Source organism: Gordonia jacobaea (assembly GCF_965344965.1).
Taxonomy (GTDB): Bacteria; Actinomycetota; Actinomycetes; order Mycobacteriales; family Mycobacteriaceae; genus Gordonia; species Gordonia jacobaea.
In genome coordinates, this window is record NZ_CBDRLS010000007.1 from 171,207 (window position 1) to 227,655 (window position 56,449).

49 protein-coding genes and 2 pseudogenes (1 of these 51 running past the window's edge) are annotated in these 56,449 nt (G+C 65.5%); 22 read left to right on the top strand and 29 right to left on the bottom strand.

Annotated features, from left to right (window positions below):
• A protein-coding gene (locus ACRVY7_RS21185; RefSeq protein WP_431818531.1) for a TMEM165/GDT1 family protein crosses the window boundary here: on the top strand, positions 1–366 show its 3' portion. It extends 363 nt beyond the left edge of the window; the window shows 366 of its 729 coding nt (coding positions 364–729); its start codon lies off the left edge, out of view; the stop codon is at positions 364–366.
• A 119-nt stretch (positions 367–485) separates the two neighbouring features.
• Positions 486–1,247 carry an SDR family NAD(P)-dependent oxidoreductase gene (locus tag ACRVY7_RS21190; protein WP_049700241.1) on the top strand — a complete coding sequence of 254 codons (762 nt, stop codon included), beginning with the start codon at positions 486–488 and terminating at the stop codon, positions 1,245–1,247.
• A gap of 25 nt (positions 1,248–1,272) precedes the next feature.
• Here ACRVY7_RS21190 and ACRVY7_RS21195 read toward each other — a convergent pair whose 3' ends face one another.
• The 3 genes from ACRVY7_RS21195 to ACRVY7_RS21205 are packed head-to-tail and all read right to left on the bottom strand — an operon-like array spanning position 1,273 to position 3,581.
• Positions 1,273–2,466 (bottom strand): MAB_1171c family putative transporter, encoded by a 1,194-nt coding sequence (locus ACRVY7_RS21195; protein WP_431818532.1) that lies wholly within the window; start codon positions 2,464–2,466, stop codon positions 1,273–1,275.
• An 11-nt stretch (positions 2,467–2,477) separates the two neighbouring features.
• Positions 2,478–3,020, bottom strand: coding sequence for a hypothetical protein (locus ACRVY7_RS21200; RefSeq protein WP_331436383.1), 543 nt, complete (start codon positions 3,018–3,020; stop codon positions 2,478–2,480).
• Positions 3,021–3,041: 21 nt separating this feature from the next.
• The gene (locus ACRVY7_RS21205; RefSeq protein ID WP_414651994.1) at positions 3,042–3,581 is read right to left on the bottom strand and encodes an XRE family transcriptional regulator; all 540 of its coding nucleotides are present in this window, start codon (positions 3,579–3,581) and stop codon (positions 3,042–3,044) included.
• A 312-nt stretch (positions 3,582–3,893) separates the two neighbouring features.
• On the opposite strand from ACRVY7_RS21205, the gene ACRVY7_RS21210 reads away from it, so the two are divergent.
• The gene (locus tag ACRVY7_RS21210; RefSeq protein WP_431818533.1) at positions 3,894–4,787 is read left to right on the top strand and encodes a hypothetical protein; all 894 of its coding nucleotides are present in this window, start codon (positions 3,894–3,896) and stop codon (positions 4,785–4,787) included.
• Here ACRVY7_RS21210 and ACRVY7_RS21215 read toward each other — a convergent pair.
• Positions 4,737–6,449, bottom strand: a complete 1,713-nt coding sequence (locus ACRVY7_RS21215; protein ID WP_431818534.1) for a TM0106 family RecB-like putative nuclease — start codon at positions 6,447–6,449, stop codon at positions 4,737–4,739. The genes ACRVY7_RS21210 and ACRVY7_RS21215 overlap by 51 nt on opposite strands.
• A gap of 132 nt (positions 6,450–6,581) precedes the next feature.
• Here ACRVY7_RS21215 and ACRVY7_RS21220 point away from each other — a divergent pair, with 132 nt between their 5' ends.
• Both ACRVY7_RS21220 and ACRVY7_RS21225 read left to right on the top strand, forming a co-directional pair.
• A complete protein-coding gene (locus ACRVY7_RS21220) occupies positions 6,582–7,274 on the top strand; it encodes a DUF6474 family protein (protein WP_431818535.1) in 693 nt (230 codons plus the stop codon).
• A 121-nt stretch (positions 7,275–7,395) separates the two neighbouring features.
• Complete coding sequence (locus ACRVY7_RS21225) at positions 7,396–8,067, top strand: hypothetical protein (protein ID WP_431818536.1); 672 nt, start codon at positions 7,396–7,398, stop codon at positions 8,065–8,067.
• 23 nt (positions 8,068–8,090) lie between these two features.
• Here the strand turns inward: ACRVY7_RS21225 and ACRVY7_RS21230 are convergent, their stop codons facing one another.
• Both ACRVY7_RS21230 and ACRVY7_RS22590 read right to left on the bottom strand, forming a co-directional pair.
• A complete protein-coding gene (locus ACRVY7_RS21230; protein WP_431818537.1) occupies positions 8,091–8,951 on the bottom strand; it encodes an alpha/beta fold hydrolase in 861 nt (286 codons plus the stop codon).
• A gap of 135 nt (positions 8,952–9,086) precedes the next feature.
• Positions 9,087–9,515, bottom strand: a complete 429-nt coding sequence (locus ACRVY7_RS22590) for a mannosyltransferase YkcB-related protein (protein ID WP_488184326.1) — start codon at positions 9,513–9,515, stop codon at positions 9,087–9,089.
• Positions 9,516–9,551: 36 nt separating this feature from the next.
• Here ACRVY7_RS22590 and ACRVY7_RS22595 point away from each other — a divergent pair, with 36 nt between their 5' ends.
• On the top strand, positions 9,552–10,457 hold the full coding sequence (locus tag ACRVY7_RS22595; RefSeq protein ID WP_488184327.1) for a hypothetical protein: 906 nt from the start codon (positions 9,552–9,554) through the stop codon (positions 10,455–10,457).
• Between the two features lie 99 nt (positions 10,458–10,556).
• Here ACRVY7_RS22595 and ACRVY7_RS21240 read toward each other — a convergent pair.
• The 7 genes and pseudogenes from ACRVY7_RS21240 to lysX form a co-directional block, all read right to left on the bottom strand.
• Positions 10,557–11,252 (bottom strand): annotated as a pseudogene (locus tag ACRVY7_RS21240) (ArnT family glycosyltransferase); the annotation flags it as partial.
• 119 nt (positions 11,253–11,371) lie between these two features.
• Positions 11,372–12,175 (bottom strand): cyclase family protein, encoded by an 804-nt coding sequence (locus tag ACRVY7_RS21245; protein WP_431818538.1) that lies wholly within the window; start codon positions 12,173–12,175, stop codon positions 11,372–11,374.
• A 46-nt stretch (positions 12,176–12,221) separates the two neighbouring features.
• Entirely contained in the window at positions 12,222–13,433 is a 1,212-nt protein-coding gene (locus tag ACRVY7_RS21250) for a PQQ-dependent sugar dehydrogenase (RefSeq protein ID WP_431818539.1), read from the bottom strand.
• A 77-nt stretch (positions 13,434–13,510) separates the two neighbouring features.
• A complete protein-coding gene (locus ACRVY7_RS21255; RefSeq protein WP_431818569.1) occupies positions 13,511–15,091 on the bottom strand; it encodes a succinic semialdehyde dehydrogenase in 1,581 nt (526 codons plus the stop codon).
• 29 nt (positions 15,092–15,120) lie between these two features.
• A complete protein-coding gene (gene rraA / locus ACRVY7_RS21260) occupies positions 15,121–15,615 on the bottom strand; it encodes a ribonuclease E activity regulator RraA (RefSeq protein ID WP_331436375.1) in 495 nt (164 codons plus the stop codon).
• A 60-nt stretch (positions 15,616–15,675) separates the two neighbouring features.
• Entirely contained in the window at positions 15,676–16,563 is an 888-nt protein-coding gene (locus tag ACRVY7_RS21265) for an alpha/beta fold hydrolase (protein WP_431818540.1), read from the bottom strand.
• Positions 16,564–16,566: 3 nt separating this feature from the next.
• Entirely contained in the window at positions 16,567–19,977 is a 3,411-nt protein-coding gene (lysX, locus tag ACRVY7_RS21270) for a bifunctional lysylphosphatidylglycerol synthetase/lysine--tRNA ligase LysX (RefSeq protein ID WP_431818541.1), read from the bottom strand.
• A gap of 67 nt (positions 19,978–20,044) precedes the next feature.
• Here lysX and ACRVY7_RS21275 point away from each other — a divergent pair, with 67 nt between their 5' ends.
• The gene (locus ACRVY7_RS21275) at positions 20,045–20,269 is read left to right on the top strand and encodes an RNA-binding S4 domain-containing protein (protein WP_431818542.1); all 225 of its coding nucleotides are present in this window, start codon (positions 20,045–20,047) and stop codon (positions 20,267–20,269) included.
• A 12-nt stretch (positions 20,270–20,281) separates the two neighbouring features.
• On the opposite strand, the gene ACRVY7_RS21280 is transcribed toward ACRVY7_RS21275, so the two are convergent.
• The gene (locus ACRVY7_RS21280; RefSeq protein WP_197494607.1) at positions 20,282–20,437 is read right to left on the bottom strand and encodes a hypothetical protein; all 156 of its coding nucleotides are present in this window, start codon (positions 20,435–20,437) and stop codon (positions 20,282–20,284) included.
• Positions 20,438–20,568: 131 nt separating this feature from the next.
• On the bottom strand, positions 20,569–21,432 hold the full coding sequence (locus ACRVY7_RS21285; protein ID WP_431818543.1) for a cutinase family protein: 864 nt from the start codon (positions 21,430–21,432) through the stop codon (positions 20,569–20,571).
• Between the two features lie 178 nt (positions 21,433–21,610).
• Here ACRVY7_RS21285 and ACRVY7_RS21290 point away from each other — a divergent pair, with 178 nt between their 5' ends.
• On the top strand, positions 21,611–22,045 hold the full coding sequence (locus tag ACRVY7_RS21290; RefSeq protein ID WP_331436642.1) for an SRPBCC family protein: 435 nt from the start codon (positions 21,611–21,613) through the stop codon (positions 22,043–22,045).
• Positions 22,046–22,255: 210 nt separating this feature from the next.
• On the opposite strand, the gene ACRVY7_RS21295 is transcribed toward ACRVY7_RS21290, so the two are convergent.
• A complete protein-coding gene (locus tag ACRVY7_RS21295) occupies positions 22,256–23,710 on the bottom strand; it encodes a glutamate synthase subunit beta (RefSeq protein ID WP_270485109.1) in 1,455 nt (484 codons plus the stop codon).
• Entirely contained in the window at positions 23,703–28,286 is a 4,584-nt protein-coding gene (gltB, locus tag ACRVY7_RS21300) for a glutamate synthase large subunit (protein WP_431818544.1), read from the bottom strand. The genes ACRVY7_RS21295 and gltB overlap by 8 nt, the downstream gene beginning before the upstream one ends.
• 325 nt (positions 28,287–28,611) lie before the next feature.
• Here gltB and ACRVY7_RS21305 point away from each other — a divergent pair, with 325 nt between their 5' ends.
• Both ACRVY7_RS21305 and ACRVY7_RS21310 read left to right on the top strand, forming a co-directional pair.
• Entirely contained in the window at positions 28,612–29,250 is a 639-nt protein-coding gene (locus ACRVY7_RS21305) for a response regulator (RefSeq protein WP_431818545.1), read from the top strand.
• Positions 29,247–30,569, top strand: a complete 1,323-nt coding sequence (locus tag ACRVY7_RS21310; RefSeq protein ID WP_431818546.1) for a sensor histidine kinase — start codon at positions 29,247–29,249, stop codon at positions 30,567–30,569. The genes ACRVY7_RS21305 and ACRVY7_RS21310 overlap by 4 nt, the downstream gene beginning before the upstream one ends.
• Positions 30,570–30,588: 19 nt before the next feature.
• Here ACRVY7_RS21310 and ACRVY7_RS21315 read toward each other — a convergent pair whose 3' ends face one another.
• A complete protein-coding gene (locus ACRVY7_RS21315) occupies positions 30,589–32,718 on the bottom strand; it encodes a DUF2254 family protein (RefSeq protein WP_431818547.1) in 2,130 nt (709 codons plus the stop codon).
• Positions 32,719–32,872: 154 nt separating this feature from the next.
• On the bottom strand, positions 32,873–33,439 hold the full coding sequence (locus ACRVY7_RS21320; RefSeq protein WP_431818548.1) for a hypothetical protein: 567 nt from the start codon (positions 33,437–33,439) through the stop codon (positions 32,873–32,875).
• Between the two features lie 240 nt (positions 33,440–33,679).
• Between ACRVY7_RS21320 and ACRVY7_RS21325 the strand changes: the two genes are divergently transcribed.
• Complete coding sequence (locus tag ACRVY7_RS21325) at positions 33,680–34,288, top strand: dihydrofolate reductase family protein (protein WP_431818549.1); 609 nt, start codon at positions 33,680–33,682, stop codon at positions 34,286–34,288.
• 70 nt (positions 34,289–34,358) lie between these two features.
• On the opposite strand, the gene ACRVY7_RS21330 is transcribed toward ACRVY7_RS21325, so the two are convergent.
• The 10 genes from ACRVY7_RS21330 to ACRVY7_RS21375 all read right to left on the bottom strand — a co-directional run bounded on the left by ACRVY7_RS21330 (position 34,359) and on the right by ACRVY7_RS21375 (position 44,290).
• Complete coding sequence (locus ACRVY7_RS21330; protein WP_431818550.1) at positions 34,359–35,051, bottom strand: hypothetical protein; 693 nt, start codon at positions 35,049–35,051, stop codon at positions 34,359–34,361.
• A gap of 158 nt (positions 35,052–35,209) precedes the next feature.
• A complete protein-coding gene (locus ACRVY7_RS21335; RefSeq protein ID WP_049700261.1) occupies positions 35,210–35,674 on the bottom strand; it encodes a DUF779 domain-containing protein in 465 nt (154 codons plus the stop codon).
• A gap of 130 nt (positions 35,675–35,804) precedes the next feature.
• Positions 35,805–37,328, bottom strand: coding sequence for an acetaldehyde dehydrogenase ExaC (exaC, locus tag ACRVY7_RS21340; protein ID WP_049700262.1), 1,524 nt, complete (start codon positions 37,326–37,328; stop codon positions 35,805–35,807).
• A 157-nt stretch (positions 37,329–37,485) separates the two neighbouring features.
• A complete protein-coding gene (locus ACRVY7_RS21345) occupies positions 37,486–38,451 on the bottom strand; it encodes a linear amide C-N hydrolase (RefSeq protein WP_431818551.1) in 966 nt (321 codons plus the stop codon).
• A 3-nt stretch (positions 38,452–38,454) separates the two neighbouring features.
• A complete protein-coding gene (locus ACRVY7_RS21350) occupies positions 38,455–39,552 on the bottom strand; it encodes a baeRF11 domain-containing protein (protein WP_270485132.1) in 1,098 nt (365 codons plus the stop codon).
• A 183-nt stretch (positions 39,553–39,735) separates the two neighbouring features.
• Positions 39,736–40,737 (bottom strand): DUF8320 family protein, encoded by a 1,002-nt coding sequence (locus ACRVY7_RS21355; RefSeq protein WP_431818552.1) that lies wholly within the window; start codon positions 40,735–40,737, stop codon positions 39,736–39,738.
• Positions 40,725–41,825, bottom strand: a complete 1,101-nt coding sequence (locus ACRVY7_RS21360; protein WP_431818553.1) for a sensor histidine kinase — start codon at positions 41,823–41,825, stop codon at positions 40,725–40,727. Before ACRVY7_RS21360 ends, ACRVY7_RS21355 begins: the two co-directional genes overlap by 13 nt.
• Positions 41,826–41,899: 74 nt before the next feature.
• Entirely contained in the window at positions 41,900–42,568 is a 669-nt protein-coding gene (locus ACRVY7_RS21365; protein WP_431818554.1) for a response regulator transcription factor, read from the bottom strand.
• Positions 42,569–42,656: 88 nt separating this feature from the next.
• Entirely contained in the window at positions 42,657–43,925 is a 1,269-nt protein-coding gene (locus tag ACRVY7_RS21370) for a helix-turn-helix domain-containing protein (RefSeq protein ID WP_049700267.1), read from the bottom strand.
• Between the two features lie 107 nt (positions 43,926–44,032).
• Complete coding sequence (locus ACRVY7_RS21375) at positions 44,033–44,290, bottom strand: hypothetical protein (RefSeq protein WP_270485139.1); 258 nt, start codon at positions 44,288–44,290, stop codon at positions 44,033–44,035.
• A 214-nt stretch (positions 44,291–44,504) separates the two neighbouring features.
• Here ACRVY7_RS21375 and ACRVY7_RS21380 point away from each other — a divergent pair, with 214 nt between their 5' ends.
• The 11 genes and pseudogenes from ACRVY7_RS21380 (at position 44,505) to ACRVY7_RS21430 (ending at position 56,432) form a co-directional block, all read left to right on the top strand.
• The gene (locus ACRVY7_RS21380) at positions 44,505–46,091 is read left to right on the top strand and encodes a peptide ABC transporter substrate-binding protein (RefSeq protein ID WP_431818570.1); all 1,587 of its coding nucleotides are present in this window, start codon (positions 44,505–44,507) and stop codon (positions 46,089–46,091) included.
• A gap of 4 nt (positions 46,092–46,095) precedes the next feature.
• Complete coding sequence (locus tag ACRVY7_RS21385; RefSeq protein WP_431818555.1) at positions 46,096–47,022, top strand: ABC transporter permease; 927 nt, start codon at positions 46,096–46,098, stop codon at positions 47,020–47,022.
• Positions 47,015–47,995 carry an ABC transporter permease gene (locus ACRVY7_RS21390; RefSeq protein WP_049700269.1) on the top strand — a complete coding sequence of 327 codons (981 nt, stop codon included), beginning with the start codon at positions 47,015–47,017 and terminating at the stop codon, positions 47,993–47,995. Before ACRVY7_RS21385 ends, ACRVY7_RS21390 begins: the two co-directional genes overlap by 8 nt.
• Positions 47,995–49,836 (top strand): dipeptide ABC transporter ATP-binding protein, encoded by a 1,842-nt coding sequence (locus ACRVY7_RS21395; protein WP_431818556.1) that lies wholly within the window; start codon positions 47,995–47,997, stop codon positions 49,834–49,836. Before ACRVY7_RS21390 ends, ACRVY7_RS21395 begins: the two co-directional genes overlap by 1 nt.
• A gap of 39 nt (positions 49,837–49,875) precedes the next feature.
• Positions 49,876–50,292, top strand: a complete 417-nt coding sequence (locus tag ACRVY7_RS21400) for a YccF domain-containing protein (protein WP_049700270.1) — start codon at positions 49,876–49,878, stop codon at positions 50,290–50,292.
• Positions 50,293–50,368: 76 nt separating this feature from the next.
• Positions 50,369–51,718 carry an NAD(P)/FAD-dependent oxidoreductase gene (locus tag ACRVY7_RS21405; RefSeq protein ID WP_431818557.1) on the top strand — a complete coding sequence of 450 codons (1,350 nt, stop codon included), beginning with the start codon at positions 50,369–50,371 and terminating at the stop codon, positions 51,716–51,718.
• A pseudogene (locus tag ACRVY7_RS21410) lies at positions 51,715–52,461 on the top strand (DUF1365 domain-containing protein); the annotation flags it as partial. The gene ACRVY7_RS21405 and the pseudogene ACRVY7_RS21410, both read left to right, overlap by 4 nt.
• Positions 52,462–52,630: 169 nt before the next feature.
• Positions 52,631–54,001, top strand: a complete 1,371-nt coding sequence (locus ACRVY7_RS21415) for a class I SAM-dependent methyltransferase (protein WP_431818558.1) — start codon at positions 52,631–52,633, stop codon at positions 53,999–54,001.
• Positions 53,998–54,897 (top strand): DUF1295 domain-containing protein, encoded by a 900-nt coding sequence (locus tag ACRVY7_RS21420; RefSeq protein ID WP_431818559.1) that lies wholly within the window; start codon positions 53,998–54,000, stop codon positions 54,895–54,897. Before ACRVY7_RS21415 ends, ACRVY7_RS21420 begins: the two co-directional genes overlap by 4 nt.
• A gap of 76 nt (positions 54,898–54,973) precedes the next feature.
• On the top strand, positions 54,974–55,543 hold the full coding sequence (gene sigK / locus ACRVY7_RS21425) for an ECF RNA polymerase sigma factor SigK (protein WP_005207638.1): 570 nt from the start codon (positions 54,974–54,976) through the stop codon (positions 55,541–55,543).
• Positions 55,536–56,432, top strand: coding sequence for an anti-sigma factor (locus tag ACRVY7_RS21430; RefSeq protein ID WP_431818560.1), 897 nt, complete (start codon positions 55,536–55,538; stop codon positions 56,430–56,432). Before sigK ends, ACRVY7_RS21430 begins: the two co-directional genes overlap by 8 nt.
• The last annotated feature ends 17 nt before the right edge of the window (positions 56,433–56,449 follow it).

Genomic DNA, 56,449 nt, shown 5'->3' on the forward strand with positions numbered 1-56,449 from the left:
ATGCTCGCCACCATCACACTCTCCGCGCACAGCGACTGGCTCGGCGTGTGGATCGGTTCGACGATCGGTATGGTCGCCGCCGACGCGCTGGCCATCGCTGTTGGCGCGCTCCTCGGCAAGCACCTGCCCGAGCGGACCATTGCGATCGGCGCGTCCGTGCTCTTCTTCGGGTTTGCGGCATGGCTTCTCTTCGAGGGTCTGCGCGATTCGTCGTCTGTCACGGTCATCGCGACACTGTCGGCTGTGGTTGCCATCGTTGGAATCGGTTCGTACTACGTCCACCGGGTCCACCGCGCGGCGGCGCTGGCCGCAACGGCACCCGCAGCAGAACCCGCACACAGCGGGCATGCGTCTGACCAGGAGTGATACCGCAAAGCCGGTAGTTTCCCGAGCGATCGGTCGGTTTTAGTAGGGGTTCCTACTTTCTGTGCTGAGCCCACCATTTATGGTGAGGCAGATCAGCTACCGAACGAAGGGAAACCCCGATGGATATCTCCGGCTCTTCTGTACTCGTCACCGGCGCCGCATCCGGACTCGGAGCCGCGACCGCCGCACGGTTCGCCGCCGCGGGCGCACAGGTCTTCGGCCTTGATCTGCAGCCGTCGATCGACAAGGCCGAGCCGACCGATGGCATCACCCTGATCCCCACCGACGTCACCGACGAGGCGCAGGTGCAGTCGGCCATCGACACCATCGCCGCGGCCGGTGCTCCACTTCGTGTTGCGGTCAACTGCGCGGGGGTCGGCTGGGCGTCGCGCATCCTGACCAAGGATGGTCCGCACGATCTGGACCTGTTTCGCAAGATCATCGATATTAACCTCGTCGGCACGTTCAACGTCATGCGGCTCGCTGCCAACCAGATGAAGGACGAATCGACCGTGGATGACGACGGCGCACGCGGCGTCATCGTCAACACCGCATCGGTCGCGGCATTCGAGGGCCAAATCGGCCAGATCGCATACGCGGCGTCGAAGGGCGGCGTTCACGCAATGACGATCTCGGCCGCGCGCGACCTCGCACGCGTCGGCATTCGCGTCTGCACCATCGCACCGGGAACGATCAGCACGCCGATGCTCGCGGGCATCACCCCGGAGTTCCAGAAGACGCTGGCCGAGGCCATTCCGTTCCCGCACCGCCTCGGCGAGCCGGCAGAGTACGCCCAGCTCGCGGAGTTCATCGTCGAGCACAACTACCTCAACGGCGAGACCATCCGAATGGACGGCGCGCTCCGGATGGCGCCTCGCTGAGCTGCACCGGCCGCCTTGTGCGGGGTCAGTCGCGAGCCTCGACCCCGCGCACGGCTGGCGGCCGCGGCGCATGGCCAGGATCGCCGGACCCTTCGAAGTAGTCGGCAGGATCGTCGTCGGCGGGATCGTCGCGCCCGGAATCCTCGACGACGAACCGTGACAGTCGGATGAGGGGTGCGGCCTCGGCGTCGAGTCCGGTTCCGTCAGCGGGCACCATGGGGCGCACCGGCCCCGACGCTCCGCCTTCGTCGCGGTAGGCCTCGACGGCGTCGCGCAGCATCGCGACCTTCACCTCGTCGTCGACGTCGTCGAATTCCTCGGGAACCAGCGGGCTCAACTGCGTGAGCGAGTCGCGAATCTCGATGACCTGACGGTGCAGGCGTCGCGTCGGCGATTTGCCTGCCTCCGGGAGCACGACCTCGGGGATCGCGCTCGTCACAAGGCTCCACAACGGTTCAAGAGCTGCGACGGCGCGCCGATGACGACGCCGTGCGGCCAACTCGGTCCACCGCGAATGGAGCATCGGAAAGCTGATTCCCAGCAGGAATGCGACGATCCCGACGATGTCGAGCGTCCGCACCGCGATCAGCGAATTGACCGCTCCGACCAGGCCGCTCGCACTTCCGACGACCGCGAGTACCTGCAGGACGGACGCAAAAGCGAGCAGACCGAAACCCGTGAGGAGCAGCGCGAGCGAGAACCGAAGGTACCCCTGCGACACTCGATAGAACTTGAACACATTGCGCACGCACGCACCGAATCCATACGCGAGATACGCGCTGGCAATGATGTAGAAGAGCGCAAATCCCCAGTTCTTGAAGCTCCACTCGTTGACCGACGACGTGCGCAACGAGTCCGGGGTGAACACCAATGCAACCTGCAGGCCGATCAGTGCGACGACAAGTGGGAAGGCCTCGTGACCGGCACGCCGCTCGCGACTGGCGCGAGCGGTGGGGAAGAAGAACACGATGACCAATGCCGCCACACCGAGTGCGAGCAGCGCGTAGTACAACCAGCGAGAACTACCCGCATAGACGTGCTCGTCGAGGAAGTGTGCGCTCGTCCTGGTGCTGACCACGAACGCCAGCGTCAGCGCAGCGATCGCCACCGTCATCGCGATGGCCTGCAGGCCGCCGCTACCCCGCCTGATCTTGTCCAGACGCCAACACAGCGCAAGCACGAAGGCGACGAGCGCGACGAGATTGATCACGTCGGTCATCTGAAGTCACCTCACAGCCAGCCTTTATGACCCCCGAGGAGCCGCTGTAGGCCCCGCACTTCCTTGTTGTCGGCCGTCGTCCCGACGCTGTTACCCGCCGACTGTGCCCACGTCAGAATCATAGAAGCCAACGTCTCGGCTTCCCACTCGCGGTCGTCGGAATAGCACGTTCGACGCAGCGCGGCGTCGGATTCGTCGCCGGAAGCCGCCAATGGCCCGGTCAGTGACGCCTCGCCGAGCATCTGGTGACCCGCGATGAGATGACCGAACTCGTGCACGATGATCTGATCTCGGTGCAACGACGACGTGTTCTCCTGATAGAAGAAGTAGTCGGCGTCTTTGGCCGCCAACCAGACACCGTTTGGCATCCCCGCGGGTAGCGCGTACGGGAGTGGCCGGATCGGACGTCCCCGCCGCTCGCCGTACCGCTCGCAGAGCTGGCCGACGTCGAGCGGAAGGTCGAGGTCGAGGCCGTCGAGCGACCGACGAACCAGTGCCCACAGCGCCCGCTGACTGCGGCGGGAACCCTCATCGATCGACTTGTTCGACGTCACGATGCCGCGGGAACGTCAGTACTAGTCGTCGTTGGACAAGCCGACGACGCGCAGGCGCGCCTCGATGGCGTCTACCTCGTCGTCGGTCAGACCGGCAGCGACGACGTCTGGCGGATCCTTCGGCAGCCCCTGCTGCTCGCGCAGGACCTTGATCAGCTCGTTGACCACGGTCACCGAATCGCTCGACAGTCCGGCCAGTCGGAACGCCGCGAGCTGGACGTCGGTGTCGGCCTGAAGCCGCATCAAATCGATCTCGTCGCGAGTACGTTGTGCTGCGCGATCTTCGAGGAAGTAGTGGACATCCACCCCGAAAGCTGCAGCGATTCCCTCGACCGTCCTGAACGACGGCGACTTGGCCTTACCCGAACGAAGCTGGCTGAGGTACGACTCGCCCAGCCTGAATCCGCGCTCCGTACTCCTGGCTGCGATCGCCTTGGCGCTGTACGCGCGTCCGTTGGGTCCTGGCACCGTACGAAACAGCTCTTCGAGCCGTCGAGCAAATAAACCCGGATCGACGGACGTGGAGCGTTCGTCGGACCCACCCCTACCGGCGTCACCCATGGGGTTATCCGTCCCTTGTGAAGTCATTCAACTCTCCGAAAGCCGACATTTGAACTTGCAAACATTAAAGCCCGACACGCATCCCCAATGCAACGATGGGCATGCTAGACGCACAACGTCCCCCCGCGTGCGAGCTGGCAACCAGCCACAACACCATTAGCTTAAGGCCCTGTGGCATTATTCACAGTTTGATCACGAACACCTCCCCGCGGGTGAACATTTCATCTCGATCTGATCACAGGATCCGCCGTTATGTGGACCACGGTACCGTTTACTCGGCCGATCACGACGTGAAACCGACAGGAGCGCAGTATGACGCATCGCGTCAGCAGCAACCGCCGCCCGAGGCGGCCGCGCACCCCTGCGTTGATTCTCGCACTGTCCGCAGCACTTCTCTTGGCCATCGGCAGCGGCATCGGCTGGGCGGACGGACCCGACACCGACTCGGGTTCCCGACACGGCGGCTCCGACCACTCCAGCTCGCACGGCGGCGGAAATCACGGCGGTAATCACGGCAGCGGCAATCAAGGCGGCGGCCACGGCCACCATCACACCCACACGCCGAAACCAACGGCCACAGTCGACCCCACGACCGGCGAGAACTCGACTACCACGAATCCGTCGACGACCGACGGCTCGTCGACAACGCCGTCCATCCCCGGCACCACCACGGACCCGAGCACCACAACCGACGCCGGCGCCCCAACCAACCCCGGCACCACGACGAGCACCAAGACCTCGCCGACCACCGCGACAACCCACGCCGGCTCGGGTGCGGGCCCGGGCGGCAACCCACCGCCCAGCCCACCCGGAGGTTCCGAACCGTCGAATCCCGGTCCCGGCCGCAGCGCGCCCGGACCGGCCGCGCAACCTCCCGCAGCCGCGTTCGCAGTCCCGATGGCCGCTGCGCCCGCGCAGCCCCAGAGTCCCTCGACCGGCGGCGGATCGTCGGCGAACAGCTCGCAGCCGGGCAGCACCTCGAGCACACAGGGTGGTGGTTCGGCGTCGACCAACGGCAGCGGGCCCGCCCCGGCCGCCGCGCAGGCACCACCGGCCGCCGCGCCGGCGACGTCGGGTGGCGTCAGCCTGAGCACCTTCACGGGCTTCATCGCCGATATCGCGCCGGGCGCACTGCTGCTTCTCGGCGCTGTCGCGCTACTCGGAAGCGGTTCGTTCCTCGACGCCCTCCGCTCGACTCGCGCCTGAGCGTCGGAAAGCGAGAAGGTCGTCGGCGAACGGGAGCTCGTCGACGGCCGAACCGTCCATCCACTCTCGTAGGACCTTCGTGGCGAGCACGTCGTCCTCGTTGTATTCGAGCAGCCGGTCGCGCTGACTCAGGTCGACGTCGACGCCGCCGATCCCGACCGCCCGCCGGTACCAGTCCATCGACGCCTCGCCCCCGGCCTCAGCATCGCGCCACCCGAAACCGGCAACGGGTGCAACGCGTTTGAGCCCCTTGCCGTTTGGTGCGACGAAGTTGCGTCCTACCGCCTCGAAGATGTCGACCCACTCGTCGGACGCGATGAACTGCTCGACCTCGTTCGGCGTCGGCACACCCGGCTGATCACCGAACCTCTCGGCAGACGCGCGCAGCCACCTGTTCTCGGCCTGCTGCGAGTAGCAGTACGCGGCGAAGGTCTTGCCTGCAGCGTGGGCGTCGGCGCGCTCGGCCATCAACCACGTCCAGAACTCGGCGAACGCCCGGCCCTCGTCGGCCGTCGGCAGCGGTGTCCAGGTGGCGAATCCGCGATAGACGACGTCCCGATCGGGGTCGGTGTTGTCGGTCAGCAGCGTGCCCCACAGATACGCGCCGTCCTCGCCGAAGCTCTCCATGTCGACGTCGACCTCGACGTCGGCCCGCGCGACAGTCGGCTCCTCGACGCGACGGACAAGCGGAATGTCGGCGAGCCACGCAATCGCGCAGATCACCGCGTCGTCGAAGCTCTGGTTGGCGGGCCAGTCGGCCGGCGGGTCGCCGTCGAAGCGGGCGAGTTGATCGATGGTCGTGACCCCGACTGCGCGCAACGCGTCGCCCTGGTTGCCGTTGGCGACGAGGCTGACATCCCGACGTTCCTCCAGCTCAGGGCCACACCGGCCCCACCACGGGCACCCGCGGCACTCACCGATCCGGCGCGGCGTCGTCGCGATATCCCCCGCCGCGACGCGCTGCCTGCGGTCGAATACCTCGCGATAGTCGGGCAGCGACGTCCCGACCCTGTGCACGACGATGCAGTCGGCGTCGAGTCCGATGACCCCCGCGCGCAACGCGTCTTCTTCGACGTCGGGCGAGAGCCCCTCGTCGAGGAGCATCTGCGTCAGATGTGCCAGTCGTAGCTGGTCGCGGCGGTTGCTTCTGGGTGATCGGAACGGGTCAGGTGCCGGAATCCACCCCCACAGCGGACTGGTGACGAGGGTCGGCACCTCGGCGGCGTGCAGACGCGGGTTCTTCGCCGGATACGTCACGCGATGGTTCACCACGATGATCGGGATGTAGCCCGACGCCGCGTCGTCGGCCTCGCCGACGCGCAGCAGGAGCTCTGAATGCCCTCGTCTGCCGTGTTCACGGTCTGTCGGCAGCGTCGCATTCCAGATCCACCGCGCACCCGACGAGCAGGCCTCTCGGGTGGCAGCAACGCGCTCTGAGTGTGGCCCGTCGTCGACGACAACAAACGTGTTCGACGGTTCGCCGCTGTGGAGTCCGAGGAGAAAGTCGCGGATACGCTCGCGGCGTAGCTGCGCGGACTCCTTGCGACGGGCGGCCTCGGGGGTGTCTGCACGGTCGCGGACGAGGTCGGGATGGCTGAAGTCCAGGGCGACCCGATGCTCGCATCCCGCCAGGTCGCGCGGATGCAACACGGCCGCGGCCACACCCCACCTCGATTCTCACCGGCTCATCAGACATCTGGGCTGTCGATCACACCGCCGGTGCGACGGATGTGATCGGTCTGTATCGAGCCTATGCAATGCTTGTAGCAAACTGGCGCAGGGAAAGGTGCCCGCATGGGATTGTTCTCGTCCGACGGTAAGACTCGTGCTCAACGACGCGCAGAAACCAAGGCACTCAAGGCCAAGGCGAAGCTCGACGCGAAGCTGGCCGCGAAGGACAGGCGCAGGGCGTCCAAGGAACTGCGCAAGTCACGCAAGAAGATCGTCGAGAAGGAACTCAAGGCACAGCGCAAGACCTTGAAGGCCGAGGCAAAGGCGGCCCAGAAGGTGGCCAAGGCCGAGGTGAAAACCGTTGCCGCGAAAGCGAAAGCCACTGCCGACGCCAAGCCGTTCAGCCCCGCGAGCGTCAAGCGGTTCCTCACGGTCACACGCCTCGTCGCGCCCATCGCAGTGCCCGTGATCTACCGCCTCGCCGTCGCCGGCCGCGGCAAGATCACCGAACTCCAGGCCAAGCGCATCGGCGTGTCGCCGGCACAGTTGGTCAAGTACTCGGGCAGCGGCGCGCCCCTACTGGCCCGCATCGAGGCCCTCCGCACGTCACTGCAGAAGGTATCCGCGCAGGACACGTCGTCGGACACCAAGCAGTTCGTCGACGCCATGACCGCTCGCCTCGACAACCTCGCCATCGCCGTCGACGCCGCCGAGCCGATGCCGGCGCAGCAGCGCAAGACCGCGCACAGGGCGGTCGAGAACGAGTTGAGCGCCATCGACGCCGACATCATGGCCCGACTCGGCGTCCGCACGTAGCAACACCGCACGCAACCCTCGCGCGGCGTCGAACATCACCAACGGCTCGAACATCTCCAACTGCTTCGACGCCGCGCTTACGATGAGGACCATCCAGACCGACCCCAGGGGGCGTCCCGACATGACAGACCCGACTTCCGGCGAAACACCGTCCGACGACGCGTCGCGCACACCCGCGGCCGACGAGACGAACGACGCCGCCAAGAAGGCCGCGCCCGCCAAGAAGAGCACTCCTGCGAAGAAGGCGCCTGCAGCCAAGAAGAGCGCGCCGGTCAAAAAGGCGACCACAGCGAAGAAGACCACCGCGGCAAAGAAGAGCGCCCCGGCGAAGGGCGCCGCGACTCCGTCTGCGGCAAAGAACGCAGCAAAGAAGGCACCGCCGACCAAGGCAGCGGAGAAGAAGGCTCCCCCGAAGACAACTCCTCCCGCGGCTGCCGCGGCGGACGAACCGACCTTGTTCGAGGCGGACGCCCAATCGACTCCGGCTTCCGAGCCGACGGGTGTCCAGGAGTCTGCGCCGGCCCCAGCGCCTGCGGCATCAACAGCGCCTACGCCAACCCTCGAGCCGCCGGCCACAGCGCCTGCGGCACCGGCACCGGCACCGGCGACATCCGATCCCGTTGCCGAATCCGACGCCGCGAGAGCGGGTTTCGCGCGTATCAGCTCGGGGCGGACGGAGGTTCCCGCGACGAACCCGGCGATGCCGATCGCGTTCGGGGCGATCAGCGGAGCGCTCGCGGCTCTCGCGATCGCACTGGTGATCGTGCTGCGCTGGCGACGGCACCGCCAGTAGCTTCTCGGTCCGTCAGCAGAGTCTCAGTCCTGCAGGGACTCCACCCGCGCGGTGATCGCGTCGGCGATCGCCTCGGGAGCACGCTGCGGCATCCAGTGGTCGACGCCTGGTAAGACCACGAATTCGTATGGGGCGTCGATGAATTCAGAGCACGCGCGCGCCCCCGCTTTACTCAGGAAGCGATCCTTGTCGCCGTAGAGGTAGGTGGTGGGCACCCGCACCTTGTCTCCTGCCAACGAGTCGATCGACGAGAACCGCATCGCGCGATACCAGTTGATCCCTCCGGTGAGCGCGCCGTAGTCGACGATCTCGCGTGAGAGTCGTTCGGAGAAGCCGGGATACATCTCCAGTCGCCCACCCGCGCCGCCGCCGTGCTTTGCGCCGTACGTAATCAACTTCTCGGGCACCTTGGGCAGTTGGAAGAACCCCATGTACCACGATTTCAGCGCCTGGCCGCGGGGCATCGCACGCAAGAAGCCACCGGTGTGCGGAACGGCCAACGTCGTCAACGTGGCCACCCGATCAGGATGACGGGTTGCGACCGCATACGAGACCGCCGCGCCCCAGTCGTGCCCGACCAGGTGGAAACGTGACGCGTCGAGCGCATCCGCCAACGCGATGACGTCGTCGACGAGTTCGTCAATTCTGTAGTCGCGCACCGCCTGTGGCCGCGCGCCAGGCGAATAGCCACGCTGATCGGGTGCGACGGTGCGCAATCCGCGCTCATTGAGCAGCGGTGTCACGTCCTCCCAACACGACGCCCGTTCCGGAAAGCCGTGCAGCAGTATCACCGGAATGTCCGACGCCGCACCGGGTATCGGACCGGAATCGACGACGTCGAACGTCCATCCGTCTCGGCTGAACTGAGTGATCTTCTCGGTCATGGCTCTCCAGGTGCTCGGTCGGCTTCTGCTCGGCGTGTGTCCGCATCGCCTGACGACATCGGCGACCCACCCTCGCGCTCGGCGCGAAAGGTGGGCCGCCGATGGTGCTTTGACCCTACGTCAACTCGTGGTACGTCACGTCAGCTTGTAGACCGTGGTGCCTCCGACCGTTGTGGCAGTGAAGTTCTGGGCCACCCAGGTGGAGATCGCGGAGTTGCCTCCGGGGCCACCCTGACCACCGCCGATGTAGTACGCGATCTTGCCTTCCTTCACGTACTGCTTGAACTCGTCGAGCGTCGGTGCGGGATCGCCGCTCCACCCGCCGATCGCCATGACGGACTTACCCGTCGCGATCTCGATGTTCGCCGCCGACTGCGAGCCGTTGGTCGCCGCCGCCCAGGTGCTGTCGGTGTTCTGGAGCAGCTTCACCAGTTCGGCATTGGTCGACGACTCGCCACCCGGACCGCCCGTACCCATGCCGCCACCGAACGAGCGCGTGCTCTGGGTTCCGCTGTTGGACGGGGTTCCGCTGTTCGACTGAGTTCCGTTGGGAGGCTGATCCATTCCCGGCTGTCCCGAACCCGACTGCGCGGTGCCGTTCTGCGCTGTGCCATTCTGCGCGCCGCCGTTCTGCGCGGTGCCGTTCTGCGCGCCGCCGTTCTGCGCGCCGCCGTTCTGCGCGGTGCCGTTTTGTGCGCTGCCGCCTCGCGAGCCGCTCGGACCACCCCCGCCCGGTCCGCCCATGCCACCCTGAACGCCGCTCGTCTGTACTGCTGTCGGGATCGACCCGTGGTGTGCCGTCGCGGCCGTGGCGATCGAGAATGCAGCTGTCCCTGCGAATCCCGCGATCGCTCCCGCGATCACGGAAGCCACGAACAGCTTCTTGAGTCCGAGCGCACCTCCCACGAGCACGCCGATCACTGCGAGCACGGCCACAGCGCCGATGATCCACCTACACCAGACCGGACCCCATTCGTTGCGGTTGAGCAAGACGATCGACCACCATGCTGCGAGACTGATCATGGCGCTCAACGCAATTCGGCCGTCCCAGTTGGCGCGACGTCGCCACGCGAATACTCCACCGAGCGCAACCATCGCGGCGACAGCAGGCGCCAGCGCCACCGTGTAGTAGGGATGGATGATGCCGCTCATGTAGCTGAAGATCATCGCGGTGATCAGCAACCAGCCACCCCAGGTGACAACCGCGCCGGCCTCGGTGCGATGAATACCGTTGCGATAGTTGAAGATCGGGAAGCTACGGATCATCAGGTACACGCAGAACGCAATCGCGAAGAGTGCGACGGGAAGCAGCCACGAGATCTCGTTGCCCATCTCCGAGCTGAAGAGTCGACTCAGGCCCGTCGATCCGCCGAAGGAACCTCCTGCGCCGCCGCCACCGCCGCCAGGGCCTCCGCCCGAACCACCGCTGATGCGTCCGACGCCGTTGTAGCCCCAGACGAGATCCATGAACGTGTTGTTCGTCGAGCCGCCGATGTAGGGACGTGAGCTGGCGGGCGTGAGAATCGTCGCCACCACGAACCATCCGGCCGACACCACGAGAGCCACGGCCGCGACGACGAGTTGCCCAATTCGCTTGAGCCAACCGTTGTTTGCGAACAGCAGGTAGGCGAGCCCGAATGCGGGCAGCACCAACAGGCCCTGCAGCATCTTCGTCAGGAAGGCGAAGCCGAGCGCGACACCCACCAGCGCCAGCCACCGGCCGGAGTTCGTCGCGATCGCCCGTGCCAGGCAGTACCCAGCGGCAACCATCAAGAGCACCAGCAGTGCGTCGGGGTTGTTGAAGCGGAACATCAACGCGGCCGCAGGGGTGAAGGCGAGCACCGCGCCCGCGATCAGTCCCGCGGCGGTCCCCTGCCGCGGATCGGTGATCACTCGACGCATCGTCGCGTACATCAGCGCCACCGCCGCGACGCCCATCAGCGCCTGCGGCACCAACACGGCCCAACTGTTCATCCCGAAGATACGCACCGAAAGTCCGGTCACCCACAACGACGCCGGGGGCTTGTCGACGGTGATGAAATTCGACGGGTCGAGTGCTCCGAAGAACCACGCCTTCCAGCTCTGCGAGCCCGCCCACGCGGCCGCCGCGTAGAAGGTGTTGCCGTATCCGCTGGCGGAGAGATTCCACAGGTAGAGCACCGCGGTCGCCACGAGGAGTCCTGCAAGCGCGAACGGACTCCACCACACCGGACGCCCGGCCAATCGGCGACGCCTGGGCGTCGGTGGTGAATCGTCGGCGGGCGGCGATACGTCGCGCCGCTCCAGAAGTGCGGTCATCATTCCTCCAGAATCTCGGTGTGAGGCAGAAGTCTCGGTTCGGGTTCGACTACCAGATTCCGAGACCCCGCTACCGCGACCCTGGACCCTCGCTGGGAGAAGTCTGTGAACGCGCGCGTCCGTCAGTCGACGAGTGCGAGCACCCTCGCCGGACCGCCGGTACCACCAGCGAACCGAGGCGCTCCCACGACGACGCGCGCGCCTGCGGGCGGGATGTCCGTCAGGTTGGCCAGCGCCTCGACGGCGTACCGCCCGGCACCGAGAATCGCGGTGTGCGCACCAACTGCTCCCTTGATGTCGACGCTCAAGGTGTCGGTCCCGAGCGCCGACACTCCCCGTTCGGTCACCAACATCTGCGCCGCAGCGGGATCAAACCCTGGCGCGTCGGATCCGCCCGTCGCAGGTTGCCACCCCGAGTGCAGTGCCACCAACGCACGTGCCGGAATGCGGCCGTGAACTAGTTCGTACTCCTCGACGTCGCGTTCGGTCAGAACCGCGCGTCGATTACCGCGCGCAGTGGCCGCGATGCTGATCACCACCAGCGGCACCACGAGATCGCGTGCCGGTATCGCGTCGACGGTTCGTCCACCTGCGATCTTGTGCGCAGGGGCGTCGACGTGGGTTCCCGAGTGCTCTGCAAACGACATCCACCTGGTGGCGAAGCCCGAGTTGCCGGGCCCTACTCGGGACGTCTGCACGCTGACCACCGGCGGGTTGCCGGGCCACATCGGAAAACCCGCTCCCAGTCGGTGGGTGAGATCCACGACCCGGGTCGCGCCGGGTTGCGCCGAGGCGCGCGCGGGTCGCGACGCAATCCCGACCCCGGCCGCCGCAGCGCCGGCCGCCGCGGTCATCCGCAACGCGGTTCGACGACTGACCCGTCTGGCCTCCTCGTGCGCGTGCCGCACCACGTCGTCGTCACACACGTGTGCCGTCACACATAAGTGCCGTCACCGACAGCGCACACAACACCTAGGCTCCCGGGCGGATTCGTAGGATCTGATCCTTACCGGTGTCGGTGCCGACGAGCAGCGAGCCGTCTCTGTCGACGGCCAGGGCGCGCAGGCGCCCGTACCGATCCGACAGTGCCTCTTCGACGTCGACGACCCGCGTCCCGCTGCCGTCGAGCTTCACCACGACCAACTTCTTGGCCTTCTGGGCGGCGATGACAACCGCCCCGCTCCACTCGCCCCAGCCGCTGCTCGGCAAGAACTGTAATGCGGGCGTCGCAATCGTCGGCGCACCCGATTTCCAGATCGGACCGACCGCACCCGGCACCCGCGCCGGGTCGGTCATCGGCACCGATTCGTCGTAGATCACCGGCGCGCGGTCGGGCCGGTAGCCGTAGTTGGCGCCCGGCCGGATGAGGTTGAGCTCGTCGTCGGCGCTCGTGCCCTGCTCGATCGAGTAGACCCGTCCGCTACCCGGTTGCAGCGCGATGCCCTGCACGTTGCGGTGGCCGAGCGTCGCTATCGGACTTGCGGGGTCGGGGTTACCGGCAGCGGGCCGGCCGGTTGCGGCATTGACGTGTAGGACCTTGCCGCCCAATGACTTTCGACTCTGTGGATACTCGGCCGTCGCATTGTCGCCGGTGCCGATCCACAGTGTCCCGTCCGACGCCGCCGCCAGTCCGCATCCCGCATGCCTGCCGCCCGCGTTCAACGGGATACCCGCCAGCACCGTCCGTTCGCGCTGCATACTCGACCAGTCCTGCGACACCCGCCACGATGCCACCGTGACCTGCTGCCCGGTGTTCGGCCACGGCAGCGGCACGCTTCCGACACCCTGAGGAATCTTGGCGCCCTGCGCGACCGACGATCCGGTGCCGGCCTTCTCGGCCTGACACGAATAGATTCGACGATTCTGCGCGAACCCCGGATCAACCGCGAGACCCATGAGTCCGGCTTCGCGGTGCACCCAGAGCGCGCTCAGGTCCGCCCGGACGGTCTTCGGCGCCTGCCCTGGTCTGATGGCAACGAAACGGCCTGCACGCTCGGTGACGAGGGCCGTACCGTCTGGCGCGGTGACGATATCCCAGGGGTGACTCAGCCCGGTCGCGATCGAACTGACCGCAAGACGCGGCGCGGCCTCCGCTGACGGGGCACCCGCCACGGTTCCCGCGATACCGGCCGCGACCGCACACGAGATCACACCGGTTTTGAGTACGCTGCGCTGCGGCGACATGAGGCCAACCGTAACGGCTCACATGCGTCCGGGGGTCGAGAACCCGACGAATCGCCCTTAGCGGGAGATTCCGACCTTTACCGGCCCGGCAGGAACTTCAGCGATCGCACAGCGAGCGGGGTGACGGCGCGGTAGACACTCTTCGGTACTCCGGGAGCCTTGTCGATGCCGATAAAGCGCTGTTCGGCGATCGTCTGCGGCTCGGTGTACTTGAGCAGCCCTTCTTCGCCGTGCCTGCGGCCGACGCCCGAGATTCCCATGCCGCCCATCGGAGCCGCGGTCGACGCCCACGCTGCCGCGTAGCCCTCGTTGATGTTGACGGTGCCGGCACGCAACTGCTCCGCGATCGCCTGCGCCTCTTCGCTGCTGCCCGCGAAGACGCTCGCGTTGAGACCGTAGTCGGTGTCGTTGGCCAGCTTGATCGCTTCGTCCGTGGAGTCGACCGGATACACCGACACGACCGGACCGAACGTCTCGTTGCGGAAGCAGGTCATCTCGTCGGTCACGCCCGACAGCACCGTCGGCTCGAAGAAGAAGGGGCCGAGATCTGCACGACGCTTGCCGCCCGCGACCACCGTCGCACCCTTCGACACCGCATCGTCGACATGCGCTTCGGCCGTCTCGACCTGCGCGGCCGACGCCAGCGAACCCATGTCGACGTTGAAGTCGTAGTTGGCTCCGAGCTTCATGTTGCGGACAAAGGTGCCGAACTTCTCGGTGAACTCGTCGGCGATCGCCTTGTCGACGTAGAGCCGCTCGATCGAGATACACAACTGGCCGGAGTTCGAATAGCACGCTCGCGCAGCACCTTCGACGGCGTGGTCGATCTTGGCGTTGGCGGTCACGATCATCGGGTTCTTGCCACCGAGCTCTGCGGAGAAGCCGATGAGTCGACGCCCCGCCTGCTCGGCGAGCGATGCTCCGGTCTCCGACGATCCGGTGAACATCACGTAGTCACAGGTCGCCATGATGGCCTGTCCCACAACACTTCCCGGGCCCGGGACCACCGCGAACAGAGCGGGCGGCAGACCTGCCTCGTAGAGCAGCTCGGCCAGCGCCAGCGCACAGTAGGGGGTCTGGCTGTCGGGCTTGATCACCACGCCGTTGCCGGCGAGCAGAGCCGCGACCGCATCCGAAACAGCAAGTGTCAGTGGGTAATTCCACGGGCTGATCACCCCGACGACGCCCTTGGGCTGATACCGCACCCGCACCTTGGTGGCGCCGGGCAGCATGCCCTGCACCTTGCGCTCGGCGAGCATCTTCGGGCCGTGCGTCGCGTAATACCGCGCGGTCAGCGCGACGTCGACAACCTCTTCCTGTGCGTACGAGCGAGCCTTGCCCGTCTCGGCCTGCGCGATATCCATCAACGACGCCGCATTGGTGAACACCAGCTCGGAGAACTTCTTGAGCACCTTCGCGCGCTCCGCGGGTGACTGCTTGGCCCACCCCTGCTGAGCGGCACGCGCCCGCGACACCGCGGTCTCGAGATCCTCGGCGGTGCCGACAGGTATGGTCGCCATTTCGACGCCGCTGAACGCTTCGAGAATCGATCGGGTCGGGCGTGCGGCAGCGTTGTCGATCGCGACCAATGCGCCGAGTCGTTCGAAGTAGTCGGGTGTTGGCTTGGGCATCGGAGCCTCCTGCTGCGTGAAAGTGATCGAGAGAGTGTCGATAGGCCGAGAAAGGGTCAGGGCGCGACGAGGACGATGCCGTCGTCGTCGGAGTACACGGTGTCGCCGGGCGTGAAGGTGACTCCGCCAAGCGTCAGCGGTACGTCACGCTCACCTTCTCCGGTCTTGGTGGATTTGCGGGGGTTGGTGCCGAGCGCCTTCACGCCGATCTCCATCCCGCCGATGGTCTTGGCGTCGCGGATCGCGCCGTTCGCGATGATCCCGACCCAGCCGTTCGACCGGCCCAGCTCCGCGATGATGTCGCCGACCAGCGCCGTGTGCACCGAGGCATCACCGTCGATCACCAGCACTCCGCCGGGATTCGACTCGCCGAGGATCGACTTGAGCAGCGCGTTGTCCTGGAAGCAGCGGACCGTTGTCACCGTTCCGACGAACTCACGGACCCCGCCGTACTGGGTGAACTGGAGATCGCAGCTACGGACATCGGCACCGATCTCGTCGACGAGGTCGGCCGTGGGGGTGAAGGTCAGCTCAGCCATGACGTACAGCATAGGTGTGACGCGCGGTCATGGGTACCTCAGGTTACCGGGCGGTAAGAAACGCGCTGCCGATCAGCGCACCTGATCGATCGCGTCCGCGACGTCGTCGGGAATCTCCAGCACGACGAAATGGCGCGCGGCGACCGGGATGAGCCGACCACCGAGCATCCGCGCATAGCGGGCCTGCTTCCACAGCCAGAAACGCTGCCACGGCTTCGGACCAGAGAGCGCGGCCACCACGATCACCGGAACCGGTGGCATCGGATGATTTTTGCGCATGCGACGCAGCGACGCGTTGATCGCGGGGAAGGCAGCGTTCTCCACCATCGTGGCGAGCAGCATCGGCCAGTTGCCGAAGACCTTCGCGGCCCAGTAGTGCTCGTGATCGTAGAAGCCCTCCGGTGGCCTCGGCAGCACGACGGTCCGCACCCGCGAGAATCCACGCCGCGGAAGCCGAAACCGCTGCGTCACCCTCCTGCCCGTGTCGATCATCCTGTGCGCGTTGTCGATTCGCACACCGAGCGGCACCACCCGCCACGGCAGCAGCACGTAAGAACCGTCGAGCATCACAACGCCCGCAGTGCGCGTGGGATGTACTCGCGCAAACGCCTCGACATACAGCGAGGCAACCGAGTGTCCGACGACGGTCACGGGCTCCGCTATCCGCAGCGCATCCAGGACGCCCGCCATCCACGAGACTTCGAGCGACAGGGTCAGCACGCGGCCACGCGGAAGTTGTTCGGAAAGCCCATATCCCGGGCGGTCGAACCGGACCACCCGCCAACCACGCTCGACGAGTCGTGCGGCGAGATGGTCGAGATCGAACCAGTTGCTTCCCATCGCAGCCATGAGCAACAGTGGCCGACCCGACCCTTCGTCGACGACGTGGATGCGTTGGCCGTCGACGTCGACGATCTGCCCCGGCGGCGGCCGATCGACCTCGCGCAGACCGTCGTCCACCGCTCAGTTCTCCTGTGGTTTGGCCAGCGGGAATGCCAACGATTCGCGAATCGACTGACCCGTGATCAACATGACCACACGGTCGACGCCGACGCCGAGACCACCGGTCGGTGGCATCGCGTATTCGAGCGCCTGCAGGAAGTCCTCGTCGAGCTCCATTGCCTCCGGATCACCGTCGGCAGCCAGAACCGATTGCGCGGTAAGCCTTTTGCGCTGTTCCACCGGATCGGTCAGCTCGGTGTAGGCGGTACCGAGCTCGACGCCCCACGCCACCAGATCCCACCGCTCGGCGACCCCCGGCTCGCTGCGATGCGCCCGCGTGAGCGGCGAGACCGACGTCGGGAAATCGGTGTAGAACGTCGGGAAGGTGGTGCGGTCTTCGCCGAGATGCTCGTAGAGTTCCTGCACGATCGCGCCCGCGTCCCAGTCCGGACGGAACGCGATGTCGAGGCGCTTGCAGACCTCCCGCAGATGCTCCACCGACGTCTCCGGAGTGATCTCCTCGCCGGCGCCGTCGGACACCACCCCGTAGACGGTCTTCACCGGCCACTGTCCGGAGATGTCGATTCGCTGCTCGTTGCCCTCGTCGTCGAAGCGCACGATCACCGGCTCACCGTAGGCGGCGGTGGCCGCGAACTGGATCATCTCGCGCGTGAGATCGAGCATCTTCAGGTAATCACTGTGCGCCTCATAGGCTTCGAGGCTCGTGAACTCCGGATTGTGACTGAAGTCGACGCCCTCGTTGCGGAAGTTCCTGCCGATCTCGAACACCTTCTCCACGCCGCCGACGCACAACCGCTTGAGGTACAGCTCCGGCGCGATGCGCAGGTAGAGGTCGAGGTTGTAGGCGTTGATGTGCGTTGTGAACGGCGTCGCGTTCGCGCCACCGTGGATCTGCTGCAGTATCGGGGTTTCGACTTCGAGATAGCCGCGGGCAGAAAGGAAGTCACGCAGCGCCTTGACCACGACGCTCCGCGTGGCGAGCAACTGCCGCGAGCGCGGATTGATCGCGAGGTCGACGTATCGCTGCCGCACACGGGCTTCCGGGTCTGTCAGGCCCGCCCACTTGTCGGGCAGCGGACGCAGCGACTTTCCTATCATCGCCCAGCGGTCCACGAGCACCGACACCTCACCCTTGCGGCTCGTGCCCATCTCACCGTGCACCTCGACCAGATCACCGAGATCGACGTCGGACGCGAAATCCCTTGAGCCGGAGTCGAGTCGCGATGCCTCGACCAGGATCTGCACCTGCCCCGACCAGTCATGGACGTCGGCGAAGACCACCTTGCCGAAGTCACGGAGCCGCGTGATGCGGCCGGCAATCGACACCGGCGTACCCGCAGGCGCGGCGATGGCCTCCGCGATCGAGTGCGACGGCGGATCGGCCGGCGGATACGGGTCGACGCCGTCGTCGATCATCCTGTCCAGCTTGGCAAGCCGCACCCTGACCTGTTCCGGACGATGCGCCGCGACCGCATTCTGCGCCTCCGCCTCGGCGTCGAGTTCAGCGATCAACGCGTCGACATCGATGCCTGCGGGAATCGACGACTGTCCCGCGGTGTACTGCTGCTTGCGCCCGAACCTGGGAAGCCTGACGAAGCCCTCGGTGACGACGGCCGCCAGACCGGCCCGCGCCAGGATTCGGGTGTCCTCGAAGCACAGGAATCGCGGCTGCCAGTCGGGAAGGTATTTCGCGTTGGACCGGTAGAGCGACTCCATCTGGAAGAACTTGGAGCCGAACATCAGCACGGCATAGCTCCCGCGCATGACGGGGCCCGCGCCGATCTCTTGCCCCTTCTCGAACACTGCGCGGAACGTCGCGAAGTTCAGGGAGATGTCGGTGATCCCGAAGTTCTCCGAGTCGCGGCACAGGTCGCTGACCATCGTCTCGACGACACCGTTGATACCGCTACGGTCGCGGCGCATCAGGTCGAGCGAGACCCCGCGCCGACCCCACGGAACAAATGACAGCATCCCGACGACCTTCTCGTCGGGCTCACCCTCATTCAGGACCGCCTCCACCAGCAGGCAGTCGCCGTCTGCGGGATCGCCGATGCGGGAGAGCGCCATCGCGAAGCCGCGCTCCTCCTCGGTGTCGCGCCAGGCGTCGGCTCGCGCGACCACGTCGACCATCTCGGTCGGCGGAATGTCGCGGTGCCTGCGGATGCGGGTGGTGACGCCTGCACGTCGGGTTCGTGTGACCGCCTGGCGCACGCCCTTCATCGTCGGGCCGCTGATCGTGTACTGCCGTGTGTGCAGGATCGCCTCGTCGCCGATGTTCAGCGACGTGAATCCCGCGGCCTCGAATGCCGCCGCGCCCCGTTCGCTGGAACCCATCGCCGCGGGGTGCCACCCGTAGCGCTCGCACAGCACCAGGAACTCTGCGATCGCGTCGGGCCAGGACTCCGGATCGCCGATCGGATCGCCACCGGCAAGTCCGACACCGAGTTCGACGCGGTAGGTGATCGCGGCGCGGCCGTCGCGCGAGAAGACGACTGCTTTATCGCGTCGCGTCGAGAAGTAGGCCAGCGAGTCGTCGTCGTTGAATCGCGCGATCAGCGCACGGATCAGTCGTTCGTCGGTCGCGGTCATCAGCGACTTGAGCCGCTGCGACCGGAACAGCACCGACGCCGCGACGATCAGCGCGAGTGCGCCGAACAGGCCCAGAGCGCCATTGACGGGCGGATAGGTGTGATGGCCGTCGAAGGTCCGCTGGTCGATCGCGGCGAACGCGACGACCCGGTTGAACGCGTAGGGCAGACGCTCGGAGCGTTCGAGGCTGCCCGGGAACAGCCACACCAACGCGAACCCGATGCCGGTTGCCACCGCAAGTCCGACCACGAGCACCACGAGCGCGCGCAGCAGGGCGCCGCGTCGAACCCGCGTGTAGAACTGCCGATACGTGACAAGCAGGAAGACCAGCGCCGCGAGATCGATACCGAGACCGATCACGATGTTCATCCGCTCGGTGTCGTCGACGTCGAAGTCGTCGGCGACCGGCTGCCACAGGAGCAGCGCGTTTCCTGCCATGAACAGCAGCAGGTAGATGACGCAGATCCACCACGCGATGCGTTTGCGGGCGGTCAGTGCGATGGCGACGAGCGCCAACACGAACGACCACGCGAAGCTCGTGTCGGGCATCGAGATGATGAAGTCGTCCACGTAGTCGCGCGGTACGTGAATCCAGTGCCGGAAGAACGGGAAGATGCTCGACAGCAACGCGATGGTCGCCATGATCCCGACGACGAGCCCTGCGATCTGTGGCGCGTGGCTTCCGAATCCGCGAGGGTGGCGGATGCGCTCGAGTAGATCGGCCGACCGGCGATCCGCCTCTGCGCGTTCCGACCGCTGCACCGCGACGTCGGGATCTGTGGGGGCACCCGGGTGTACGTGAGATGGGGACTCGACCGCCATGGATCAAAGGTAGTTCACCGGCGGTTCAACGGTGCGTACTGTTCGCCGGTCAGGCAGTATCTCAGACATGGACGACGACGCGTTCGATGTGCCAGTCCGGGGAGACGGAATCCGGCTCGGTCAGTTCCTGAAACTGGCCAATCTCATCGAGTCCGGGGCCGAGGCCAAGGAGGTCATCTCCGACGGTCTCGTCACCGTCAACGGAGATGTGGAAACACGACGAGGTAGGCAGTTGGCCGTCGGCGACGTGATCTCTCTGGGTGATGCATCGGCGCGGGTCACCGCAGAGTGACCAGCGTCCTGCTCACGCAGTCAGTCGCTTGAGTTCCGCCGCGGTGACGAGGCGCTCGGCCTCCGCGGGGAATCGCTGAGGTTCCCGACTGCGGCCGAGTCGGCCGCCGGAGATGGCACTCAGCATCGAGTGTCGACGGGGTGTTTGGAACGTTGCTGCCAGCTTCATGACGATACGTTTCCTGCGTCAGAATGGATACGATCTTTACTATCTTGTATTGCCGACTTCGTCGGCGCAACTCACCCTTACGTATCGATCGTCACACAGGATTCGTTACCAGCCAGAGACCGACGCGCGGTTCAGCCCAATCCGGCGAGGAACTGATGCGCCCAAGCCACGGCAGTCACGCCCGGCTTGACCTGGAAACTCCCGTAGTCGCCGTGTGAACCGGACTGCAGGAATCGGTTGAACTCGATGATCTGCTGCCGTGCGCGAGCGTTGCTGAGCTCGTTGACGACGTTCCCCGGTCCGCCCTTGGTGAGCAACTCGTTGACGATCGCGCCCGCCTCTGCCTGGTACTGACCGACCTGGCTCGGCGTCGGATCACTGGTCTCTGCGAGGTAGCCGATCACGCGCGTCACGTAGTAATCACGTGGCACGTTGCAGTAGAGGTCTTTGGGCGCGCAGATGGTGAAGGCGCGCGGCAGTACGTAGCCCATGCCGTGGAGGCGCGGCCCTCCGCTCCCCTGTCCGGTGAGGGGCGGACCGACCAGATTGTCCTTCGACGAGCGGCGGGGGTCTGCGATCAGGACAACGCCTGCGACCTGCTGCGGACGGATCTTCTCGCGGCCGGTACCGATCTCCGACGCGACATCGCCCGCGGCGTCGGCTCCCTGGCTGTACCCGGTGAGCGCGATCTTGGTGCCGGGACACCGCTTGAGCATGTCCAGGGCGAGCCCCTTGGTATTGGCTACGGCCTGCGCCTTCGACTTTCCGTAGATGGCGCTTTCCCACGGAAACGCTGTGGCGTCGTAGCCGACATAGGAGACCTTGGTGTCGGGCCCGAGATTGGACGTGACCGCACCGAGCAGACCCGGGCCGTCAGACCACGTGCCGGGGATCGCCAGCACATACACCTTGGGGCACGGTCCCGGCGCCGCCGACGCCGAACCCGCCGTTGCGACAACGACGCCACACGCCGCCAACACCACCGCCACTGCCATCCCGAGAAGCCTGCGCACCGACCTGTACCTCCGCAACCACGTGTCCACGGCGAATCAGCCGCGGCCCGACCAAGAGAGTGTAGGCAGGGATCCACCCATCCGGCAGCGTCGTCTCACCGAACTCTCATAGAACCTTTGTCTACGGAACAGAGCTACCCACCACATGAAGGAGGCCACGGTGGTCGACGTCTCGCGCACTTTCACTGTCCGACAGCCGCGGGAGGTGATTGTCGCCTATCTGCGCGACTTCTCCCACGCGGAGCAGTGGGACCCGGGGACCGTCGAATGCACGCAGGAAGACGACGCCCCGATCGCACTCGGCACCCGCTGGCACAACAAGTCGAAGCTGTACGGGATCTCGACGGAGCTGACCTACGAGCTGACCCGCGACGACCCGGACCACGTCGTGTTCTCCGGCTCGAACAAGACCGCGACGACGTCTGACGACCTCTCGTTCACCGATCTCGGCGATGGAACGACGAGCGTCACCTACCGTGCACTCGTCGACTTCCACCGCTTCAAGCTGATCGGCGAACCGCTCTTCGGCTTTATCTTCGGCCGCCTCGCCGACTCGGTGCCCACCCAGATGACGAGCGTGCTCGAGAAGCTCTGACGCCCCGCCCGCCGGTCGAGCGCCGCACCCGCTGGTCGAGCGCCCTCCGTCGCTGGTCGAGCTGTCCCCGCTGGTCGAGCTTGTCGAGACCACCCCGCCGGCCGAGCTGCCCCCGCCGGCCGAGCTGTCCCCGCCGGCCGAGCTGCCCCCGCTGGTCGAACTGTCCCCGCTGGTCGAGCCTGTCGAGACCACCCCAGCGGGGGCAGCAGGTCAGCGCTGCGCGACCTGTGTCGGCACGATCGGTGCGGGAAGATCCGACGCCCCCGCGAGGTATCGGTCCGCTGCGGCGGCCGCCGAGCGACCCTCCGCGATGGCCCACACGATCAGCGACTGTCCGCGCCCGGCATCGCCCGCGACGTACACGCCCTCCTGCCCGATGGCAGCGAAGTCGTTGTCGCGCTTGATGTTGCCGCGCTGGTCGTATTCGACGCCCAGCTTGTCGAGCAGGTCGGCACGCTCGGGGCCGACGAAGCCCATGGCCAGCAGCACCAGATCGCATTCGAGCTCGAAGTCTGAGCCCTCGACCTTCTCGAATCGACCGTCACGCATCGCAACCTCGTGGGCCTTCAGCGCGGTGACCTTGCCGTTCTCGCCGGTGAACTGCTCGGTGTTGACCGAGAACACGCGCTCGCCGCCCTCTTCGTGGGCAGACGACACGCGGTACATCAGCGGGTACGTCGGCCACGGGGTCTGCTCGGCGCGCTCGGTCGGCGGCTTGGGCATGATCTCGAACTGGTGCACAACCTCGGCACCCTGACGCAGCGACGTGCCGAGGCAGTCGGCGCCGGTGTCGCCACCGCCGATGATGACGACCTTCTTGCCCTTGGCGCTGATCTGCCCGTCGACGGTGTCGCCGAGCTGAATCCGGTTGGCCTGCGGCAAGAACTCCATTGCCTGGTGGATACCGTCGAGCTCACGTCCGGGGATCGGCAGATCGCGACCGATCGTCGAACCCATCGCGAGCACGACGGCGTCGAAGTCCTCGCGAAGCTGTGCGACGGTGATGTCGACGCCCACGTTGACGCCGGCACGGAAGACGGTGCCCTCGGCCCGCATCTGCTCGAGACGACGGTCGATGTGGCGCTTCTCCATCTTGAACTCGGGGATGCCGTAGCGCAGCAGTCCGCCAATGCGGTCGGCGCGCTCGTACACGTAGACCGTGTGGCCCGCGCGCGTGAGCTGTTGCGCCGCAGCGAGTCCCGCGGGACCCGAACCGACGACCGCAACCGATTTGCCGGTGCGCTCAGTCGGCAGCACCGGCTGCACCCAGCCGCTGTCGAAGGCGTTGTCGATCAACTCCACCTCGACCTGCTTGATGGTCACCGCGGGCTGGTTGATACCGAGCACGCACGACGCCTCGCACGGTGCCGGGCACAGACGACCCGTGAACTCCGGGAAGTTGTTGGTCGCATGCAGGCGCTCGATGCCCTCTTTCCACTGATCCCGGTAGACGAGGTCGTTCCACTCCGGGATCAGGTTGCCCAGCGGACAACCGTTGTGACAGAACGGGATACCGCAGTCCATGCATCGGCTCGCCTGGGTCTGCAGCTCCGACTTGTCGAAGTCGTTGTAGACCTCTTTCCAGTCCATCAACCGCAGGTCGACCGGACGCCGCTCGGGCAGTTCACGCTCGGTGTGCTTGAGGAATCCTCTGGGGTCAGCCACGTGCGGCCTCCATGATCGCTTCGTTCACGTCTCGTCCGGACTTCTCTGCGGCGTCGATCGCGGCAAGCACGCGCTTGAAATCGCGCGGCATGACCTTGGCGAACGCCTGCTGGGTGTTCTCCCAATCGGCGAGAATCGCTGCGGCGACGGGCGACGCCGTCTCGCCACGATGCTCACCGATGATGCCGGACAAGAACTCGATGTCTTCGTCGTCGAGTGGTTCGAGGTCGACGAGTTCGGGGTTCAGGTTGGTGCCCAGCTTGTTCTCTGGGTCGTACACGTAGGCGATGCCGCCCGACATACCGGCCGCGAAGTTGCGCCCGGTGTCGCCGAGCACCACCACTCGTCCGCCGGTCATGTACTCGCAGCCGTGATCGCCGACGCCCTCGACCACCGCGGTGGCACCCGAGTTACGCACGCAGAAGCGCTCTCCGACGACGCCCCGCAGGAAGATCTTTCCCTTGGTGGCGCCGAAGCCGATCACGTTTCCGGCGATGATGTTGTCTTCTGCGACAAAGCCTTCCGGCGTACCCGCCGGCGGGCGCACCACGATGCGTCCACCCGAGAGACCCTTGCCGACGAAGTCGTTGGCGTCGCCCTCGAGTCGAAGCGTGATGCCCTTCGGCACGAAGGCACCGAAGCTGTTGCCTGCAGAACCCTCGAAGTCGATGATGATCGTGCCCTCGGGAAGACCCTGTGCGCCATGCGTCTTGGTGACCTCATGGCCGAGCATCGTTCCGACGGTGCGGTTCACGTTGGTGATCTTCGACGTGAACGACACCCTGGTGCCGTGATCGATCGCCTCACGACTCTGCGCGATGAGTTGCTGGTCGAGCGCCTTCTCCAACCCGTGGTCCTGCACGCCGGAGCAGTACAGGTCCTGGTTCATGAACGGCGACTCGGGCGTCGACAAGATCGGCGACAGGTCGAGCTTGCCCGCCTTCGACGACTTCCAGTGTGCGAGCGCCTTTGTCGTGTCGAGCGCCTCGACGTGGCCGACGGCCTCCTGCAGGGTGCGGAACCCGAGGCGAGCGAGCAGTTCGCGTACCTCTTCGGCGATGAACATGAAGAAGTTCTCGACGAACTCCGGCTTGCCGGTGAAACGCTCACGCAGCAGCGGATTCTGGGTGGCGACGCCGACGGGGCAGGTGTCGAGATGGCAGACGCGCATCATGACGCAACCCGAGACGACGAGAGGCGCTGTCGCGAAGCCGAATTCCTCGGCTCCGAGCAGTGCACCGATGACCACGTCGCGTCCGGTCTTGAGCTGACCGTCGACCTGCACCGAGATGCGGTCGCGAAGTCCGTTGAGCAGCAGGGTCTGCTGCGTCTCGGCGAGACCGATCTCCCAGGGGGCACCCGCATGCTTCAACGATGTCAGCGGCGACGCACCGGTACCGCCGTCGTGGCCGGAGATCAGCACGACGTCGGCGTGTGCCTTCGACACACCCGCGGCGACCGTTCCGACGCCGAGCTCACTGACGAGCTTGACGTGTACGCGCGCCTGCGGATTGGCGTTCTTCAGATCGTGGATCAGCTGGGCGAGATCCTCGATCGAGTAGATGTCGTGGTGCGGTGGCGGCGAGATGAGGCCGACGCCCGGCGTCGAACCACGAACCTCGGCGACCCACGGATACACCTTGTGCGGCGGAAGCTGGCCGCCCTCACCGGGTTTCGCGCCCTGCGCCATCTTGATCTGGATATCGGTGCAGTTACTCAGGTAGTGCGAGGTGACACCGAAGCGTCCCGACGCGACCTGCTTGATCGCACTGCGACGCCAGTCGCCGTTCTCGTCGTGATGGAAACGACGCGGATCCTCGCCGCCCTCACCGGAATTCGACCGTCCGCCGAGTCGGTTCATGGCGATGGCCAAGGTCTCGTGCGCCTCGGCCGAGATCGAACCGAAGCTCATCGCGCCGGTCGAGAAACGCTTGACGATCTCACTCGCGGGTTCGACCTTGTCGATCGGGATCGGGTCACGATCGCCGAAGTTGAAGTCGAACAGTCCACGCAGAGTTGCCATTCGGGCCGACTGATCGTCGACCATCTTGGTGTACTCCTTGAACACCTTGTACTGACCGGTGCGCGTGGCGTGCTGAAGCTTGAACACGGTGTCCGGGTTGAACAGGTGGTATTCACCCTCGCGCCGCCACTGGTACTCGCCGCCGACCGGGAGCTCGCGGTGTGCGCGCTCGGACGGACGGTCGTTGAATGCCAAGGCATGTCGCGTTGCGACGTCGGCGGCGATCTCGTCGAGTCCGACGCCTCCGAGCTGGCTGTTCATTCCGCTGAAGAACTCGTCGACGGTGTCCTGGTCGAGACCGATCACCTGGAAGAGCTGGGCGCCGGTGTACGAGGCGACCGTGGAGATGCCCATCTTGCTCATCACCTTGAGCACGCCCTTGCCCGCGGCCTTGATGTAGTTGTTGCGGGCGGTCTCGAATTCGATGTCGCCGAGCACTCCGCGCTCGACCATGTCCTCGATCGATTCGAAGGCCATGTACGGATTGACCGCTGCCGCACCGAATCCCACCAACGTGGCGACGTGGTGGACCTCGCGGCAATCACCCGATTCGACGATCAGGCCGACACGGGTGCGCTTGCGCTCGCGGACCAGGTGGTGGTGAACCGCGGCCGTCAGCAGCAACGACGGAATCGGTGCGAGCGTCTCGTCGGATTCCCTGTCGCTGAGCACGACGAGGCTCACGCCGTCGTCGATGGCAGCACTGACCTTGGCGCGGATCTCGTCGAGCGCCTTGCGCAGCCCGGCACCACCCTCGGACACCGGGTAGAGCCCGTGGATCTGGATGCTGCGGAAGTCGGGAAGCGCGTCGTCCTCGTTGATCCGGACCAACTTGGCGAGGGTGTCGTTGTCGATCACCGGTGAGGGAAGCGAGATCTGGCGGCACGACTCGGGACCCGGGTGCAGCAGATCGGCTTCGGACCCGATGGTTCCGCCGATGCTGGTGACGATCTCTTCGCGGATCGCGTCGAGCGGCGGGTTGGTCACCTGCGCGAAGAGCTGCTGGAAGTAGTCGAACAGCATCCGCGGACGGGCCGACAACACCGCGATCGGGGTATCGGTACCCATCGAGCCGATTGCCTCGGCTCCGGTCTTCGCCATCGGCGCGACCAGCAGGTTGAGCTCCTCGGTGGTGTAACCGAACACCAACTGCCGCAACGTGACCCGGTGGTGGGACATGTGCTCGTGCGGCAATGCTTTGACGTGGTCGATGTGGACGAGGCCCTTTTCGAGCCACTCCGCGTACGGATGCTCGGCGGCGAGCTCGTCCTTGATCTCCTCGTCGTCGACGATGCGACCCGCCTCGGTGTCGACGAGGAACATGCGGCCCGGCTGCAGGCGCAGCTTCTGCACAACGTCGGCCTGGTCGATATCGAGCACGCCGACCTCGGAGGCCATCACGACGAGGCCGTCCTTGGTGACCCAGATTCGGCTGGGGCGCAGGCCATTTCGGTCGAGCACGGCGCCGACGACGGTGCCGTCGGTGAAGCAGACCGATGCCGGTCCGTCCCACGGCTCCATGAGTGACGCGTGGTACTCGTAGAACGCGCGGTGCTCCGGCTTCATCGCCTCTTGGCGTTCCCACGCCTCGGGGATCATCATCAGGACCGCGTGCGGCAGGCTGCGCCCACCGAGGTGCAGCATCTCCAGCACCTCGTCGAAGCGTGCCGTGTCCGACGCTCCGGGAGTACACACCGGGAAGATCTTCTGCGCTGCGCCGTCGCCGAACAGCGAGGTGTCGATCAGCGCCTCACGGGCACGCATCCAGTTCTCGTTGCCGGTGACGGTGTTGATCTCACCGTTGTGGGCGACCCGGCGGAACGGATGCGCGAGCGGCCACGACGGGAAGGTGTTGGTCGAGAAGCGCGAGTGCACGAGGCCGAGCGCGCTCTCCACCCGCGAGTCCTGCAGGTCGAGGTAGAACTCCCGCAGCTGCGGGGTGGTGAGCATGCCCTTGTAGACGAAGGTCGTGCCCGACAGGCTCGGGAAGTACACGGTCTCGCGGCCCGGGCCGTCGGCACCGGCACCCTTGTTTCCGAGTTCGTGCTGAACGCGCTTGCGCACGACGAATGCCTTGCGCTCGAGCTCCATGCCCGAGGCACCGGCGAGGAACACCTGACGGAAGGTCGGCATCGCGTCGCGCGCGAGCGCACCGAGGCCGTTCTCGTTGGTGGGTACCTCGCGCCAGCCGAGCACGGTCAGACCTTCGGACTCGATGATCTTCTCGACGCCCTCGGCGGCGGTCGCGGCGTCGTTCGAGCCCTGCGGCAGGAAGGCGATACCGGTCGCGTAGCTGCCCTCGGCGGGCAGTTCGAAGTCGACAACTTCACGCAGGAAGCGGTCGGGCACCTGGATCATGATTCCGGCACCGTCGCCGGTGTTCGGCTCTGCGCCCGCAGCACCACGGTGCTCGAGGTTGATCAGCGCGGTGATCGCCTTGTCCACGATGTCGCGGCTGCGACGACCATGCATATCGACTACAAACGCAACACCGCACGCGTCGTGTTCGTTGGCCGGGTCATAGAGCCCAATGGGGCCTGGAGCGTGCTTCATGTATTCGCCTCACTAGGTGCGCGACGTTGCGCAGAGCTGTCACCCGTTTCGTCGTTGACAGCAGTCCTTCCGAGCCAACAGAATCCACCCTCATCGTGGGCTGACCTGGGCTGATCCTGTGATCGCTCGGTGGCTGCCTCGTGCCAGCGCCGTTGCTGGCGGGGGTGCGCCGACCCTGAGATCGCGCTGACACCCCACTGCTTCATGAGCATTGTCGAATATTTTCTCACGGGGAGTACCCAGTATTGAAATCCGGCTACCACATCGCCGCTGATTGCGCAGGTTACGTGCAACAAACGGGACGTCGAACGCCTATCCTGAGTCGGTGGAATCGCTGGTGACTGCTGTGGTGATCGACGACCATCCGTTCTTCCGGGATGGCATCTCTCGCGGACTCACCCAGAGTGGCCGCGTTCGCGTGGTGGGCGAGGCAGGCGACGGCACCTCGGGCCTCGAACTCATTCGTGCTGAGCTGCCGGATGTGGCCGTCGTCGACTATCAGATGCCGGGACTGACCGGAGTCGACGTCGCGCACGCGGTGACCAGGGACGGACTGCGGACGCGGGTCCTTATTCTCTCCGCTGTCACCGACGCGCCCATCGTCTTCGCCGCGCTGGAGAAGGGTGCGGCGGGGTACCTGAGCAAGGAATCGAGCCGGGACGAGATCGTCGGAGCCGTCACGCGGGTTGCCAAGGGCGAGACGGTGGTCCCCGCGGAGTTGGCCGCAGGGCTCGTCGGTGAGATCAGGTCGCATGCGCGCAACGACGGCCCAGCGCTCAGTGAGCGTGAACGCCAGGTGCTCGAGGGCTTCGCCCGCGGCCTGTCGATCCCGCAGGTCGCGGGCGAGCTCTTCATCGGGGCGTCGACGGTCAAAACACATGCACAACACCTGTACGAGAAGCTCGGCGTGTCCGATCGCGCTGCCGCCGTCGCCGAGGCGATGCGTCGCGGACTCCTCGAATGACTCGAACCTCATGGCCGCGGCGGCTGGGCTATGGGCGTCTGGGCTATGGGCGCTCGAGCAACCCGGATGGCCAGGCGCCGCAGCTCGGCCTGACGGAGCTGATCGACGAGCCGCGCATCTCCGAGATCCTGATCGATCACGCACTTCTCGGCGTCCGAGTGCAGGTCGTGCTGCGCATGCTGCTCGCGATCTTCGTGCTGGCGACAGTGCTCCTCGATCCGCCTGCCGACGGCGCCGCGTTCTGCATAGTGGTCGCGGTGCTCTACGCCGTCTGGTGTCTCGCGGGTGTGCTGGCCGCCTCCCGAATACGGGTGGGCATGATCCGATTCGCTTGGCTCGCTTTGTTTGTCGACCTCGCGGTGCTCGTCGTGCTGATCGTCGTGGCGAGTCGTTCCGATCAGGTCAGTTGGACCTCGGATGTACTCGTCAACGGATTCGTCGCCATTCCGATGATCGCCGCGACGCAACTGCGGCCCAGAGTTTGTGCGCTCGTGGTGATCCCGACCGTCGTCGTCTACTTCCTCGCGAGCGCTCTGGCCCGTGTCCCCAACGGCGAACCGTGGTCGCTGATCGCGATGCGCACGCTTGTCGTCGCGATCCTCGCACTGGGCAGCGTGATGCTCTCGACCGTTCAGCGCTCACGGGTGTCGACGATCGGATCTCTTGCGGCACAACGTGCTCGGCTTCTCGACGAGACCGTCCGCATCGAGGAACGCGAGCGTCGCGACCTCGCCGAGCACCTCCACGACGGCGCGCTGCAGTATGTGCTCGGCGCGCGGCAGGAACTCGATGCTGCGCGCGACGGCGCAGATCCCGAGGCTCTCGGACGGGTCGACACAGCACTTCGGGAGGCATCGCGGCTACTGCGCTCGACGCTGGGTGAACTCCATCCGGCCGTACTCGAACAGGGAGGACTCGCCGCTGCGGTCACCGACCTCGCGGCCTCGGTCGAACAGCGCTCCCCGCTGACGATCTCGGTGGACACCGTCGGCTGGCCGAGCGATCTGCGCACGACGTCCGATCCCATGCTGTTCGCAACCGCGCGCGAGCTGCTGACCAACGTGGTCAAGCATGCCGACGCCCACGCCGTCGAACTATCGGTCGAATTCGACGACGGCACAGCCCGTGTGGTTGTTGTCGACGACGGACGCGGCGTCGACGAGTCGGCCCTCGATCGTCGCGTCGCCGAGGGACACATCGGACTTGTCTCGCGTCGGGTGCGCCTCGAGCAACAGGGCGGCTCGTTGACCGTCACCCGACGTCCCGGCGGCGGGACGGCCGCGATCGCCGAGGTTCCGGTGGTCGACGCAACGCCGTGACCACCACCAAGGCGCGTGCTCAGTCGAACGTCGACCCGCGCTCGGAGCCGTAACCCTGCCGGTCCGGACGCTCCGCGAGCCGAAGGTCGAGGGCTATCGGCCAATCGAGCTGGACCTGTTCGTCCAGTGCCGCAAGACGTTCGACGATCGGCGCCTGTTGGTCCGCGCCGCACTGCGCCGCGACGGTCTCGTAGAGCGCACGCAGTCGTCGATGCACCTGCGCCTGGCCGTGACTGTGCCTGCGGATCTCATCGGTGCCGATCGCGACATAGTCCGCCCACGTCCGTCGATAGCCGCGCACCGCAGGCGAGCGTCGAACCGCGTCCGCGTGGACTCGAGGCGCAAGCATCAGCAGCATGTCCTCGATGTGGTCGAGCGCCAACACCACGGTGCTCGGATCATTGCCCGCGGTCGAGATCGCCTTGAGTGCAATGTCTGAAATAGCTTGCAGCGCAGCGACAGGACTCACCGACGGCTGGTGCATATCGCCGAAGAGCAAGCACCGCAACACTTTGTGCTCGGGCACCGGTCCGCCTCGAGGGTTGCCGACCACCGCGATCGCGCCTACGTTGTGCGGCACGTTGTCGCCGACCATCACCAGCAGCTCGAAACGCACACCCCATGCCGCCGCGTACCGTTCCAACATCGGTACATTCACCGCGAGCAACACTCGACCCCGAGAACCTATCTCGCGCAACATGATCACGTGACGTGACTCTTCGTCGAGTGTGGTAGTGGGCGCCATGTTCGGCACCTGGGTCTCGAGCGACTCCTCCGGGTACAGTCGGCGGATCGACGCACGACCGTCTGCAGCGATCCATCGCATCAACTGCGCAACGTTCAGAACCGCTCCGACCTTGCTGACCAGCGCGACGAACAAGATCGCCGACACCACCGTCAGGAAGGCCGCGATCGCCGTCGAAGCTCCAGGAGTCCCGTCGTCGGGACCGGTCAAAGCGAGATCCATCGCCACCATCACGCTGAACACGAATGTGGCGAGGAAGAACCCGACAGACCACCGCATCACGGGCTCGCGCTGCAGCATGGGGATGACGCGGACCGAGATCTGTGACGCCCCGAACTGCATCGCGAGCGTCACCGCGGTGAAAACGAGGCCCGTCAAAGTGGCTGTGGCCCCGGCGATCACGCCGAGAACGGTCGCCAAGGTCCCGGAGTCGACGTCGAGACCGAGGTTCTCGTCGATCGTGATGCACAGCAGCGCCGCGACGATCGCGAGCAACACGAGGATCACTGGCAGTCGCCAGGTGGGGACCACACGAAGCCGATGTCGCACCCGACGCCAACGCACGGCTGTCGCGGCTCTGCTCGGAAGTGCGACGCCACCCGGAACCGCCGCAACAACCTCGGGCACCGGGTCGGGCGGCAGGTCTGGGACACCGAATCGGCCCGCGAGCGCTTCCTGCACCACGATCTTCCACCGAATGAGCGGTTCCCGAAGCCGCTGTTCGCGTCGGACCGCTTTGTCGTACTTGCCTTCTCGGCTGCGGTAGAACCAACGTGCCCACGGTGACGCCGGGCGCGCGATGCGAATAGCACCGACAACAAGGAGAACCGGAAAGAACATACCGACCAGTCCGGTCCACAGCTTTCCCTTGGCGAGAGTGATCGCCGCCAACACGACATTCACCACGATGCCGAGCACGACAACGATCCGCGCCGTCACGTTCGGATCATCGCGGAACTCGTCGGCCGCAGACGTCAGGTCGAGTGGCCGAAAGCCCATCAGGAACAACGCGCCGATCGCGATGGCGACGAACACCGCGTCGACCGACGCCCGACCCTCCTTCTCCCAGTACACGTCTCGCAGATGCAGGATGAGCGCGAATTCATCGAGCACAAGGGCACAGCCGATTCCGAACAGGGCCGCGAGCACGCAGTCTGCGATAGGAGTGTCGAAGCGAGAGACCGCGACCAGCCCGAATCCCGACAACACCATGACGATCACGCCGAAGAATTCGTGGTGAAGGTGGAGTCCGCCCGGCGCGACATTGCCTGGCCACCAGCGCACTTCCGCACGAATCAGGCGAACGCTGATCCGGATGAAGATGAACGTCGCTATGAATGCGATCAAGAACAAGAACAGGGGAAGACGACCGGTCTCCACGATCGATCTGTGGAACCAGGTCATCTCAGTGCCCTCGGCCGGGCGCACACCGTGTCGATGGAGTGAGCCTACCGGCGAGCAGTCGGGAAGACGGCCGGATCAGGAACGACGACGAGGCCCGCGACCGGTGTGGTCGCGGGCCTCGTCGTCGTATCGGAGTGGGTCATATCGGGGTGGGTCACGCAGCCGCCTGGCTCGCTGGTGTGATGATGCCGCTTCCGGTCGGGGTCGACGGCTGAGCAGGCGAGATGCTGCCCGTGGGCGTCGACGGCTGAGCAGGGGTCACGTTGTTGCCCGGCGTCGACGGTTGGGCGGGCGACACATTGTTACCCGGCTGCGACGGCACAGCAGGCGAGACATTGTTGGTCGGAGTCGACGGCACAGCAGGTGAGACGTTGTTGCCCGGCTGCGACGGCACGGCAGGTGACACGTTGTTACCCGGCTGCGACGGGACAGCGGGCGAAACGTCGTTACCCGGCTGCGATGGCACAGCGGGAGACACCGTGCCGGCGCCGTCCGACTGCGAGCCACCGCCACTCGTCGACGAGTTGCTGTAGGGCGACGTCGCGGCATGCGAGGTGCCGCTGTGGCCCATTGCCGTCACGCCGAGGCCGATTCCGATGGCCGCGATGATCAGTGCGAGTCCGGCGATGACGCCGACGATCACGTTCTTGCGCTTGGGAGCAGAGGCAGTAGCTGCACTGCCGGTGGCGCCGATGCTGGGGTCCTGTGTTGTGGTGAACATGGCTACTTCTCGATTTCCCGGTCTCGCGGCCGATCTGGTGTTTTTCTTTCGACACCAATGAGTTTCGGCCTGATTCCCGCGGGCTCACATCCACCGCAAGGCCGATTGGCCGGGTGATGAGCGCATCCACCGATCGGCGGATGCGTAGACCGGAGCTCGTCGAAAGTCATGCCCCTCCGATGACTTTCCGGACGACGTCGGGTCTGCCCTCCGTCGACCCGCCAACATCAGGAGCATGCCATGGGGATCATTCAGATCGAACTGTTCACCACACTCGACCTCGTCGGACAGTCTCCCGGCGGTCCCGACGAGGATCCCGATGATTTCGACTTCGGCGGCTGGCAGGTGCCGCTGCTGAACGAAACGTCGGGCGCTCAGGTCGTCGCCGCGTACGCCGACACCGACGCTCTGCTTCTGGGCCGACGGACCTACGACATCTTCGCCGACTACTGGCCACATCAGGACGACGAGTTCGGCGCCTTGTTCAACAGGATTCCGAAGTACGTTGCCTCGCGCGGTTCGGCCGCTCTGACATGGGATGGCTCAACACAACTCGGCCCCGACCTTCCGGCGGCGATCGGCGAAATCCGTGACCGCCATCAGCACGTCACGGTCGTCGGCAGCCTCGATCTGGTCCAAACCCTCTTGTCCGAGCGACTCTTTGACCGCCTCGACCTCTGGGTCCACCCAATTCTCCTGGGCAGCGGCAAACGCATCTTCGACGCCGGCTCGGTACCCGCGAATCTCAGACTCGTCGACCCTCCCGTCGCGAGTCCGAGTGGCACGGTGTTCCTGCGTTACGAACTCGCCGACGGCGTGCCGGCCACCGGCGACATGTCGCAGCGCTGACGACTCGACCGGGGCGGCCTGCTTGCGGCCACCCCGGTCGAGGAATCACTGACGTTGCGAAACGGCGTGGTTATGAACCGAAGTTCGGGAACTCGATCGAGCCGTTTCCGCCGGAGACCTTGAAGTTGGTCGTGCAGCCCTTGAACGTCACCTCGTCGACGTTGACCTTCGCATCAGCCGTGCCACCGGGCTGGCTGGAGATTCCGTACAGATCGACGACGGCCTTCTTGCCGTCCGAGTTCGCGGCAGCGATGAGGGCGGACAGCGATGCGTTCTGCGCGGCTGGGATGTTGCCCAGCTTGCGGGTCGCCCACCACTGGTTCGACGACGTCGCGTCGGCCTTGCCCGCTCCGACAGGAGCTCCCCACACGAGCGTGGCGAATCCGCTCGACGTGCCGGTGTTCGCGCCCGTGATGCGGATCTGCCAGTTGGCATTGCCGTTCGACTTCTGGAAGGTGAGCGCGCTGCCGTTGAGATCGGCGAGCGGCAGTTGGCCCGCCGAGTGGTACGACGCCTGGCGCTTGGTCGATGCCGAGGTCGCGAACTCGAGCGAGCCGTCGTTGTCGGAGGCCACTCCAGCGGTGATCTTGCCTGCCTGACCTCGTTCGTCGGGCACGGTGTTGCCCCAACCGTTCGAGTTCGACGGGGTGGCGACCTTGGCGCAGTTGAACGCCGGTGCGGCCGACGCCGTACCCGGCAGTGCGAACGAGACGGCTCCCGCCGCGGCCGCGATGGCAACTGCACAACTGATCTTGCGGTTCATTCTTGTAAATCCTCTGTTCTAGCTTTGTGTCCCCGACCACATCGTCGATGACGACGTGAGAAAGCTAGCAGATCAAATGACCAACACTCACAGTGACCTCGCAGTTCGGACCCTTCGGGCGACTCGGACAGCTGCCCTCGCCGAAGAACAGACCGCTGTCAGACGCCGACCGCGGCGCCGGTCAGCGGTGGGTTCGCCGCGAGAACGGCATTTTCCTCATCACTGAAAGCCCTTGCACGAGAGAGGAATCGAACCCCTTCCGGCGCCTCGAGACTGAATCCGGCGCCGCGACCCTTGACGACGTCGAGGATCAACTGGGTGTGCTTCCACAACTCGAACTGGTCGCCGTTGATCCAGACCCGCACGTCGGGCAGGGGCTCGGGCAGTTCGATGGTTCCGACGAGAACGTCGCGCTGGCCGACCCGATAGTCACCGACGGGGTAACACATCGGCGCCGAACCGTCGCAGCATCCGCCGGACTGGTGAATCATGAGCCCGCCGTGCAGCTCCGACAACTTGGTCAGGAGCTGCACGGCGGCGTCTGTGGCGATCACACGATCAGGCACCGCTCCGTCCGCGGCCGCTGAGGCCGACGTCGACGGGGTTGATTCTGTACTGCTCATCGTTTACCTCTCACTGTGATCTGAACCACAGAGTAGTCGCTGTTCTGTTGCAGGCGCGTTGCACACGACGAACGCCGCCACACAACCTGAAAAAGGTTGCGTGGCGGCGTCGACGTGCCTGCCGTCAGGATCAGAAGAAGCCCTTGGCGTTCTGCGCGTAGCCCACCAGCAGGTTCTTGGTCTGCTGGTAGTGCTCGAGCATCATCAGGTGGGTCTCGCGGCCGATACCGGACTGCTTGTAGCCACCGAACGCGGCGTGTGCCGGGTAGTCGTGGTAGGTGTTCGTCCACACGCGTCCGGCTTGGATCTCGCGGCCTGCGCGGTAGGCGGTGGCACCGTCACGGCTCCACACGCCCGCGCCCAATCCGTAGAGGGTGTCGTTGGCGATGTGGATGGCGTCGGCGTAGTCCTTGAAGGTCGTGACGGCCAGCACCGGACCGAAGATCTCCTCCTGGAAGATGCGCATGTTGTTCTGTCCGGAGAAGACGGTCGGCTTGATGTAGTAGCCGCCCTCGAGGTCGCCACCGAGGTGAGCAGCCTCGCCACCGATGAGGACCTTGGCACCCTCGTCCCGGCCGATCGCGAGATACGACTGGATCTTCTCGTACTGATCGTTCGACGCCTGCGCACCCATCATGGTCTCGGTGTCGAGGGGGTTGCCCTGCTTGATCTTCGAGACACGGTCGACGGCCTTCTCGATGAAGTCGTTGTAGATGTCCTCCTGGATGAGCGCGCGGCTCGGGCAGGTGCACACCTCGCCCTGGTTGAGCGCGAACATCGAAAAACCTTCCAGCGCACGGTCGAAGAAGCCGTCGTCGGCAGCCATCACGTCGTTGAAGAAGATGTTGGGGCTCTTGCCGCCGAGTTCGAGAGTGACCGGGATCAGGTTCTCCGAGGCGTACTGCATGATCAGCCGGCCGGTCGTGGTCTCACCGGTGAACGCGATCTTGCGTATGCGGTTGCTCGACGCGAGCGGCTTGCCCGCCTCGACACCGAAGCCGTTGACCACGTTGATGACACCCGCGGGGAGGATGTCGGCGATCAAACTCATCACGTACAGGATCGACGCCGGGGTCTGCTCCGCAGGCTTGAGGACAACGGCGTTGCCCGCGGCGAGAGCGGGCGCGAGCTTCCACACGGCCATCAGGATCGGGAAGTTCCACGGGATGATCTGGCCGACGACGCCGAGCGGCTCGTGGAAGTGGTAGGCGACAGTGTCCTCGTCGACCTCCGAGATCGAGCCCTCCTGAGCACGCAGCGCGCCCGCGAAGTAGCGGAAGTGGTCAATTGCCAGCGGGATGTCTGCGGCGAGGGTCTCACGGACAGCCTTGCCGTTGTCCCATGTCTCGGCGACGGCGATCTTCTCGAGGTTCTCCTCGAGGCGGTCGGCGATACGCAGCAGCACCAGCGCGCGCTCCGCGACAGCCGTCTTGCCCCATCCCGGAGCGGCCTTGTGCGCGGCGTCGAGCGCGAGGTCGATGTCCTCGGCGGTCGAGCGTGCGACCTCGCAGAAGGTCTTGCCGTCGACGGGCGACGGGTTCTCGAAGTACTGCCCCTTCACGGGCGGGACCCACTGTCCGCCGATCCAGTTGTCGTAGCGGGACTCGAAGGACATCACCGAGCCGTCGGTACCCGGCTTTGCGTAGACAGTCATTGTGTAGCTCCTCAGTGCCATTTTCTCGTTGCCACACAAGCCACTCGATAGGCCGTGTGTGATCTGTTGCACACATTAGGAGCAAAGTGGTTGCAGCCACGTTGCAGTCACGTTTGCAACGTTGCGGCGTCGCATTGTCGCAGTTCAGAGCACTGAATCAGAACGGCAGCTCTGCCACTGCCATGGCCTTCGTGACGTCTCCGGCAAGCGAGACATCTGCCGGATCGATGACGAGGCAGCGGTCGCTGTCCGAGAAATCGAGCTCGTCGAACTCCACCCAGAGGACGCTCGGTGCGGTGGTCAGCTCGAAGAAGTACCGCCGGTTGGTCAGGTCGGCGACCGTGCGGTACTCGGTGTTGTACAGACCGAAACCCTCGTACGGTGCGCCGAACGGAATCGAGACATTCCGCGCGATGGCCAGCACTCCCGCGACAGCCTCCCGAGCTCCGGTCGGATGCGGGAGGATCTTGGTGAAGTAACTCGCTCGTTGGAAACGCGCCACCGGATTGACATTGCCGTCGAGCGGAATCCGGTCATTGGGAGCCGAGAAGTCCTCCTGCTCCAAGAGTCTCAGCTGCTCTCGATACGGTGGCTCGTTGGTCAGGACCGTGTATCGACGATCACGGTGAACCCGAACGGTGCCGTCGAGTACCTCGACGATCGCGGAGTCTCCGGTGGCGTCCTCGATGGCGAGGTGGGTCTTGGCCTTGTGGCCCTCAGCGGACATCATGACGATCTGGACCTCGTCGAGCAGGTCCACCGCCTCGGCGACGGTCGCCGCCTGGTCGAGGAGATACTGAGTCCACAAATGCGCTCCCACTGCCGGCTTGCGCAGATCACGCTCACCGAAGTCAGCATTCTCCAAGTAGAGAAGGTGTGCGCCGAAGCCACGCTCATTCATGCCGTCCGCGGTTCCGACGCCGTAGATCGTCGTGACGACCGAGCCGTACTTCGACGTCCAGCGAGCACCGTTCTCAGCGATCTCTTCCCCGCCTGCAAGCGCACCGTCGCGCGCGATTCCACGTGGCATCGCGGTGATCACCGGCATCGTGGTGTCGGGCCAATCCATGGTGCGCGCCACGACGTACGGCTCGCTCTTGTTCCACAGGATTCGTGTGCACATTGGTCAGCCCTCGGTAGCAAATCGCAGGAGCCCGGCAGCGGAGACACCGTCGGGTAGATCGTCGGACCGCACGCTCATCACACGGGCACCGGTACCCAGTGCGGCCCGCGCGATCTCCTCGAGGACATCGAGGTCGTCTGCAGGGTCGAGGACCAGCGCGCCACCGATGTCGATGTGGCCGGCAACGTGGGCGTTCATGTCGATGATGACGGTGTCGACCTGCCCGAAGGTTGCCGCTCGGGCAAGTTCGGCCAGGTCGGTGACCGCTCTACCCGAATTGCGTCGTTCCTTGAAAGTGGTACGCAGCTCATCGAGGCTCGCTTCGTTGAGCTGGTCGAGCACGACCCTGGTTTCGGCGGCGATCTCGGCGTCGGTCATCTCGTCGGGATTTCCCCGCAGCGGAGCCGCGACGACGTGCCGGTATCCGCTCAGATTGGTGAAAATCGCCGCGAGTGGCTGCGTCGCGGCCACGACAAGTGGCAGCGACGCTGCGTTCAGTGTCGGACGAATCGCATGGTCGACCGCACGCGCATACTGCGTCAGCCGCACCTTGCGGCCCTCGTCTCCGTGCAACCTGCCGTACGGAGACCGTCCGCCGATCGAGCGCAGACCCACTGCCTTCTCGGCGCTGCGCGGCATGTCGGACACGGTCACCTCCCTCGGCGGCTCGTCAGCCGAGATCTCGATCAGCCGGGCGCCGTTCTGCGACAGCGCGAGTGTGTAAGCGTCGTTCGGGAAGGTCGTCGCACGCAGTAGCGGAGTGATGGTGAACCGGTCGGCCAGGGTCGCATAGGACTCGAGGGAGTTGGGAAGCCGGAACTCGACTATGCCCTTCGACGAGACGAAGATCGCGAGGCTCCGACCGAGATGTTCCCAGAACTCGTCGTCGTCGAGCAGGGTGTTCATCATTTCTTCGATCGGCCAGACATCTCGCTTATCGGCACGCCCGTACATCTCGAGCAACACCGGCTCCCAGAGACCGCGCGCGGCCAAGCGGTTGGAATCGGCGTCGATGCCGCCCGGGGTAGTGGGAACGTAGAGCGTTGCGCTGAGTGGGTCGCGTGCCGCCGCAAGGTGCTCGATGTCGTGGGGCGTGGGCATGTCGAGATGCATGAAGACCAACTCCGGGAGAAGTAGACGATGGCAATGCGTGCGCGCCCGAGCAACGACCGGCGACGCACGCCCAGCAGAACGTTAATGCGGCAGCGATCGACTCCGGTATCCCCGCTTCTAGGGGATCGCGACCATTCACCCAACCGACGGGCCGAGAACCCGCCTCCCCCGTCAGATACGGGAGAGGATCTTTCCGCAGTCGGCGAGGACGATCTGCTCGACTCCGCTCGCGGTGGGCATGACCACGGTTGCCGCGGCAGCGCGCCCATCCGGCAACACCCGGATCGTCACCTTCCCGGACTCGACAGATGCGATCAATCGCGCCAGGCTGATCGCCAGATCGTCGGAGATCGCATCCCCGTCGGTGTTCGGCTCGCCAAGCAGCACGACCGCGACGTCACGTTCTCGCAGCCGCTCGATCTGGTCGATCAGCAGGCGATTGTGCGCTCGCGGAACCCTGATCCTGTCGCGTAGCGCCGCTTCCAGTCTCACGATGTCGTTGCGAAAGCGCTCATCGATCTCGTCGCCCGCGGCGAGTCGAGTCAGGATGGGCTCGACAACAGTCCTGATCTCACTGAGATCCTTCCGGGAATCGTGCGCCGCTCGCGCGAGCGCATCCTCGAATATCCGCTCGGATTGACTGCGATGCATCCGTTCGCGACGGACAATCGACCGCAGCACCAGCCTCCAGACGACGGCTGCCATGACGCATCCGATGGGAATGCCCAGTGCATCGGCAAGCTGGTGCTGAGAAAGGTCGTGAAGTACTGACCACGCGATGATGCAGCCGATGAACAACGCGCTGCCCAGTCCACCGATTCGCGGGTTGCCACGCGGGATCAGGAAGGCGACGAGGTACGCGCCGAGGGTCAGGCCCCACGTCTCTCCGGACAGCGGCGAGGCGGCGAGCGAGGTCATGCCGACGAGCAATGCGATCGGCACCAACGCGAGCGCGGGACCGGGACGCAGTGGCCCCGGTGTCGGGGTGGTCAGTAGCAGAGCACCTACCAGTGCAGCGGCGAAGACGACGAGAGTTTTGGGATCGAACACAGAGTCGGGTGAGTCGATTACGGCAAGTGCGACCCCGGTGGACCACAGGAGCAGAAAACTCCATCTCGCGGGCCACGTGGCAAGCCCACCCGCGCGGGTGTTGCCGGTCGTCAGGTTGGGCATCGCAAGACCACCTCCGTACCGGCGTTCGGCGCGGACCTGATGGTTGCTGTTCCACCAAGCCGGTTCATGCGCCCGGCAATACTCTCGGTCAGACCGAAGCCGGCGGCCTGCCTGTCAGGATCGAACCCACACCCGTCGTCGCGGATCGCCATGCGCACGCGGGCATCGGAGATGGCGACAAGAACTTCGCGACGCGCCGACGGCCCCGCGTGACGGACGCTGTTACGCACTGCCTCGAGAGCGGCGCGCGCCGTCTCCTCTGCGACGTCGAGAGCGACGGTGTCCGCCTCTATCCGTGTGGCGATAGCGATCTCCGGATCGGCGCGTTTCAGCGCTCGTGACAGTCGTCCCATGGCTTCGTGGGTATCGATCCGACCTGCGATGACCGGTCTGTCGTCGGCGAGCGCCTCGTCGAGAATGCACTTGGCCTGGTGCGCCTGCTCGCGCAGGACGGGTGGTGGCGAATCACCGACGAGAAGGGCAGCCGACAAGGTGGACAGGATTTCGTCGTGCACAAGCCTGGTCATCTCGGCCCGCTTCTCCGACGTCGCGGCAGCGTCGAATGCGCGACGACGTTGTCGTCGAACCTCCGACTCGGCACGACTGAGCCGTTCGAGCTGTGTGCTCAGCCCGATGAACACCACCACGTACACCAGGTTTCCCAGCGCATCAAAGGTGCTGTGGGCGATCCCGTGCGGGATGGCACCGAATACGACGAAGGAGCTCAGTGCGGGCGTGGCCGACACGAACAGCGCGGCGACCACCGCATATGCAGGGCGCAGAACAAGTGGCAGAAGGGTGATGACCGCCGGCTCGACAGTCCAGAGCCACGGGACTGCTGTAGTGCGTTCAGTCCCGAAGTAGGCAACGCACCAAGAAGCTTGAAGCGCCCAGAACAGTGCCGGAACCACACGCCAAGCGATCCACAGCACCGACGGCGCAAGCATCCTGCCGAAGCAGGCGAGAATCACCAGACACCCGCATACGACGAGTCCGCCGAAGTTCCACCACGTCGCGACCTCGGCGGTATCCGAGTAGACGAAGACAGTCTGATCGAGCAGCAGGATGACGCCGCCAATGGCGATCAACCATCCCAGCGTCCGATTCGTCTGTGTGATCGTCAGCCCCTCGGGCTGGAGAAATGCGGCGTTCAGGGCATCCGTCAGATCTGCGGTATCGGCGCGACGATCCCGTCCTCCAACGCCCGCTGATAGAGGTCGATCTTGGTGGGAGCCGGACGTTTCGCCGCGGCGTACTTCACCCGGATTCGACGTATATGGTCCAGGACGGTCTCCCGAGAAATGAACAACAACTGCGCAACGCGCACAGCGGTTTCACCGGCCGCGTAGTGACCGAGGATCTCGGCTTCACGTGGAGAAAGCTGAACGGGAACGAACTGCGGGTCGCTCTCGATCGCCGCCGCCCAGTCTGCCGATGCCGCGACCTCTCCCCGCACCACGAGGCGAACGGCCTCGACGATCTCGCCGGGCTCCTCCGACTTGCGCACCATCCCCGCGGCGCCGGCTCGCGCAGCCTCGCGTACCAGCGCAGGGCGGTCCCCCGACGTGTAGACGAGCACCGGGACATTCAGCGAACCGAGCGAGGTGATGTTCTCGGTGGGAGTCGAGCCATCGGCAAGCAGTAGGTCGAGCATCACTCCGTCAAAGGACTGACCGGTGGCGATCAATTCGCTTACCGAGGCGGCGGTTGCAACAACGTGCATATCCGGCTCGTGATTGACGATCGTCGCCACGCCGACCATCACCGCTGGGTGATCGTCGACGATCCCGATCCGTGCTTGCGCGGTCACTTCGCTGGTCCCTGTGCTCATGTTCTCGGGGATCAACGATAGCGGATTTGCAGTGATCAGGCGCGTCGAATTTGCGCTTGACCAGCGGTTTTACTGTTTCGCGAAACCGTCAGAGACCGTACCGGCGGTCGAGAATCCTGATCCGCCCCCCGACGAGCGCGCGGTCGGGGTGCCCAACGGGTAGTCGATGCTCAAATCTGCGCCACGCGGCCAGGTCGTCGCGGCCATGCACCGACGACGTCCAGGCCCGCAGCGCGGCGACCTGCCCCTCGGCGATGACCCGCGAGCGGACGTCCTCGCGAAGCTCTTCGAACAATTCGGTGATCCCGGGAGCATTCGACTCGACGAGCAACCCACCGCGACCGATCGCCTCGATGACCGGAACGAGATCGCCGTGGCCCGAGATCTGTTCACGAAGATCTCCCACGTCAGACGACAATTCGACGGTCAGTCGGTACGGCCTGGACTCGATCACATCGGTACCGAGGTCGCGGCGCAAACGAGAGATCTCGGCGCGGACGGTGACCGGGTCGATGCCGTCGTCGGCGAGCATCAGCGCGAGCTGTTCGGTGTTCAGGCCCTCGGGATAGTGCTGCAGCAGCAGGAGGATCTCGGCGTGACGCCGAGACAGCGACCTCCCGTTGGCACCATCTCCCCCACGCTGCCAGCGATAGGCGTTGTCGGCGAGCACCGTCAGTCTTGCCTGAGAGCCGGCCTCGAAGGTCGACGCAACGGAAAGGTCGACGGCCCTCGCCTTCAGTTCACGCTCGACGACGGCCACAACGGAACGAACGGCCGCCAACGCGAAGGGAGCGGCCACCTCGCGCCCACCGGTCACGTCTATCACTCCGATGACGTGGCCGGTCGCGGGATCGTGCACCGGCGCTGCCGCGCAACTCCACTCCTGAACGGGACTCGAGAAGTGCTCGGGCCCCACCACCTGCACGCCGCGACCGGTGGCCAGCGCGAGTCCCGGAGCGTTGGTGCCGACCACCTCTTCACTCCACACCGACCCCTCGATGAAGTTGATCCGGCTGGCGCGATCACGCGCAGACGCCTCGCCCTCCACCCAGAGAAGCCGACCGACATTGTCGGTCAGCGCAAGCACAACACCAGAGTCGGCGATGTCGTCGAGCATCAGGGACTGCACGACTGGACGCACCGCGGTGATGGGATGCGCCTCGCGATAGCGCACGAACTCTTCGTCGCTCATCGCCTGCGCTTCGACGGCGCCCGCTGCCGGGTCGATGCCACGTTGCAGCGAACGCGCCCAGGAATCGCCGACCAGGGATCGGACAGTCTCGGGGACCGCACCGCTTGCCAAGAACTCCTCGTACGCCCGGCGGATCGTCGAGGACACCGCAGCAGCGTCGGTCATGCGCCCTCCAAGTGATCCCGTCGGGGCTGATCGACACCCGACGTTCACTCAATTGTGCCGTGGAGAGTGTGATCTCAGCAACAACACCGAGGTGTGAGCGGCACCGACTACAGCAGGCGGCCGTTGCGACGCGGGTACCGCGCCCGCAAATAGCTGTACAGATACGTGCTGACGAGGAGCGAAACCGCCGACACGATCGCGGGAACGAAGAACGTGTTGTTCCACGAATCGCGAACCATCGCGATCGCCCACGCGATCACGCAGACGACGGTCAACAAGACCGCCAAGAAGCGCACGATCAGGACAAGCGTGGTGACAACCGACCACAAAACGACGCGGGTCTGCTCGTACGAGCTGGTTTTCACGACACAAGGGTATCGATCTTCCCTGCTGCGAGCAGGGCCGGAGAAGTTCACTGTCCGATTAGTCCATTTTCGTGAGCAGGTCTAACTTTTTTGGTCGTAAGGTCAGTAGGAATGTCTACAAAACAATGATCCGGGGGAGGCTCGTTTGCGACGCCGTCATCGTCCACGCCGGCACATCGCGCTCGTCCTGTTCGCACTCGCCTCGGCGACCACCATGGTCGCCACGGGCTGCAGCATGGACGGCGCACGGACGGTCAACACGACCGGTCCGGATGCCATCATCAGTGCCAACGGCACCGAACCGCAGAACGGACTCGTCACGACGAACACCGCCGAAAACGGCGGCGGCCGCGTGGTGGATGCGCTGTTCACCGGGTTGTACTCGTACGACGCCGACGGCAAACCCTCACTGGCAAACGCCGAGTCCGTCGACACCACGGACAACCAGAACTACACAATCCATCTCAAGAAGGACTGGAAGTTCACCGACGGAACACCCGTCAAGGCCGAAAACTACGTTCGCGCATGGAATTTCGGCGCCGCGACGAAGAACGCCCAACTGCAGCAAAGCTTTTTCGAGCCGATCGACGGATACGAGGCGGTCGCAGGCGAGGATTCGACGGCCGATCAGATGTCGGGCCTGAAGGTCATCGACGACCACACCTTCACGGTTCGCCTGACGCAACCGAACATCGACTTCAAACTGGGACTGGGCTTCACGCCGTTCAAGCCGCTCCCCGACATCTTCTTCACCGAGGGCGCAAAGGAATTCGGCGAACACCCGATCGGCAACGGCGCCTACAAGATGGCGGGTCCCGACGCCTGGCGACACAACGTCCAGATCAATGTGGTGCGCAACGACGACTACAAGGGTCCCGACAAGGCACGCAACGGCGGCATCGACTTCGTCCTCTACTCCAGCCTCGACACCGCCTACACCGACCTCACCTCCGGCAATCTCGACGTCACCGACACTGTGCCGGTCAGTGCGCTCAACTCCTACAAGAAGGCGCTCGGCGCGCATGCACTGACCAAGCCGACGGCGTCCAACCAACAGATCGCGATCCCCTACTACCTGCCACATTTCTCCGCGGGGCGCGAAGGAGAACTGCGTCGTGCGGCGCTCTCGATGGCCATCAACCGTCCGGAGGTCACCAAGGTTGTCTTCCGTGGTGCGCGCACGCCGTCAAGGGATTTCACGGCGCGCTCCCTACCCGGATGGAGCGACGACATCCCGGGTAGCGACGTCCTCGACTACAACCCCGAGAAGGCCAAGCAACTGTGGCAGGAGGCCAACGCCATCGCGCCGTGGAGCGGCTCCTTCCAAATCGCCTACAACTCCGACGGTGATCACCAGGTCTGGGTCGACGCGGTGTGCAACCAGATCAAGAACACCCTCGGTATCGACTCACACGGCGCTCCGCAGCCGACGTTCAAGCAGATCCGCTCGGCGATCACGAGCAAGACGATCAAGACCGCCGCGAGAACGGGCTGGCAGGGCGACTACCCGTCGATGCTGGAGTTCCTCGCGCCGATCTTCGTGACGGGAGCCGGATCCAATGACTCGCAATACGTCTCGCCGGAGTTCGACGCACGGCTGACTGCCGCGCAGCGTGCGCGGTCCGACGACGAGTCCTACCGGCTCACCAACGTCGCACAGGAAACCCTGCTGAAGGACCTGCCGAACATTCCGCTGTGGGACTACATCGGCGCCGGCGGTACCGGGCCGGAAGTGACCGCGCAGTTGGCCTGGAACGGCTTGCCCGACTACCCGAGCATCACCAAGGAAGCGAAGGAGTGACCCGGTGACCAGATATCTCCTCATCCGTCTGGGACAGATGGTGATCGTCTTCTTCGGCGCCACGTTCCTCATCTACGCCATGGTCTTTCTCGTCCCCTCCGATCCCATCGCGGCTCTCGGTGGCGGAAAACCCATGTCCCCGGCCCTGATTGCGCAACTGCGCGCGCAGTATCACCTCGACCAACCGTTCTACGTGCAGTACTTCAACTACATCGGCGGGGTGTTCCATCTCGACTTCGGCACGTCGTTCTCCGGGCAACCGGTGTTCGACGTGATGAAGCGCGCGTTCCCGGTGACGGTCAACCTGACACTCATCGCGCTGGTCGTCGAGACGTTCGGTGGCGTGGTGTTCGGTGTGATCTCCGGCCTGAACAAGGGACGCTGGTACGACACCGCGATCCTGATCGTCACTCTCATCATCATCGCGATACCGATCTTCGTGCTCGGCTTCGTTGCCCAGTACCTGCTCGGTGTGAAGTGGCATCTGTTCCCGGTCACGGTCGGCGGAAACCTCGACTTCTATCACCTCATCCTTCCCGGATTCGTACTCGGCGCAGTCTCTTTCGCCTACATCGTGCGGCTCACGCGGTCGGAGGTCGCCGACAATCTGACCGCCGACTACGTACGCACCGCGTCGGCCAAGGGCCTTCGACGACCCCGCGTGATCACCGTGCACGTCCTGCGCAACTCACTGATTCCGGTCGTCACGTTCATCGGCACCGACGTCGGCGTGCTGATGGGTGGAGCCGTCGTCACCGAGGGCATCTTCAACATCCCCGGCGTCGGCGGAACGATCTATCAAGCGGTGATCCGCGGCGAGGCCCCGACCGTCGTCTCCTTCGTCACGGTGCTCGTGCTGATCTACCTCGTCTGCAACATCGTCGTCGACTTGCTTTATGCCGCACTCGATCCGAGGATTCGCTATGCCTGAGACCCCACGCACCGACGCTGCTCTGAACGCGTACCCCAGCTTCTTTCCCGGCCAGGACCGCTTCGTCGCCGACGCCGAAGACGTCGAGCTACTCAAGGTCGACGAGTTCGTCGACGATGTCGATCCAGCAGGCTTCTGGAAGTCGGCGTGGCAGGAGATCCGCACCAAGCCGGTGTTCATCGTCTCGATGATCCTGCTCGTCCTCATCCTGCTGATCGTCGCGTTCCCCGGCCTGTTCGCACACCAGGATCCGCGGTACGCAAACCTCGAGGACTCACTGCTCTCACCGAGTTCGGCGCACTGGTTCGGCACCGACCTGCAGGGCCACGACATCTACGCGCGCGTGATCTACGGCGCGCGCGACTCCGTACTCGTCGGCATTCTGACGACGCTTGCGGTGGTGCTCGTCGGTGGACTCCTCGGCATCTTCGCGGGCTTCTACGGCGGCTGGCTCGATTCGCTGATCTCCCGCCTCGCCGACATCTTCTTCGCCATCCCGCTGATCCTGGCGGCCGTGGTCACCATGCAGATGATCTCGGCGCGCACCGTCTACACGGTGGTGCTGGTCCTCGCGATCTTCAGTTGGCCCCAAATCGCCCGTATCGCACGGTCTTCCGCGATCTCGGCGCGCAACGAAGAGTTCGTCGACGCGTCGCGCTCGCTGGGCTCGTCGCGGTTACGCACGCTGTTCACCCACGTGCTGCCGAACTCGCTCGGCCCGGTCATCGTCATCTCGACGATCTCGCTCGGCGTCTTCATCGTCACCGAGGCGACGCTGTCGTACCTGGGCATCGGCCTGCCGTCGACCGCCGTCTCCTGGGGCATCGACATCGCCGCGGGCCAGCAGTTGCTGCGCGAAGGTCAGCCCATCCTGTTCTATCCCGCTGCCGCACTTGCCATCACGGTCCTCGTGTTCATGATGCTCGGCGACGTGCTGCGCGACGCACTCGACCCGAAGGCGAGGACCCGCTGATGACAACGGACACAACGAACTCCGAGCTGACCTCCGAGAACGGGACTGCCGCACCGGTACCGCTGCTCGAAATCTCCGACCTACGAGTCGATTTCCGCTCACGCGGGCGCGACGTACCCGCGGTGCGCGGCGTCGGACTCACCGTGTACCCCGGTCAGACCGTCGCCATCGTCGGCGAATCCGGCTCGGGTAAGTCGACGACCGCCGCGGCGGTCCTCGGACTGCTGCCCGGCAACGGCACCGTGACCGGCGGCAAAATACTGTTCGACGGCAAGGACCTCGCACAGGCCTCGCGACGTGAGTTCGAGAAGGTGCGCGGTAGCGGAATCGGCCTCGTGCCACAGGATCCCAACACCAACCTCGACCCGGTGTGGCGCGTCGGCTTCCAGGTTCGTGAGACGCTCGTCGCCAACGGTGCGGCCAAGCGCGGCGAGGCACGCACACGTGCCGTCGAGGTGCTCCGACAGGCCGGCCTGCGCGATCCGGAGAAGCGCGCGGCGCAGTATCCGCACGAGTTCTCCGGCGGCATGAAGCAGCGCGCGCTCATCGCGATCGGTCTCGCCGGAAAACCCAAGCTGCTCATCGCCGACGAACCGACGTCGGCACTCGACGTCACGGTGCAGCGCGAGATCCTCGACCACCTCGCCTCGCTCACCGACGAACTCGGCACGGCCGTCCTGCTGATCACACACGACCTGGGCCTCGCCGCCGAGCGCGCCAGCCACCTGGTGGTCATGTACCGCGGCCGCATCGTCGAATCCGGCCCGGCGCAGGAGATCCTGACCAATCCCCATCACGAGTACACCAAGCGACTCGTCGACGCCGCGCCGTCGCTCTCGTCGCGCCGCGCCGACCGCCACAAGCCCGCCGAGCCCACCCCGCCGGTCGAGCCCAACCCGGTGGTCGAGCCTGTCGAGACCACCACCCCGCCGGCCGAGCCCAACCCGGTGGTCGAGCCTGTCGAGACCACCCCGCCGGTCGAGCCGACCTCCTCGCTGGTCGATCCCAAGCCGCTGGTCGAGCCTGTCGAGACCACCCCCACCGCGGTCGTCGTCGCGTCGAATCTCGTGAAGGACTTCCCGATCCGTGGCTCGGTCCCCTTCCGCAAGGCCACGCCGTTCCGCGCCGTCGACGACGTCAGCTTCACGCTCAACCGCGGCACCACCACGGCTGTCGTCGGCGAGTCCGGCTCCGGCAAGTCGACGGTCGCGCGCATGGTGCTCGGACTCCTCGAACCAACCTCGGGCACAGTCCAATTCGACGGCAGCGACGTGACATCGCTGAAAGGCGCTCAGGCCAAGTCTTTCCGACGCCGCGTGCAGCCGGTCTTCCAGAACCCGTACGGCTCGCTCGACCCGATGTACTCGATCTACCGTGCGATCTCCGAGCCGCTCGTCGTGCACAATATCGGCGACAAAGCGTCCCGCATCGCACGCGTTCGCGAACTCCTCGACCTCGTCGCACTCCCGTCATCGGTGATGCAGCGGTTCCCCAACGAGCTCTCCGGCGGGCAGCGTCAGCGGGTCGCGATCGCACGCGCGCTTGCGCTGAACCCCGAGGTCGTCGTCTGTGACGAGGCGGTGTCCGCCCTCGACGTCCTGGTGCAGGAGCAGATCCTGACCCTCCTCGACGACCTGCAGCACGAACTCGACCTGACGTACCTGTTCATCACACACGACCTCGCCGTCGTCCGTCAGATCGCCGACCGCGTGCTCGTCATGCGCAAGGGCAAGGTCGTCGACGAGGGCACCGTCGACGACGTGTACGAGAACCCGACGTCGGACTACACGCGTGAACTACTCGCAGCCATCCCCGGGCGAAACCTCGAACTTCAGCAGTAATCCTCGCGCTCGGCGTCGTCGAAGGGCGACAATGGACAGATGAAAACGTTGCTGAACATCATCTGGTTGGTTCTCTGTGGTTTCTGGATGGCGCTCGGCTACGTCATCGCGGGCATCATCTGCTGCATCCTGATCATCACGATCCCCTTCGGTATCGCGTCGTTCCGGATGGCCAACTACGCACTGTGGCCGTTCGGTCGAACAGTGGTCCGCGATCCCCAGTCGGGAGCGTGGTCGGTGATCGGGAATGTGATCTGGATCATCGTCGCAGGTTGGTGGCTGGCAATCGGGCACCTCACGACCGGAATCGCGATGTGTCTGACGATCATTGGCATACCGCTCGGCATCGCCAGCTTCAAGATGATCCCGATCTCACTCGTGCCTCTCGGCGCGCGGATCGTGCCCAGCGATGCGGTGCGCAACGACCCGATCATGGGCGCGACACGAGCAGCCTGACCCGTGAATCGACGCAGACGAGACACTCCGTTCGATTCGACCCATCCACTCCTATGACCGGATCCGAACACCGGGCATGAGTATCCGCCAGCGATCCGTCCCGCCCTCCAACGTCGCCGTGGTCGGCAGCGGGGTCGCGGGATTGACCGCTGCGCACGTGCTCTCCGGAAGCAGCCGGGTGACGTTGTTCGAAGCCGACGACCGACTCGGCGGCCACGCCCACACGCACTCGGTGCCCATGCCCGACGGAAGTGTCGTCGGCGTCGATTCCGGTTTCATCGTCCACAACGACCGCACCTACCCGACCCTGCTGCGCCTCTTCGCCGAACTCGGCGTGGCAACCAAGGACACCGACATGTCGATGTCGGTCAGCTCAACGGTGACCGACCTCGAGTATGCGGGCGCCCTGGGCTTCTCCGGGTTGTTCCCGACACCGCGCAACGCCACGCGAGGCCGCTATCTGCGCATGCTCGGCGAGGTGACCCGATTCCACCGGGCGGCGCGCGCACTTCTCGACACCCCCGACTCCGACGAGCCGCTCGACGACTTCCTCGACCGCGAGAACTTCTCCCCGTACTTCCGCGAACACTTCATGCTGCCGCTCGTCGCGGCGGTGTGGTCGTGCGACGCGGCAACCGCGAGCCGCTACCCTGCGCGCTACCTCTTCACCTTCCTCGATCACCACGGCATGCTGTCGGTGTTCGGGTCGCCGACGTGGCGCACCGTCGACGGTGGGTCGGACACGTATGTCCAAGCCGTCGCCGACGGTGTCCGACGCCGCGGCGGCGCAGTCAACCTGAGCACCCCGATCCGGCACATTTCCGAGAACCTTGACGGCACAGTCGAACTCGCCATGTCATCCGGGACACAGAACTTCGACGCGGTTGTCGTCGCCACCCATCCTCACCAGGCTCTCCGACTACTCGATGCCCCGACCCCGCAGCAGCGTCGAGTTCTCTCCGCCATCGAGTACGCACCGAAACCTGCTGTGCTGCACTCTGATATCTCACTGATGCCACGGGCACGCCGCGCGTGGGCATCGTGGAACTACCAGATCCACGGCGACGCGTCGGGGGCAGTCGACGACTCGCAGGTCGCGGTCACCTACGACCTCACCCGGCTCATGCGCCTGAATCCCGAGCATCCCCGCATGCTGGTGACACTGGGCCGCACCGACCTCGTCGATGCGTCGACCGTCATCGCCGAGATGACATACGAGCACCCCGTGTACACCACGGAATCGGTTGCAGCACAGGCACTGCTACCGGATATCAACACCGACGCGATCGTCTTCGCGGGCGCCTACCACGGGTGGGGCTTCCACGAGGACGGCGCGCTCTCCGGAGCACGCGCCGCGGAGCGTCTCGGTGTCGCATGGGATTCCGCGCGGCAGACCACGGTCGACGACGAGCGGGAGTCGGCATGACCGGGAACGCCCAACTAGTGCATAGTCGCGTCACCCACACCCGCCTATCGCCGTTGCGGCACGCCTTCACCTACCGCAGTGTCTCCTGGCTCGTCGATATCGACAGCCTGCCAACACTTTCCGCACCGTTACGACCCTTCGCTCAATTCCGCGGAGCCGACCACTTCCCCGAACCGATGGTCGACGGCCAGACCCTGCGTGACCGCCTCGATGCCCACCTCCGCAGCGTCGGCAAACGCCCTCCAGACGGAAAGGTCGTCGCGCTGATGTCACCGCGCGTCGCGGGCTACGTCTTCAACCCGCTGAGCGTGTACTGGTGCCATCGCAGCGACGGTTCGCTGGCATACGCGGTCGCCGAGGTCCACAACACCTACGGCGGCAGGCATTGCTACGTCGTCGAACTCGACGACCACGGGCGCGCAGAAGTTGACAAGGAGTTCTACGTCTCGCCCTTCAACGACGTGTCGGGCAACTACCGCCTGCGGATGCCGCCACCCGCCGACGGTCGCGTCGCCGTCTCGATCGTCCTGGAGCGCGACGGTCACGAGCCTTTCGTCGCATCGCTGTCGGGGCGCATCGAACCCGCGACGCCGCGTGCGATCGTCGCGACCCAGATGCGCGCGCCGCTCGCCCCGCTCGTAGTTTCGGCCCGCATCCGATTCCAGGGAATCAAGCTGTGGGCCAAAAGACTTCCGATCGTGCCCCGCCCCCCGCAGGTTCACCCGCCGGCCGAGCCCCCACCGCTGGACGAGCCCACACCACTGGCCGAGCCTCAACCCTCGCTGGTCGAGCTTGTCGAGACCACCCCACCGGCCGAGACCACCCCACCGCCGGTCGAGCGTCAACCCCCGCCGGTCGAGCCCCCACCGCTGGTCGAGCTTGTCGAGACCACCCCCACCCGAAAGGTCACCGATGAGTAGTCCCGCCACCGACTCCGACTCGCATGACACCCCGCCGCCCGCGCTCGACACCGACCTCACCGCGGCAGACGCTCGCCGCTGGCCCGACGTCGCGGCCGTACCCACCGGCGCGGCCGCGCGGGTCCGTGGACGCGCCGCAGCGTGGCTCTTCCGCCACGCGACCACCGGGATCGGAGTCCGCATCGAATTCCCCGACGGCTCACGTCGCGGAAGCAAGACCGATTCGGTGTTGCCGCGCATGATCGTTCGTCGCCCGGTCGCGTTCTCACGTCGCGTCGGCTCCGGCGGTCTGATCGGATTCGGCGAGGCCTTCATGGCGGGCGACTGGACCACCGACGACCTCGTCGGCGTCCTCACCCCCTTCGCCGAACGAGTCGCCCGGCTCGTCCCGAAGCCCCTGCAAACCCTGCGCGCACTGGTCCTCCCCCGACATCCCGCCGACGAGGAGAACACCGCCGCCAACACGCGCAGCAACATCGCGCGGCACTACGATCTCTCCAACGACCTCTTCGCTACCTTCCTCGACGAGACGATGACCTACTCGAGCGCCCTGTTCGACGACCCGTCCCTCGACGCAGACGCCGCGAAGACTCCCAAGCCAACCTCCCAGGCCGGATTCGACGACCTCGCAGATGCCCAGCGCCGCAAGGTCGATCGCCTGCTCGATGCGGCGGGTGTCGGCCCGGGCTCGCGCGTCCTCGAGATCGGAACCGGCTGGGGCGAGCTATGTCTACGGGCTGCAGCACGCGGAGCCACCGTGCGATCGGTGACTCTCTCGAGCGAGCAGCGCGAGCTCGCGATGCAGCGCGTCGATGAGGCGGGCTTCGCCGATCGTGTGCAGATCGACCTGCTCGACTACCGCAGCGTCACAGGTACCTATGACGCCGTGGTTTCCGTCGAGATGATCGAGGCCGTCGGCGAAAAGTATTGGCCCATCTACTTTTCGACGATCGATCGGGTGCTCGCGCCCGGAGGCCGCGTCGCCATCCAGGCCATCACCATGCCCCACGACAGGATGCGCGCCTCCCGGAACACCTATACCTGGGTGCACAAGTACATCTTCCCCGGAGGGCAGCTCACCTCTCTGCCCGCACTGCGCGACGTCACCGCAGAGCACACCCGACTTCGCTTGCGCGACAACCTGTCCATGGGCCATCACTACGCCGAGACACTGCGACTGTGGCGCGAACGCTTCACCGCTCGCCGCGCCGACGTCGAATCCCTCGGATTCGATTCGACGTTCATGCGGATGTGGCAGTTCTATCTCGCCTACTCCGAGGCGGGATTTCGCGCTGGATACCTCGACGTGCATCAACTCGTCTTCACCCGTGATGACGACTCCGCCGGGAGCACCGACTCATGACAGGACTGACCGGGTGGGCGGGCTTCGGCGTGGTGACCGGAGCGTCGTTGCTGTTCATCGTTGTCCTGCAGGCCATCACGTTTGCGGTGGGCCGTCGTCTCGGGCATTACAACGTCGTCGACGTCATCTGGGGATTCGGATTCGTCGGGATCGGCTGGATCGCACTGATTCTCGGTGGCGGCGACATCACCCGACGGTGGATTCTGGCCGTCGCCGTCACGGTGTGGGGTCTGCGACTGACCTGGCACATGCTGGGCAAGGTTCGCGGCAAGGGTGAAGACCCGCGCTACGCAAAGGTTCTCGGCGAGAACCCCTCGGCCGGGCGCGTCATCCGCAAGATCTTCGGAACCCAGGGGGCTGCACAGTGGTTCGTGTCGCTGCCGCTGCAGGTCTCCGCGGTCACGCACGCGACGCACGGAATCTGGTGGATCGTGCTGATCGCGGGTGTCGTGCTCTGGGCCGTCGGTATCTCGTTCGAGGCGATCGGCGACGCACAGATGACGTCGTTCAAATCCGATCCGTCCAACAAGGGCAAGATCATGGACCGCGGGCTCTGGGCATGGACGCGTCACCCCAACTACTTCGGCGACTCCGCCGTGTGGTGGGGAATGTGGCTCATCGCCGCGTCGGCATGGCCCGGAGTTCTGACCGTGCTCTCGCCCGTGGTGATGACCTACTTCCTGGTGTTCGCAACCGGCGCGCGTCTACTCGAGCAGTCGATGAGCAAACGCGACGGCTACCCCGAGTACCAGCAGCGCACGTCGTACTTCTTCCCTCTACCGCCGAAGACGCGTGAGGGGCGGGTAGTCAGGGCAACGCGCCATGACCGCCCTGCTCCCAGCCCCAACACCTCCAGCCCGGTCGACGAGTTCGGCCTGGTCGCCGAGTTCTGCTGAACGCAAGACTCAGGTGTGGTTGAGGGTCAGCACGTCGCCAATTAGGGTGAACTGCGATGAACGCAGAGGCCTGTCGGTGACCGCTGACCACGATGCCGGCGACCGGCTGCCCGCACTTCTGGAGAAGATCGCTTCGGGAGACGAGCTCGCATTCGCCGAGTTCTACGACCTCACCAGCCATCGCGTCTACGGCATGGTGCTGCGTGTTCTGCGCGACCCCGGCTACAGCGAGGAGACCACGCAAGAGGTCTACCTGCAGGTCTGGCGATCTGCGTCGACGTTCCGCGCCGACCTCGGCTCGGCGCTGAGCTGGCTCATCACCCTGGCACACCGCCGCGCCGTCGACCGTGTGCGATCGGAGACCGCGAGCAGCCGCCGCGAGGAGAACTACGGAGCGCAGGACTACACCTCGACATTCGACGAGGTCAGCGAGGCCGTCGACAAACGGGAGACGAGCTCGCAGGTCCGCGGCTGCCTCGAAACGCTGACCGACGTCCAGCGCGAATCGATCGGTCTCGCCTACTACGAGGGGCTCACCTATCGCGAGGTCGCCGAGCGACTGTCGGTGGCGCTTCCCACCATCAAGAGCCGTATCCGCGACGGAATGGCTCGCCTCCGCTCATGCCTCGGAGATCGTGATGTCTGACGAAAATCCCACTACCCCAGCACCTTCGGACGACAACCTCGTCAGCCTCGCACCGATGCTCGGTCTGGACGCACTCGGTGCGGCCGAGCGCGACTCGGTTGCCCGACGCCGCGCGAAGGCATCGGACACCGACCGCGCCGCCTTCGACCGCGACGTCCGACTCACGCGCGAGGCGATGGCCTCGGTCAGTTCCACCACATCCGCAGCGCCGCCACCGGAACTGCGCGACCGCCTGCTGCACCTCATCCGCACCGAGCCCCAGGACGACGCCCCCTCGCCCCGCCCCCCCTCGGGTCTGTCGGCCGTGGACGCCTCCCGCCCGTCCGGAGCGGCAGACCCCTCCCGCCAGCCCCAGGCAGCCGACACACCGGCGGACCTTTCTCGCTGGTCGAGCCGGTCCGGAGCGCCAGCGGAGGACCGAGTCGAGACCACCCCGCGCAACCGTCGCATCCTCTACCTCGCGGCCGCGGCGATCGTGGCTGTCGCGATCGGGGCCGTCGGCTGGGTCGTCGGCGCCAATCTCTCGTCCGACAACGAGCCTCAGCAGACCACCGCGCAGCAGGTGTTCGACGCCAAGGACATCCGCACCTCGTCGGGTTCGGTCGCCACCGGCCGCGCGACCGTCGCATACTCCGAGAGCGCAGACGCGGGCGTGCTGGTCATGAACGACGTGCCACCACCCAAGTCCGGGACGGTCTACCAGATGTGGCTGGTCGGCCCCGAGGGCGCGACGTCGGCGGGCACCATGACCGACAAGGACGTTGCCCCGTCGACCACCGCGGTGATCCCGCACATCGGAAACGCGAAGTCGCTGGCATTCACCGTCGAGCCGCCTGGCGGCTCGACGACTCCGACCAGCAGCTTTGTCGCCGAACTGCCGCTGAGCTAGATTTCCCGCCGCAGTTG

Bases quoted from the DNA above. Each gene is read 5' to 3' on its own strand.
- ACRVY7_RS21225 (WP_431818536.1), top strand. From the start codon at position 7,396: ATGACAGACCCGACTTCCGGCGAAACACCGTCCGACGACGCGTCGCGC.
- exaC (WP_049700262.1), bottom strand. From the start codon at position 37,328: ATGACTGTCTACGCAAAGCCGGGTACCGACGGCTCGGTGATGTCCTTC.
- ACRVY7_RS21355 (WP_431818552.1), bottom strand. From the start codon at position 40,737: ATGCCCAACCTGACGACCGGCAACACCCGCGCGGGTGGGCTTGCCACG.
- ACRVY7_RS21345 (WP_431818551.1), bottom strand. From the start codon at position 38,451: ATGTGCACACGAATCCTGTGGAACAAGAGCGAGCCGTACGTCGTGGCG.
- ACRVY7_RS21275 (WP_431818542.1), top strand. From the start codon at position 20,045: ATGGACGACGACGCGTTCGATGTGCCAGTCCGGGGAGACGGAATCCGG.
- ACRVY7_RS22590 (WP_488184326.1), bottom strand. From the start codon at position 9,515: ATGGATCAGCCTCCCAACGGAACTCAGTCGAACAGCGGAACCCCGTCC.
- ACRVY7_RS21210 (WP_431818533.1), top strand. From the start codon at position 3,894: ATGACGCATCGCGTCAGCAGCAACCGCCGCCCGAGGCGGCCGCGCACC.
- ACRVY7_RS21350 (WP_270485132.1), bottom strand. From the start codon at position 39,552: ATGCCCACGCCCCACGACATCGAGCACCTTGCGGCGGCACGCGACCCA.
- ACRVY7_RS21415 (WP_431818558.1), top strand. From the start codon at position 52,631: ATGAGTAGTCCCGCCACCGACTCCGACTCGCATGACACCCCGCCGCCC.
- ACRVY7_RS21335 (WP_049700261.1), bottom strand. From the start codon at position 35,674: ATGAGCAGTACAGAATCAACCCCGTCGACGTCGGCCTCAGCGGCCGCG.
- ACRVY7_RS21280 (WP_197494607.1), bottom strand. From the start codon at position 20,437: ATGAAGCTGGCAGCAACGTTCCAAACACCCCGTCGACACTCGATGCTG.
- rraA (WP_331436375.1), bottom strand. From the start codon at position 15,615: ATGCTGTACGTCATGGCTGAGCTGACCTTCACCCCCACGGCCGACCTC.
- gltB (WP_431818544.1), bottom strand. From the start codon at position 28,286: ATGAAGCACGCTCCAGGCCCCATTGGGCTCTATGACCCGGCCAACGAA.
- ACRVY7_RS21405 (WP_431818557.1), top strand. From the start codon at position 50,369: ATGAGTATCCGCCAGCGATCCGTCCCGCCCTCCAACGTCGCCGTGGTC.
- ACRVY7_RS21430 (WP_431818560.1), top strand. From the start codon at position 55,536: ATGTCTGACGAAAATCCCACTACCCCAGCACCTTCGGACGACAACCTC.
- ACRVY7_RS21325 (WP_431818549.1), top strand. From the start codon at position 33,680: ATGGGGATCATTCAGATCGAACTGTTCACCACACTCGACCTCGTCGGA.
- ACRVY7_RS21220 (WP_431818535.1), top strand. From the start codon at position 6,582: ATGGGATTGTTCTCGTCCGACGGTAAGACTCGTGCTCAACGACGCGCA.
- ACRVY7_RS21315 (WP_431818547.1), bottom strand. From the start codon at position 32,718: ATGACCTGGTTCCACAGATCGATCGTGGAGACCGGTCGTCTTCCCCTG.
- ACRVY7_RS21190 (WP_049700241.1), top strand. From the start codon at position 486: ATGGATATCTCCGGCTCTTCTGTACTCGTCACCGGCGCCGCATCCGGA.
- ACRVY7_RS21250 (WP_431818539.1), bottom strand. From the start codon at position 13,433: ATGTCGCCGCAGCGCAGCGTACTCAAAACCGGTGTGATCTCGTGTGCG.
- ACRVY7_RS21365 (WP_431818554.1), bottom strand. From the start codon at position 42,568: ATGAGCACAGGGACCAGCGAAGTGACCGCGCAAGCACGGATCGGGATC.
- ACRVY7_RS21195 (WP_431818532.1), bottom strand. From the start codon at position 2,466: ATGACCGACGTGATCAATCTCGTCGCGCTCGTCGCCTTCGTGCTTGCG.
- ACRVY7_RS21380 (WP_431818570.1), top strand. From the start codon at position 44,505: ATGGTCGCCACGGGCTGCAGCATGGACGGCGCACGGACGGTCAACACG.
- ACRVY7_RS21395 (WP_431818556.1), top strand. From the start codon at position 47,995: ATGACAACGGACACAACGAACTCCGAGCTGACCTCCGAGAACGGGACT.
- ACRVY7_RS21310 (WP_431818546.1), top strand. From the start codon at position 29,247: ATGACTCGAACCTCATGGCCGCGGCGGCTGGGCTATGGGCGTCTGGGC.
- ACRVY7_RS21285 (WP_431818543.1), bottom strand. From the start codon at position 21,432: ATGGCAGTGGCGGTGGTGTTGGCGGCGTGTGGCGTCGTTGTCGCAACG.
- lysX (WP_431818541.1), bottom strand. From the start codon at position 19,977: ATGGCGGTCGAGTCCCCATCTCACGTACACCCGGGTGCCCCCACAGAT.
- ACRVY7_RS21390 (WP_049700269.1), top strand. From the start codon at position 47,015: ATGCCTGAGACCCCACGCACCGACGCTGCTCTGAACGCGTACCCCAGC.
- ACRVY7_RS21230 (WP_431818537.1), bottom strand. From the start codon at position 8,951: ATGACCGAGAAGATCACTCAGTTCAGCCGAGACGGATGGACGTTCGAC.
- ACRVY7_RS21330 (WP_431818550.1), bottom strand. From the start codon at position 35,051: ATGAACCGCAAGATCAGTTGTGCAGTTGCCATCGCGGCCGCGGCGGGA.
- ACRVY7_RS21205 (WP_414651994.1), bottom strand. From the start codon at position 3,581: ATGGGTGACGCCGGTAGGGGTGGGTCCGACGAACGCTCCACGTCCGTC.
- ACRVY7_RS21370 (WP_049700267.1), bottom strand. From the start codon at position 43,925: ATGACCGACGCTGCTGCGGTGTCCTCGACGATCCGCCGGGCGTACGAG.
- ACRVY7_RS21320 (WP_431818548.1), bottom strand. From the start codon at position 33,439: ATGTTCACCACAACACAGGACCCCAGCATCGGCGCCACCGGCAGTGCA.
- ACRVY7_RS21420 (WP_431818559.1), top strand. From the start codon at position 53,998: ATGACAGGACTGACCGGGTGGGCGGGCTTCGGCGTGGTGACCGGAGCG.
- ACRVY7_RS21400 (WP_049700270.1), top strand. From the start codon at position 49,876: ATGAAAACGTTGCTGAACATCATCTGGTTGGTTCTCTGTGGTTTCTGG.